Here is a 57,671-nt window from a genome sequence, read left to right on the forward strand (position 1 = left end):
CAAGCTCAGTGATCAGCTCGACCATTTCTGTACGGCGCTTTTGACTTGCTTCATCTTTCTCTTTGGCCAGTGCGTTATCTTCAATTTTTAATTGGATAATGCGGCGCTCTAATTTATCTAAAGCTTCTGGCTTTGAATCAATTTGCAAGCGAATAGAAGAGCCCGCTTCGTCAATTAAATCGATTGCTTTATCGGGTAATTGGCGATCACTAATATAACGATGCGATAACTGCGCTGCGGCAACGATTGCAGGGTCGGTGATCTCCACTGAATGGTGTAATTCGTAACGCTCTTTCAAGCCACGCAGAATAGCAATGGTGTCTTCTACTGAAGGCTCTTCTATTAATACCTTTTGGAAACGGCGCTCAAGCGCAGCATCTTTTTCAATGTACTTACGGTATTCATCTAAAGTGGTTGCGCCTACGCAATGGAGTTCACCGCGTGCTAAGGCAGGTTTTAACATGTTACCCGCATCCATAGCGCCATCACTTTTACCAGCACCAACAATGGTATGAATTTCATCAATAAATAAAATAACTTGGCCTTCTTCTTTAGCCAACTCATTAAGTACTGATTTTAAACGCTCTTCAAATTCACCTCGGTATTTTGCACCAGCAACTAATGCGCCTAAATCAAGTGATAATACGCGCTTGTTTTTTAAGCCCTCAGGCACTTCACCATTAATAATACGCTGTGCAAGCCCTTCAGCTATGGCTGTTTTACCCACCCCTGGCTCACCAATTAACACAGGGTTATTTTTGGTACGGCGTTGTAATACTTGAATAGTGCGGCGAATTTCATCATCACGACCGATTACAGGGTCAAGCTTACCTTGCTCTGCACGCTCAGTTAAATCGATGGTGTACTTTTCAAGTGCTTGGCGTGTTTCTTCCGCATTAGGATCGTCAACTTTTTGGCCACCACGAATCGCCTCAATTGCCGTTTCAACCTTACTCGCAGTAATGTTAAGTGCTTTAAAAACACTGCCAAGCGGACCTTTATCTTCACACGCAACTAATACAAACAACTCACTTGAAATGTATTTATCTTTACGTTTTTGGGCGTATTTATCACATAGGTTTATCAGTGAAACCATGTTATTTGACAACTGTACATCGCCACCAACACCTTCCACTTTAAATAACTTTTCTATCTCTTGTGATAATTTAGTGTTGAGTTCATCAACGCTGATGCTCATTTGTGCAAATAGTGCACGTACACTTGAGCCACTTTGTTTTAACAAAGCGTACATTAGATGCACAGGTTCAATAAATTGATGATCGCGACCTAGCGCTAATGATTGCGCATCTGAAAGCGCAGACTGAAATTTACTTGTAAATCTATCTAAACGCATGGGGGTTTACCTATAAAAAAACGAATTACTTAATAGATGGGTATGTTAGCGGGTTTGTTCAAGGTATTGTGGGAAAAATAATCACCTAATGATTATTTACTTGCGCCAGATCAAACTTGCCATACGACCGGTTTGGCCATCGCGCCGATAAGAAAAAAACAAGTTAGCTTGAGAAACCGTGCAATGCTCACCCCCGCTAATGTTTATAACGCCCTGTTGATTAAGTAAAATAGTTGCTATTAGATAGATATCAGCTAAATACTTTTCATTATTTTGAGCTTTGAACGCGCTGTGCATTAGGGGGTTATTTGCTGTAAATAACTCGACTACCTCTTGACCGACTTGAAATTGATTAGCCCCTATTGCAGGACCTAACCAAGCATGTATATTCGCCGAGGCATTTTTAAAACATGCCAGCGTATTGTTGATCACCCCTTGCTCTAACCCTCGCCAACCAGCATGAATTGCGGCCACTTCTTGCCCGTCACTCGATGAGAGTAAAATAGGTAAACAATCAGCGGTCATTATGGCTAAAGGTTGATTGCATAATTGCGTATATAACGCATCGCCTGTGAGTATTTGATTGGGGTCAAATCGCTCATCCACTGTAATTACATCAGCGCTATGAACCTGATTTAACCAAATTGCCGGTTTAGGCAAATGAGCATTTACACGTGCTCTGTTATTTAATACATCTTGGCTGTTATCACCTACATGCAACCCTAAATTCAAACTATCGAATGGAGGCTGAGATACGCCCCCTTCACGTGTAGTACTCAATGTATCTACACCATGAAGAGATTGCCATGTAGCTGATAAGCCAAACATTGTTAACTCGCTATATCAGGGTTTGCTTTTGTGTCTTCGCGCAATGCTTGAGTCATTTGGACCATATCATCAGGGATAGGCGCTTGCCAGGTCATTATTTCACCGGTGATTGGATGCGCAATACTTAATTTAACGGCATGAAGCGCTTGGCGTTTAAAGCTACGCAGTAACTCAAATAACTCAGGCGTTGCCCCTTTTGGTGGACGAGGACGACCGCCATAAGATTGATCGCCAATTAATGGATGGTTTAAGTATGCCATATGCACACGAATTTGGTGTGTACGCCCTGTTTCAAGACGTAAACGCAAACGTGTATGGGCGCGGAATTTTTCGGCAACACGGTAATGCGTAATAGCTGGTTTACCCATTTCATGTACTGCCATATGCGTACGCTGCGTTGCATGACGACCAATTGGTTTTTCAACCATACCACCGGCTGTCATAGTGCCATTACATAACGCTTCATATTCACGTGTGAAGTTTTCGCGCTTTTGCAGTGCTTTAACTAAATGTGTTTGTGCCTGAATCGTTTTAGCAACAACCATTAAACCTGTTGTATCTTTGTCTAAACGATGCACAATACCTGCTCGTGGCACATTAATAATTTCTGGGTAGTAGTGTAATAAAGCATTTAACACCGTACCGTCAGGGTTACCTGCGCCAGGATGAACCACTAATCCCATTGGTTTGTTGATCACTAAAATATCATCGTCTTCATAAACGATGTTTAATTTGATATCTTGTGCTTCGTATTCACGAGGTGCTTCTATTGTTGTTTCAACAGCTACAACTTCACCACCGAGTAGTTTTTCACGCGGGGTGTTGAAAATTTCACCATCAACGGTGATTTTATCATCTAAAATCCACGTTTTTATCCGTGATCGTGAATAATCAGGGAACAATTGTGCTAATACTTGGTCTAGACGTTTACCACCTAAGTCTGTTGGGACCTCGGCTTGGAGAGATATTTGCTCTGACATTAGTAACTTTACCCAATTTACCAGTGCAAGCTTTGCTTGACTGGGTTAGAATCGCTTTTAATAAAAGCATAACATAATACGCATAGTTTACTCGGTTTTACCCACTTGGCCTAGCCGAAGACATCGAAGGTAACAAATAAAATGATAAATAAAATAGGGAAACGTGCATTCGCCATTGTTTTTTCAGTTTCAGTGCTTAGTTTAGGAGCCTGCTCGTCTGCACCTGACCAAGAAGATATTCAACGCGTACCCAACAGATCGGCACAAGCACTATACGAAGATGCAAAACAAACGCTTGATTCTGGTTTATACGCTCGTGCAATTGAATTATTAACGGCAATTGATTCTCGCTACCCGTTTGGTCCGTTTTCAAAACAAGTCCAAATGGATTTAGTGTATGCACATTACCAATCAGGTAATACAGAGCAAGCGCTTGCTACAATCGACCGTTTTATTCGCTTAAACCCAAACCACAAAGATTTAGATTACATGTACTACATGCGTGGCTTGGTTAATATTAAGGCGGATAAAAATGCTTTCCAAGAATACTTTGGCGTAGACAGAGCCGACAGAGATGCTAAACGCACCCGTGTTGCTTATACCGACTTATCAACTTTAGTTAAACGTTTTCCAGAAAGTGATTATGCGCCAGAAGCAAAACGTCGTTTAGTTTGGTTATTAAACCGCATGGCACGTTATGAGCTAAAAGTGGCAACTTACTATTACGAACGTGAAGCCTATTTAGCAGCCGCAAATCGCGGTAAATATGTGGTAGAGCACTACTCACAAAGTAGTTATCTTGATGCGGCACTCGCCATGATGGAAAAAAGTTACGAGAAGCTTGGCTTGACTGAACTAAGTCAGCATGCAGAGCAAACGCGTAAATTTAATAGCAGAAATAAATAACACGAAAAAGGCGCTAGTTATAAAATTAGCGCCTTTTTTTACGAGGTTTATTCGACTATATAGCCTCTTCATCCTCTTCTGCAGTACGAATTCGAACCACACGTTCTACGTCAGTGACAAATATTTTACCATCACCGATTTTGCCAGTTTGTGCTGTTTTAACAATAACATCAATAGCACGTTCTACGTCTTCATCGCCTAGCACAATATCTAATTTTACTTTAGGTAAAAAATCAACCATGTACTCAGCACCACGGTATAGCTCTGTGTGGCCTTTTTGACGCCCAAACCCTTTTACTTCACTTACTGTCATACCCGTAATGCCTACATCAGATAATGCTTCACGCACATCATCGAGCTTAAACGGTTTAATGATTGCTTCTATTTTTTTCATAGTAATTACTTTTGAAAGCTTCAGTTGCCTCGATTTTAGACAATCATGAGGTTCATAGCAAACAAAGAGATTGAATAGCACCGGTGAAAAATAATCATGGTATGATTATTTTAATAAAAATAACTATACTAAAACATCACCGAGTTAATGAGATTTATATGAAAACTAAGCACCGTGGATTTACCCTATTAGAGTTAATGGTCACCGTGGCCATTGTTGGCATTATAGCCACTATTGCGTTGTGGAACAGTAGCGATATGCTGGAAGAAAACCGAGGTGAAAATTTTTTATTAGAACTTAAACGTAATATTAGTTTTGCACGTTCACAAGCGGCTAGTACCGATGAGATCGTAATTGTGTGCGCTGCTCCAGGTACAAAAGTAAAAAGTGATGATAAAACCCTAACTTGCTCAAGTAAATGGGATGTTGATCAAATAATTATTACCTTTATAGATGCTAATAATAATGGCCAATATAATAATGAAACAGATAGCTTGATCAGAGTCATGGAGGAAATTAGTCCTAATGATCGCGTTTCATTTACAGATACCCGTATACGATTTAATACCAGCGGACGTATAACTACAAATCCTGGGAACTTCATATTTTGTCCTAACGGCGACAACAAAAACCAAAAAGCGTTAACATTAACGCAATCAGGCACCGCTTTTTATTTAGGGGATACCACAGAGAGCTGTGGTTAAAAGCCATTTCTTACTTTGCCGTTTTTTTGATTGTTTACTAAACTAATATAATGGACTGTTCAATGAAAGGCTTCAGGGATGAAGTTAATTATAAGTGTTCACAAAAATGGTGGCGTTACATTATTAGAATTACTAGTAACCATTTCAGTTATAGCGATACTAAGCCAATTCTCTTTATGGTTTTTTCCTGATTTCTTGGCGCTCAATCGCGCAGATAACCAGATTAATCTATTACACAGAAACATTAATTATGCACGTCTTTATGCAATAGAAAATAATAGCTACGTCACTCTATGTGCCTTGAAAAATAATGAGTGTTTAGAAGATGATTGGGACAATCAGGTGTCACTTTTTATTGATAACGACAAGTCAACCTCTTTGGATGATGACGAGCGCCTTATTAGTACCTTTGAACATACCCATCCCTCTGATAGCTTAGAGTATCCTCGGGATGCCATCACTTTTAGACCCGACGGCTCTTTAAACGGCTTTCAAAACGGTACTTTTATCTATTGCCCAAATAACGAAAAAGCAAGCCTTGAGGGGCTTGCTCTGTCAATAAGTCAAACTGGGCGAATACGAATAAAATCTACCAACAAATGCCAAAAATAACTAATGTTATCTACCCCAGCAATAGTTGATGTCGGTATTGCCTTTACTACCCGTTGCTCCTTTTAAGCCAACGTCATTAATGGTTAATGACGTGCAATCAGCATCCCCTTTCACAGCACCAGCAATGGGTTTCGCAGTGATTGTAAACTCATTGCTATTAACCACATTAATTGTTAGCTCAAAATGACCGTTTTCAGTTTTACTTTGAATACCTAAGTCGCTAAACGAAGTTGAATATGCTCGGTTATCCACAAAGTATTGCTCTTGCTTGTTTGCGGCATCTAAAAGTGCAGAAGCGGCTTCTGCGCGTGATGCCCTTTTTATATATTCACTGTAATTAGGCACTGCAATGGCGGCAATGATGCCAACAATCGCAACGGTGATCATTAACTCAATTAATGTAAATCCTTGTTGTGTCTTATTCATATACAGCCCTTAATTGTTGATCTCATCGTTTTCTTCACGCTTATAAATATATGTTTGCTGCGTTTTAAAACCAAAGCCAATGGGTTGTTTATCATTCACTAGCTTAATTTTACCATCTACCACTTTTAAGCCAGGTCCTGTAATTTCTATTGGCTTAAGTGGATTTTCAGCTTGTTCCCCTTTGATCCCTGGGCCAATTAGAAAAAACTGGCTCTCTTCGATAACATCTTCCTCTGGATTATCATCACATTTTCCATCATTGTTAGAATCAGCACAGGAATTAGTCGCACCAAAATAAAGCTGTGGTGTATCTGGCACATCATAACTGGTTGCAAATTTTAGTTGTTCATACACTTTAGTACCGTAATGCAAATGAAAAGCATAAAGTGCGCCGCCACCGCCGCTTAAAGAACATTGATTCTCTACAACTTCATCAGATGCTGGCGTGAAAGAGGTAAAATAAGCAACCCCACCAACAACGGTAGCTGCAGCTAATGACTTTTCACCTTTCGCTAGCTCATAACGCCACCCTTTCTTTTTCGCCAGTTCAGCTTCAACAAGGGTGAAACCATCTAAGTCATCTAAAGTATTACCAAAGGGGTCACTATTCATCACCATTAAATCTGCAGGCACAATTGGCGCAGGAGCATTAGTTTTAAATGAACGCGTCAGAGTATTCTCATCACGGATCATAAACAATTGATCTTGCTCGTTTGTATTCGTTGGTTTTGAACGGTTACCGCTGCCAATAACAACTGCATCATAAGGAGTATCTAAACGAGTAATGACTTTATTACCATTAACCGTGGTCTCTGTTACTTTACTAAACAAAGTACGCGCAACCAATGGTTTATAAAAGAATCGTCTATCTTGAGTATCTTGATTACTACCTAGCTCTGCAAGTTTGAAATGGCTAAACTCACTGCTATCTTCTCCAGGCATATCAATTCGCCAAATATTACCACCGGTATCTGAGGCATAAATTCTATCAATGTAGCCATCATAATCTGAATCAAGCGTAGTTAAATCAGCAGCAATACTGTGTTTACCTTTAAAGCCATTACTGTCTGGGGTTAACGCCCAAACTAAGCTGCCTGTTTTTGCCTCAACAATATAAATACCACGCCCTTTTGAGTCCTCTGCTCTTATTGCCGCATCTTTATTTGTATCGTAACCCGCGCCAAACACAAGCAAAGGCTTATTACCAAAAGCTTTAATATAAGCTATTTGTGGCTTTGACCACGTTTGTGCCAATTCAGTAAAGTCGCCTTTACCCCCTTCAATGGGTTTGCTCCAAAGACGTTTTGGCTGATTAGGATTTGTAATATCTAAACCATAGTAGTTTTTACCACCACGGCGCATTCCTGCAAAAGCCCATACCTCGTCTCCTTTGCTAGCATCTATAATACCGTCATTCAAACCTTCACTATTTAAGCTTTTATTACTAAAGTAGACACTGATAGGGCCATCCATACCATATACTTTACTATCTGCTTGTTTATTTCTAAGTGGTTTAATAATGTCAAACAGTGCTGAAGGTATAAATGCCCAACTTTCACTTACAGTTTCACCGGCATCTTTAAACATATGTAAGAAGCCAGCATTTGTCCCTATGAGGATGCGAATATCATCATTACCATAATCAATTGCAATTGGTTTTGAATGCAAAGGATCACCAAATATATCAGTGCGTTGGTCTTGTGATGAGCCATCTTTGTCCTCATCATCAACATCTACCCCTCTTGCCCAATTAACATCTTGAGTGGATAAGGTCAGCGGGTTATTAACAATGCCACTGAGAATGTCACTAACAGCCGAAGTATCAAAACTAACAATCGAGCCTTGATTCTCCGTAAATAAATTACGAGCAAGTGGATCTATGGTGCTTAAATAATGGTTTACCCCCCCCTGCGCAACCGCGTTACCATCAGCGGGTTGGCCCGCAGGTAACCAAAATGTTTTTGCCTCTTTTGAAATTAAACCGTCACTATTAAGGGCTTGTTTGTTGGTTGCATCGACTATTTGGCTGCCCGATACCTTTAACTTTTTCAGGTTACCACGCCAGCGCGCCCCGGTTTCTGGATAAAACATAGCAAAATAAATAGCATCACGACTTCGAGTTTGATCTACATTGTTACTCGCCACTGACGGCGATGAAAAACTGTCATTTACTTCACGAATACGAGAAATCGTATTTTTAAGTGCATCAGATAGTTGCGCAGCTGTATTCGCATGTAAGTATTGCCCACCACCGTAATCTGCAGTCTCAGTAAGTAAGTTTTTACCTGAGTCACTCATACCCGTACCAAAACCGATAGGAAATACACGTCCTATATCAAGTACGTTCTTAGTTTTACTATACAAGTCAACTTTTACATCATCTGTACCGTGAATAATTTTTGCTAGCGCCGCCAAATAGCTGTTACTAACAGCAGGCGGATTACCAGAGAAATAACTATTATGAAGGTTGTATATATCATTATTTCTATTTGAATCGTTGGTTGGATCGCCGTCTGTCATTAAAATAATATTAATACTGTTATCACACCTAAGTGGCTCGCCAGTAACAGGCGCAAAGGGTGATTTATATATCCCTGATGACTCTGCTGTAAAATCTCGTTCATTAGTATTTCCCCCGTAATATACGTTTTGTCCCGTGATATACAGGTAGGCTTCCCAGAGTGTTTCTGTTAATGGAGTTGAACCACTTGCAGGTAACTCTTCTACTTTATTTAGTAAAAATGACTTTTCAGCCCCTACTCTGGCTAAAACATACCCACCATTACTACCATTAAAGCGCATTAAACCAAATTCAATATCATCGTTATCGTTCACTAATTGGGTGATAGCATTTTGCGCAACTCTTAAGCGGCTATCACTACATGTGGGTTCATAATTGTAGTAACTAGTTCTTTTATAACATTGCTCATTTCGTTTATAACTGTCTTTACTTTCAAAGCAATCAACCTCGTAATAACTATTACCGCTTCTTTTATAACAGGCATCACCATCATTTACATCCCATGCCATACTTCCCGATGTATCAAAAATCATGATTACGCGAGGCTTTTCATTGGTTTGTACATTATGATTAACATACAGCTCTATATCTTCAGCGCCTGCTGACATGCTAAGCATTATTCCTATTAAAGAAATGAGTGCTTTATTTAGTATCAGTTTCATTTTAAATCCCCTTGCTTAGGCTAGCCATCTCTTGGGCTACGCCTGTCACAATTGTTAGTTGGTGCTTACTTTTAGAGCCATACTCAATAGTTGTTGAAACTTGTACCATGTTGCATGAGATCCCAGCTGTAAAACTAAAACGACGAGGACATTCTAAATCAAGCACGCCTTTATTTAAGTTAATCATTCTACTTTGCATATCATTATGTTCGGCTATAACCATGCCTTTTTCATTGCCAGACGCCATGGTAGTTACTTCCTCTGGCGTTAAGAAAAATTGATTTGTTGCACCATTGCTCGCTTCATCGGCAATCATGCGCTGCACTTCGCCGATAAGTTCATTTTCGGCAACTTCTCGCTCTTGTGCTGAATTAGTAATTTTAATATCTATACTACTGCTACTCATTAACGTCACTGCAATACCTGTAACGGCTATGACCATTATTAGTGCAGTGATAAGCACCACACCTTGCTGTTTATTTTTCATCGGGATTAAATACGCCATAAATTTGCTCCCACGTTATTTAAACGGATAGTTGTTGTGAATACAGTACGTCTAAAGTTATCTGAAAAAGTAAGGGTGCGTTTATTAGCATCTTCCCCTAATACATAGGTTTGGTTTTTGAGTGTAATACCTGGGTCCGGTTGCAGTGCTCTAATCAATAAAAAAACTTGTACCGTTAAAATACCTTTGCGGTTTTCCCAGTCTGTGGCTGTCATGTTATTAATGCTTTTATAGGTATCCACGCGACTGTCGGTGGTGGTATCTAAACCAAACACAAAACGCATATTCTCCACGCCTTCCATTATAGTTTCTGTATTCATAGAACCAGCTACTAAACGTTTTCGCATGAGTGCGGGTACAGTAATACTTTTATTATTGACTGTATAAGTTTGCTCAGCAATATAATAACTATGATGGCTGTAAGGCCAAACACTGGCATTAACATTTAAACTATCAGGGTCGATAACACCTCGAACAAAGCGTGCATTTTCTTGCTCAGCAATAAAGTAATTCTCATCACTTTGCGTTTCATTAACACCTGCGGCATCAACTTCTAGTTGGTGACCTTGTAAAAACTTAACCTGTAAAATATCAGTACCCGCTAAAGGGTTATTAACACAATTAAGTTCACTTGAACTTGCCGCTGTTTTTGCATAAAGGGTTTTAAAATTACTGCTGCTGGTTAAATCAGGAAAGCTGCCATTGTTGAGACCTTCAAAGCAATCACCCGTAGGATTTGTTAATGATGATGTATTTATTGCAGTAAACGAATCATCATAAAATGTTCCCCAAAAGCCTACTTGTTCTATATCGCGTTGCATGATATTAATGGCTAATCGACCAGACTCTTGCAGCTCACCTATTGTCATCGTATCGCGGGTCGTCACTTTCATACCAATATAGGTAAACATTACGCCACCCAAAATTAATCCCCCTATAAATAAAGAGATCATCATTTCAATGAGTGTAAAACCGGCTTGCTTCATCTTAGCTCCTAACGTAAATATAGCTAGTAAGTACAACTAAACGGCGCCTTTTATCTGCTACACCACAGCTAATTTTGCCTGTTGCCTCACTCGCCTTAAATTCTTGACGACCCTGCCAAGAAACAATGACCTCAATATTAAACGCCTTACCGCCAGAGCCTGCTACCGACTCTGGATTAATACATACGGTGGCACCATCAAGTGATCCCGTATTTTCGCGGGCACGAATAGCACGCTTCCACTGCTCTATATCTAAACTCGCAATTTGTGCATTACTGCATGAACTTGTAAAACAGGTTGTAGAGGAATTAATACTTGTCTCGCTGGTAAACTCAAGGTCGTATAATGTAGCTAGTTGCGATGTATCGTTAGCCCGAATACGTTGGATAATATCATTACCAAGCGCAACAGCAGCAGCACGTTGCATTGAATCAAAGCTTGCTTGCTTTGCTTTTGCTTGCAGGGCTACAGCCCCCAATAAACCAAAGCTAAGAATAATAAACGCAATCAGGACCTCAATAAGGGTAAAACCTTTTTGCAATTTAAACGTGCTCAAAGACATAGTAAAACCAAATAATAATTATCTGATACTAAGTGTATGCAATAAAAAAATAGATTCAACTAGGACCACGACCAACGGTTAATTATGTTGATAAGCGGTTAATAGGTCGGTGTGCTAAAGTACGCTTTTTACGCTTTTGAGCGCTCGACGACTAACAGCTAAAAAAGGTGAACACCCTTTGAGTTCAATAACATGTTGATGGTTTTTAAGTGTATGGAGTGCCAAAATTTTATTTTTATTCACTAAGGTATTTCGATGAATTCGCAATAAGTGACGAGGATATTGCATTTCAAGTTGCTTTAAACTGTCTTCAATTAGAGCCTCCCCACCATCGAACACAACTTTGGTATACTTTTCCTGTGCATAAAAATAAAAAACATTTTCTATTTTTATACTTCTTACGGTGCCTGCTAATTGATAGGTTATTTTTTCTGTTTGTTGTTGTTGCAGGTGTACTCTGTTTAAACGTCCTAGCTGTTGTAATGCATGTTGCAAACTTTTTTCTGATATAGGTTTTACCAAATATCCGGCTGCATTTAACTGCATCGCATCAAGTGCATGCTCAGGATGAGCGGTTATAAAAATAATCGCCGGAGGTACCGCTAGATCATTGAGTTGATTGGCCACTTCGATGCCATTTAAGCCTGGCATATCAATATCTAAAAACACTAAATCAGGCTGCTGCTTTTTCATTTGTGTTAAAGCGTCATTGCCATTACTAGCCTCTCCTTGCACATGAATGGATGTATGGTTCTCAGCGAGTAAACGCTTCAATCGTGCCCTTGCTAAGGGTTCATCATCTACAATCAATACATTCATAACGTATTCTCTGCTTGTTTTGGGATGACTACTTTGACTCTAAATTGATTATCTTTGTTGGTTATTGTCAGTTGCGCCCGACCTTTATAATAAATACTTAAACGAGAACGAATATTATCAAGAGCCATACCGTTATGCTCTCTAGTATTTTCAGTTTCAGTAGGTACAGGATTAGTTACAATTAAGGTTAAATAATGTGTTGTCACATGCAGTTCAATACTTATAGTAGCACCACTTTGGCTTGGCTCAATGCCATGACATACTGCGTTCTCTACCAAAGGTTGTAATGTTAGATATGGAATATATAGCGCAGGGAGATGTTCTGGTAATAACCACTCAACCTTTAAGCGCTCTGCAAAGCGCCATGATTCAAGCGCAATATACTGTTTAGTTAATGTTATTTCATCACTGAGTAATACACTTTGACCTGAACGCATTGCAGCTTGAGACAGCGCTGCTAGTGCTAAAATTGCATGCTCTGCAGCCTCAACGTCATGATGCGTTAATTCTGCCGCCGTATTCAAGCTATTATATAAAAAGTGGGGTCGGATCCGTGCCTGCAAAGCATCAAGTTCTGCACGAGAAAGTGCTTTGGTTTGCTGCTCTTTTTCAAAATGAATAAGCAAAAATTGTACAAACAGTAAGGTAAGCAAAAATACAATAATGCAATTACGCAGCACAAAAAACGTCAGTTGTTTTTCGTTTTCAATATCAAAAGCAATATGAGAAAACACCAGACTAAATACAGCAGTACTGAGACTATATGAAGCAATAAAAAAACTGATCTGAATAAACTGAGTCTGTTTTGCGAGTAATCGACGACAAAGATATAAAAAAGAGGTACTGACCAGCACAGTTACATGGAGAAACAAACTGATCGCCCCCAAATGCAGCCATATGTCATCGCCAGCATTAGGAGCAAAAGCTAATATAATAGCCACAACCTGTGTTACTACGAGGGATGCAAGCACACCACGCTCATTAAAAAGGGCCGAAAAAAGTAACGCATCTGGTGACAGTTGCTTACCCATTCGACCCTCCTTTTATGATTTATCTCTAAATTAACGCAGCTCTACTGGTACAGCAAAAACAATGTTTTCTTCTTCACCAGGGTTTTCTGTTACTTGGTTACCACCGAGCTCTTTTAAGCGGGTAATCACTTGCTGCACTAGCACTTCAGGTGCTGACGCGCCTGCGGTAACCCCCACACTATTGATACCATCAAACCATGACGCTTCAACATTGCTGGCATCGTCAATTAAGTACGCACGCGTGCCCATTTTATCAGCTAGTTCTCGTAAACGATTGGAGTTAGAGCTATTTTTAGCGCCTACAACCAATAGCACATCGACTTTGTCTGCTAAGTCACGTACTGCATCTTGACGGTTTTGAGTTGCATAACAAATATCATCTTTACGCGGACCATCAATAGCAGGAAACTTGCTGCGTAAGGCATCAATCACATCCGCAGTATCATCTACCGATAAGGTTGTTTGGCTGCAATAAAAAAGGTTATCTGCATTCTTAACATCAAGCTTTAGCACGTCATCAACGGTTTCAACTAGGTAAATGCCACCTTGTTGATTGTCGTATTGACCCATAGTGCCCTCAACCTCGGGGTGTCCATGGTGACCAATTAAAATGCATTCAATGCCTTTTCTGCTGGCACGGGTAACTTCCATATGCACTTTAGTCACTAACGGGCAGGTTGCATCAAATACTTTAAGCTCACGGCGTTTTGCTTCACTGCGTACAGCCTGTGATACACCATGTGCACTGAATATAACAATACTGTCATCCGGTACCTGATCAAGCTCTTCAACAAACACAGCGCCGCGATTTTTTAAGCCATCAACCACATAACGATTGTGTACCACTTCATGGCGCACATAGATTGGTTTTTCAAAAATATCTAAAGCGCGCTCAACAATGCTAATTGCGCGGTCAACACCGGCGCAAAAGCCTCGTGGATTAGCTAATAATATTTCCATTAACCTTGCACCTCAATAATATCAACTTCAAACGTTAAACGCTGGCCCGCTAATGGGTGATTAAAATCGATAGTAACTGACTCGCCTTGCACTTCACGCACCAAACCCGGAAGCTCGGTGCCATCAGGTTGAGTAAACGCAATAATAGCACCTACTTTAGCCGGCGTTTCTACACCAAACTTACTACGATCTACATAATAAATATTATCTGGGTTTGGTTGACCAAAGGCATCTTCCGGCTCAAGTTCAAATGTTTTGCTCTCACCGGCCGTTAGGCCAAGTAAACATTTTTCAAAATTAGCGGTTAAGCTGCCATCACCCATAGTGAGCTTAGCAGGCTTGTTATGCACTTTCGTTGAGTCAGCGGCAGAGCCATCTTCTAGTTTAATAGAAAAATGAAAAATAACGTCTGAGTTTTCACCAATTACAGCTTGGCTCATGCTTTATGCTCCTTTGGATTTTCGCCGGTAAAGGCGTCAAATAGTAATAATGCAGCACCAATACAAATAGCGCAGTCTGCAATATTAAATACGGGAAAATGTGAGTCTTCGTAAAACACATGTAAAAAATCAATAACGTAACCATAAGCAATGCGGTCGTACAAGTTACCAATAGCACCGGCTAAAACTAACGAGTAAGCACCACATAATACTTTATTAGACGCTGGAAGACGTTTTAACCACCACACCAACAAACAACTAATCGCGATTGCTATTGCACTTAAAAACCAACGCTGCCAGCCACCCGCTTCGCTTAAAAAGCTATAGGCTGCACCGTAGTTATGTACATAAGTGATGCTAAAAACAGGCAGTAAATTAATTGACTCACCATACGCCATGGTGTTTACAACCAGTGTTTTACTGGCAAAGTCTATTACAAGCAGTAATAGACTCAACCAAAGCCACACTAAACCACTTTTTTGGGTTAGTTTGCTCACTAAAAACAACTCCTAAGCGAATTGACGCTTTTCACCTTCACCGTCAACGTTACTTACACAACGACCACAAATTTCGGGATGAGCAGGCTCAACACCTACATCTTCACTGTAATGCCAACAACGCTCACACTTTTTAGCATCTGTTGCTGATACGCTAATGTATAAACCATCAATTTCAGTAGTTTGTGAATCTGCAGGTTGACTATCTACCTCGGTAACGTTAACCGCAGAGGTTAACAACACAAAACGTAGCTCATCGCCTAACGCCGCAAGTTTTGCTGCAAGCTCTTTGTTGGCAAACAGGTTTACGGTTGCTTGTAATGTTGCGCCAATCACTTCTTCTTTACGTGCAGCTTCTAACAGACGGTTCACTTCGTCACGCACATTTAAAATAGCTTGCCAGTCTTCATTACTAAACTTGGTCGTTGTTGGTGCTTGTAATCCCTCATACCATGTTGAAGTAAACACGTAGTCACTGCGCTCACCTGGAAGTGCTTCCCAAATTTCTTGCGCTGTAAAGCTCATGATTGGTGCCATCCAACGCGTCATTGCTTCAGCAATATGATAAAGCGCTGTTTGACAAGAACGACGTGCATGGCTGTCGCTTTTTGCCGTGTACTGACGGTCTTTTATAACGTCTAAGTAGAACGAACCAAGCTCACCGGTACAGAAGTTCATTAGCTTTTGCGTTACTAATAGCATTTGGTAGCTATCGTAAGCCGCTAAAATATCATCTTGTAACTGTGCTGCGCGCCCTACAATCCACTTATCAAGCTCAACCATATCATCAACAGCAACTTGATCCGTTTTTGGATCAAAACCACTTAGGTTAGCAAGTAAGTAACGGCTGGTGTTACGAATACGACGGTAACGATCTGCCGAACGTTTGAATATTTCATCGGATACAGTCATTTCTGCCGTGTAATCAGTTGATGCTACCCATAAACGTAAAATATCAGCGCCCAGTTTATTCATCACATTTTGTGGCGAAATAACATTGCCTAATGACTTAGACATTTTGCGGCCGTTTTCATCAACCGTAAAGCCATGCGTAAGCACTTGCTTGTATGGTGCATGACCATTAATTGCCACTGAAGTCATCATTGATGACATAAACCAACCACGGTGTTGATCAGAACCTTCAAGGTATAAATCTGCAGGACCAACTAAATCTTCACGCGCATCAACTACACAAGCATGAGTCACACCTGAGTCAAACCACACATCTAGCGTGTCTTGTACTTTCATGTACTGTTTAGCGTCTTCTTCACCTAGCAAAGTAGCAGGCTCTAGGTCATACCATGCTTGAATACCTGATTTTTCCACAAGTACTGCAGCTTGTTCAATCAGCTCTTGAGTATTTGGGTGTAATGCACCCGTGTCTTTATCAACAAACAATGCAATAGGTACACCCCACGTACGTTGACGCGAAATACACCAATCAGGGCGGCCTTCAACCATGTTGGCAATACGGCTTTCGCCCCATTCAGGTAACCATTGAGTATTTTTAATTTCAGCCAGTGAATCTTTGCGTAAGTTAGCCTGATCCATGCTAACAAACCATTGTGGTGTGGCACGGAAGATAATAGGCGTTTTATGGCGCCAACAATGTGGGTAGCTATGAGTTAATGCATGATGATGCATTAAGGCATTATTTTCTTTTAATACCTCAATTACACTCGCATTGGCTTTAAACACATGTTGACCGGCAAATAATTCAGTGTCAGGTAAGTACACTCCGTTTGCGCCAACTGGGTTAGCTACTTCAAGATTATACTCAAGGCCTGCCACGAAATCTTCTTGACCATGACCAGGTGCAGTATGTACAACACCCGTACCAGAATCTGTGGTTACGTGTTCAGCTACAATAACCGGTACGTTAAAGTCATAAAATGGGTGTGCAACGATTAAGTTTTCAAGTGCTGCACCTTTAACATAGCCAAGGATATGGAAGTGGTTAAAGCCAAAACGATCCATCGCATCTTTAACAAGCTCAGAACCTAAAATCAGACGCTGCTGAGCACCTTCATCGTCTACTTGTACTAGCGCGTATTCTAAATCAGCATGCACAGCAACCGCACGGTTAGCTGGCAAAGTCCACGGTGTCGTAGTCCAAATAACAGTCCCTACACTGCCAGTGCCTTGATGGCCATCAGCTAAGTTAAACGCATTTACTACTGCGTCTTGATCAGCAAAAGTAAAACGTACATCGATAGCTGGCGATTGTTTATCTTGGTATTCAACTTCTGCTTCTGCTAATGCAGAGCCACAATCTGTACACCAATGCACAGGTTTTGCGCCTTTATGTAGATGGCCATTTTTTATAATGCGACCTAGTACACGAATTGCATTGGCTTCAAAGTCAAAGTTCATGGTTAGGTAAGGCTTATCCCAATCACCAAAAACGCCTAAACGTTTAAAGTCTACTTTTTGACCTTCCACTTGCTTTTTAGCATAGGCACGACATTTTTCGCGAAATTCTGCAGCAGTTACCTTAACACCGGGTTTACCGACTTTTTTCTCAACCATTAACTCGATTGGTAAACCATGACAGTCCCAACCCGGTACGTATGGCGCATCGAAGTCTGATAAGGTTTTAGACTTAACAATAATATCTTTTAATATTTTATTTACTGAATGGCCTAAATGGATATCGCCGTTTGCATACGGAGGGCCGTCATGCAAAATGAAAGTTTTTTTACCTTTCTTTGCGCTGCGAATTTGACCATACAGGTCGTCTTCATACCATGCTTTAAGCATTTTTGGTTCACGTTGTGCCAAATTGCCACGCATTGGAAACATTGTTTCCGGTAAATTCAAAGTATGTTTGTAGTCGCTCATTAATCCTACTTTCCGTCTCTATCGGCTACCTAATTTAAACCAAAACACTGCTTAGCGGCGGCAACATCGGTTGCTATTTGTGCCGTCAGTTGTGTTAATGTCTCGAATTTTTTCTCGTTGCGGAGTTTTTCAATCAACTCCACATGCATAAATTGTCCATAAATATCTTGTGCAAAATCAAAAAGGTGTACTTCTAATAAGGCACGAGTTCCATTAAATGTGGGTTTGTTTCCAATGTTAGCTACCCCAAAAACGTGTTTCCCTGCGATCATTACTTGAACCGCAAATACGCCATTAACCGGACAAACTTGACGCTTTAGCGCAATATTTGCCGTTCTAAAACCTAGTTCTCGGCCTTTTTTCCAGCCGTGAATAACTCGCCCAGATATCGCATAATTATGCCCAAGCATGACTTTTGCACTAACCAAGTCACCCTCAGCAAGCGCTTCTCGTATTAAGGTACTGCTTACTCTAGCATTTAATTGCCTAAAGCTGGCAGTGCTTTTAACACTCATTCCCGCTTGAGTACCCATATTAGCCAATAGGCTAAAATTTCCTTGGCGCTGTTTACCAAATCTAAAATCATCGCCAACCGTTAATGCTTTAACGCCCAGCTTTTTAATTAAAATATCGCTCACAAACTGCTCTGCATGCATATTTGCAAACGCTTGATTAAAGCTAATACAAATAACGCGCTCAATCCCCAAGTTACTCAATAGACGAAGTTTATCACGCAGTCGAGTAAGCCTAGCCGGGGCATTGTTTTTTGCAAAAAACTCTTGTGGCTGAGGCTCAAATAACATTACAGTGCTGGGTAAATTATTTTCTTTGGCATCCGCTAACAGCCCTTTTAATACGGCAGCATGACCCAAATGAACACCATCAAAATTACCAATGGTTAGCACACAACCAAAGTGTTGTGGGCGTATATTGTGTATACCTCTAATTAACTCCATGCCACCTAATGCCTTTTTCAGCGAGCGATAAAATGCGACCTTGGGTCGCAGAGTGTCCGATTATAATCTTTTTTTTAATTTGATTCAGTAATTGCTACACTTTTTATCGTATTTAGTCTAACGCCCATCAAAAACAACATAAAAAAGTAACTAACAACCGCAATAATTAATAACACAACCAACAACATAACTTGTTCACTAAAGTGCCAGCTAGCCCAATCATAATGTCTACTGGTAAACCACACTAGTGCGCCCATCGTCACACTCGCCAGCAAACACTTCAAAGTGAAGTAGCCACTCATGCTGGAGAACTGGTAAACATTCTCTTTTTTAAGCTGTCGGTACAGTAAGTAGGCATTACAACTAGCCGACATAGAGGTTGCCAGGGCTAAGCCTAAATAGCCAATAAAGGGCGCCAGCATAATATTAAACACCATGTTAAGCACTAAAGTGACAATACCAATGCGCACCGGTGTTTTCGTATCTTGGCGAGAATAAAACCCAGGCGCCAACACTTTAATTAACATAAAACTGACTAATCCCACCGAGTAGGCAACCACCCCTAAGCTCACTGCCTTAACGTGATCAATGCCAGCCTCTTTAAACGCGCCGTGATCAAACAGCACGGTAATAATCAACGGGCTAATAATCATCAACCCTATCATGGCCGGGAGCCCTAAAAAAATCACAAATCGCACTCCCCAATCTAGGGTATGTTGAAAGTCGCTACTTTTTTTACTGCTGTGTAATTTTGATAGCGCAGGTAAAATAACCGTCGCAATACCAATACCAAATAAACCAAGTGGGAATTCAATCAGTCTATCTGAGTAATACAGCCAAGCGATAGAGCCTGTCATCAATAATGAAGCTATTACCGTATCGAGTAATAAGTTAATTTGACTAATTGATACACCAAATAACGCTGGGAGCATTAATTTACGCACTTTTTTAACATTTTCGTCTTGCCAACCCCATCGCGGGCGCGCCAACATTTTTGCTTTATATAAAAACGGCAGTTGAAATAATAGCTGTACCACGCCCCCTAAAAATACGCCTATTGCTAATGCATATGCACCAACAGAAAATTGGTCATGCAATAAAATGGCACAACCAATAATAGAAACATTAAGTAATACGGGAGTAAATGCGGCAACTGCAAAACGGTTGTACACATTCATTACTGCGCCACTAAGCGCCACTAAGCTTACAAAAAATAAATAAGGAAAGGTCAGCTTTAATAGTGAACTGGCAAGCTCAAACTTTTCTGCGTCAGGGCCACCTTGCCACCAATCAATAAACCAACCAGTACCAAATAAAGCGGCGATAACGGGGGATGCCACAACACCAAAAAGCGTAACGAGTAGTAAAATTGTGCCGAGTGTACCTGCCGCCTGCGCAACAAATATTCTGACTTTATCATCGCCTTGTTGTTCTTTGATTTCACTTAATACAGGTACAAACGCCTGTGCAAAAGCCCCTTCAGCAAATAAACGGCGTAAAAAATTAGGAATACGGTTTGCAAATAAAAACACATCGGCAGCAGCCCCTGCCCCCAACAAGTTAGCAACAACAGCATCACGCACTAGCCCTAAAATACGCGAGATCATTGTCATTGCACTTACAATCATCCCGGAACGAAACAAACCTTTTGACACTATAAATCCATATTAAAAATCAGCAATTAAGTTAATTATGCCATAGTCTTTTTTATAAATCGCTTTAAAGCACTAGGCTCGAACCCCTTGCTTTGTTACAATAGCGCCATTAACTGCTAAAGCGGCAAATTGATGTTCGTTATAAGGAGCAGTTTTTCTTGGATTGTTAAAATTAAATTGACATTCATGATAAAAACAGGCATATTCCACGGCCTTTAATTTAAGCTTTATTTAAGATTGTTAGGAGCAAACCTTGGCTAACATCAAGTCTGCAAAAAAACGCGCTATCACAAGCGAAAAAAACCGTCAGCACAACGCAAGCCGTCGTTCAATGATGCGTACTTACTTCAAAAAAGTAATCGTAGCTATTGAAGCTGGCGATAAAGAAGCTGCACAGCAAGCTTTTTCTGTTGCTACACCTATCCTAGACCGTTACGCAACTAAGGGTCTAATCCACAAAAACAAAGCTGCTCGTCATAAGAGCCGTTTAGCTGCTAAAATTAAAGCGCTATAATTTGTTTTTGCAAGATTAAAAAAACCGGCTTTTGCCGGTTTTTTTTTGCCCAAAATAAATACGCTTTTTAAACGTTATCGAGCTCTGGATAAAACTTTTTCAGCATCGCCGCAATTTTCTTCGGAGAAAATGGCTTAACCACAAATCCTTTTGCCCCTCTATCTATTGCATCCTTCACATTTTCAACGCCTGAATGCGCCGACACCATCACCACGTTTGTCTCTGGTGATAACTCATTTATCTGCGCAATAAGCTCTTTACCATCACCGTCAGGTAGCTCTATATCTAAAAATATAATGTTAAAGTTTGCTGCACGGCATTCACTTATGCACTGCGCGGCCGTAGACGCTTCTTTTACATTCTCTATCCCTAAATGCATCAATGTTTGACTTAGAAAGCTACGCACCGTGCTAACATCATCAACTATTAAAATAGATAGCTGCGTATTCATATATAATCCTTATAGGCTAAAAGCCGTGTCTGCGAAATTGGTGATTTGCTTAAAATACAAATATTTACTTTATTATAGAGAGCTAAGCCAAAAAGGCCAGATTTGCTTTATGTCGAAAAACACAAAAAAGAGTCGTCGCAAAAAAAATAAAGCGGCCTATGTTAAACCAATACCTAGTAACAAGCCTGCAAACCTTGGCTTACAATTAAACCCGCGCGCAGTAAGTGTAAAACGTGGCGCCAAACTAACCGCATTTTTTATTTTCACGATATTATTACTTATATTTGTTTTAGCGCCAAAGCCTAGTTTACTCACCTATAAAAAATCAGCCATGGTTAGCAAAAGTATTTATTGGCCAGGGCTATTTGCCAATAAACCAAAGCTACTGGATTCAACGCTGCACCCTAGACTAGATAAGCATCGCAGAACACTATACCTCTGTGTAGATCTTCAGCAACCACAAAGCTGCCAAAAATATCATGTTATTGCTGAAGAGGGATTATTTTCGGTATTAATGACCCACCTTTAGCATTAAAAAAACTAATCTGAAAATTTAAAATTACTTGGTTGAAAGCTGTGCAAAAGATCAACATAATGGCGCTCCTTTTTTCAACAACTGAACTATTGAAACGACCATGCTAAACGAGCTAGATTGGCTTTTAAATACATTACTACTTGCACTAGGTTTAGGTGCATTCTTTATCAACCAACTGACACTGCTTCGCGTTGCTGCGATTAGTGCGTGTGGTTTGTTATTCCTATCATTTAGCTTAGATCTTATGTCGTCGAGTATTATTTCAAATATGAGTTTAGTGTTGATCAACACATTTTACTTGTTCAAAGTTTATACGTTTGGGCAATTTAGCGTATCTCAGCATTAATTACTTCCCCTTAGAATATTTTATAGCCCAGTTTTTCTGGGCTTTTTTTTGCTGCAGCTTTAAAGATCTTGGGTCTTAGTTTGAACTAAGTTAAAATTTATCTCGTAATAGGGTCTGTTGACCTTTCAAGGTTAAATTTGCAGCAGTCTGTTTGGTATTTAGGCAAGGCAGAGCCTATGTGGTGTGGTTATTCCCCATAGATAGGTGATAACGCAGCATCAATGCCAAACAGGCGCTGCCCTTTGGGTTCTACCTAGGGGCGATTTACTCTTTGTTGCTCGGTTTTTACTTAGCCCACTAGGTTACAAACCTCGCGCCGCGATTAAACCGCCCCTAGCTTGAACAAATTTTAATCCGCAAAGGTCAACAGACCCTTGCCTAATTTGAGATAAGCCCATGCCATTGTCAGATTTCGATTTATTCTTAACTTCTATGGAAGATGTTACCCCCATAACGCATGACACTGTGACCTTACCACCTAAAAACCATAAAGCGGTCATCGCCCAGCAAGAAAAAAATAAAGCAGCACAATCAGATTTAGTCTCTGAACAGTTCAATCCGTTGGATGAACCACTTGAATTACTCGATCCACTTGCCATATTAAGCTTTAAAAAAGAGGGCGTACAAAGCGCGGTTTTTAAAAATGTAAGATTAGCGAAATATCAGCTTGATGCGACGCTTGATTTACATGGGCAACTTTTAAAAAATGCACACGCATCATTATTAGCCTTTGTTCAAGACTGCCATCAGCGAAATATAAGAATGGTACTCGTTCGCCATGGCATAGGTATTAAAAATAAAACCAAGCCAGGGATATTAAAAAGTTACGTAAATCAGTGGTTACAAACAATTCCATGCGTTTTAGCGTTTCATACTGCACTTAGGCAGCATGGAGGAAGTGGTGCGACGTATGTTTTATTGAAGAAAAGTGATGATAAAAAGCATCAAAACAGAGAAATACACAGCAAGCGTAGCTAAATCTTGCTGTGAAAATAAGGGTCAGATCAGCAGCGCTGCCGCATTGGCTTGATTAAACCAGGCAGATATTCCTAATATAATGATAGATACAACCACGATGCTAATTTTTGCGCCCCCTTGATTGGGTTTCATAATTCATCCTATTTTTTTATTATTGTTAGAACTGTTTTTAACAATAATAAAAATTACAAATGTTAACAAGCTGTTTCTGTTAAAAATTAAACAAATTTTAATCCTTGAAGGCCAACAACTGCCAATTAATAACCTTGCTGCTTATCAATGCAATTTATTAATGGCTGTTTCGCTTTTAAACGCAAAATGTTTTCTGCTATTTGTTCAATAACACTATCCAGATCTGACAACGCAGCACAGTGCGGTGTTAAAGTAATACCTGGATGCAACCAATAAGGGTGTTCGCTTGGCAGTGGTTCACTGGCAAACACATCAAGCGTTGCTGCGCGTATACGTGTATTGTTAAGTGCATCAAGTAAATCAGCTTCTACTATATGCCCACCTCTGGCCACATTAATCACCACAGCATGTTCAGGCAGTTGCTCAAGTAACTGTTTATTAATAATGCCTTGGGTACTGCTGGTAAGCGGTAATAAACATACTAAATAATCGGTTTGCGCAAGCATCTGTGTTAAGCCGTCATCACCATGATAGAGTGTCGCAATGTTTGATGTTTTAGGGCTTCGGCTCCAAGCATTTACGTTAAAACCGTTATTAACCAGCCTATGTGCACATGCTTGACCTAGTTCGCCAAACCCTAAAATGCTTACTTGATTATGTTTATGCGCTCTTTTAGGTTTCCATATACTTTGCTGTTGCTTTATTGCATATTCTTTTAATCGCAATTTTTGTGCTAATACATGGGTAAGTACGTATTCAGCCATATCGTTGGCTAACTGTTTATCAACAATACGCACGACCTCTACATCCGCAGGTAATAAACTTAAATCAATGCTATCAACGCCAGCGCCAAATGATGACACAGCCTTTAGGTTTGGTAACGTGGGCCACAGTGATGCAGGCGCATTCCACGCTAAAACGAACTCTACACTCTCTAAATTTTGGCAATCATCAAGTTCTTCAATTCGAATACTAGGCAATCGTGATTGCATTTTTGCTATTAATTTTGTGTTGTCCCGGCCTGTTATAGCCACCAAAACTGACATGATGATTCCTTAAAAAGTAACCCTGAATAATAGTACTGATATGGTTCAATTCAATAGTATGTAAACGGTTTTAAAAAGTCACACAACTGACCGCGTATTGTCATATCCGCACTCTAAGCTAAACATATTGGCTTTAGCCTAGTATAAAAAAGAGGTGCGTATGATCAGTGTAGATAAAGTAATTGCGACTAACTTACCACAGTTAACTAACTCATTTAAAATAAAAAAACTGGTAAAAAAGAGCCTTAGCTACTTATTACATGAACAAGAGTTTACAAACTTTGCAACAACTTATCCCCATCTTCAAGGAATAGAATTTGTCGAGCAAGTACTTGATGAACTTGATTTTGACACTCGATACAAAGCAAAACAAATAGAAAATATTCCCAGTGAAGGGAAAATTGTCATTATTGCTAATCATCCAATTGGATCCTTAGATGCGCTTGCATTAATTAATGTGTTATCGACGGTGCGTGCCGATTTAAAAGTCGTGGCTAACCGAATGCTAATGACCGTTGATGCAATGCATTCATTATTACTACCCGTTGATAATTTGTCGGGGCAAAGTAAAAAACAAGAGCTTAGTAATATCCACCAGCATTTAAAAAATGAAGGAGCATTACTTATTTTCCCTGCGGGTGAAGTTTCTCGACTTCGACCAACAGGGATCAAAGACTGTAAATGGAACAGCGGGTTTTTACGTATCGCTAAAAAAGCCAATAGCCCAATTTTACCCATACATATAAAAGCCAGAAACAGCCCGCTTTTTTACGGTGCCTCTATGCTATATAAACCGCTTGCCAGTTTATTACTAGTCAAAGAAATGTTTAAACAGCGCCAAAAATCGCTCGAATTTGAAATAGGCGCCTCCATTGCTCCTGAATCTTATTTAATACCCGATTTAAAAGACAAGGAAGTGGTCGAGCTTATACGAAAACAGCTGTACCGTTTAACCACTAAAAAAACACTGCCACTAAAAACTCATGCCCCTATTGCCTCACCAGAGTGTAAAAAAGAATTAAAAAAAGCCATCGAAAGCTGTGAACATTTAGGTAAAACCAGTGATGGCATGGTTATTTATTTATACCAATACCAAGGCAGCTCACCGTTATTTCGTGAACTGGGTCGCTTACGGGAAATTGCCTTTCGTGCAGTAGGTGAAGGCAGTGGCAATCGCCGTGATATAGACAAATACGACATGCATTATCAACACTTAGTCTTATGGGATGCACAATCACTCGAACTAGTTGGCGCTTACAGATTAGCCTGCGCGCAGGATGTAATTGAACAGCACTCTCAACGTGGGCTTTATACCGATAGCTTATTTAATTATACCCAAGAGATGACGCCATACTTCAAGCAAGGCATAGAATTAGGCCGTAGTTTTGTACAACCCAAATACTGGGGCAGAAAAAGCCTCGACTATTTATGGTATGGCATTGGTGCTTTTATTAATCGCTACCCTCAGTATCGTTACTTATTTGGTGCAGTGAGTGTGTCAAACGCACTGCCAGAGCAAGCAAAATCCTTACTGGTGCATTATTATCAGCACTATTATGGCTCTGAAAAGTCACTCGCAACGCCTAACAATGCATTTCGTCACACCCGTGAGCAACAGATTCAATGCACTAATTTGTTTATGGGTAACAACATCAAAGAAGACTTTGTAGAACTTAAACACATACTGGCTAATATGGGCACCCATGTACCCACACTATTTAAACAATACACCGAGCTATGTGAGCCAAATGGGGTAACGTTTTTAAGTTTTAGTATTGATCCGCAATTTAATAATTGTATTGATGGATTGGTATTGGTCGACCTTGAGAAAGTAAAACCGAGTAAAGCAAAACGCTATTTGGGAGCGCAAGACACCGCCTCAATAAACTAAGCTTTGCCGTTAAAATATTAACTTAAGCGCCTAAGCTTGGGCGCTTAAACTTAAATACTTAAACTTAGGCAATTTAATATTTATCTAATCTCCTCATTATTAGATTGGCTAAATATATGTACTAATAGTTGGGTGTATATTTTCTCTATTTGTAACAAGTCGCTAATGGGCACATGTTCATTTACTTGATGAATAGTCTGGTTTAAAACCCCGCACTCTATCACTTGCGTGTTTTTACTTGCAAAAAACCGCCCATCTGAAGTCCCGCCGCTGGTACTAAGTACTGGATAGCTTCCGGTCACGTTAAATATTGCCTGCTCTAGCTGGGCGAGTAAGCAGCGCTCTGCCCTATGGCTTGTATAATAAGGCTCACATGGACGCTCCCATTGCACCGTTAAATATTCGTTTAAATCATTCAGTGCAGTAAGTACCAGCTGTTTCACATCTGTACTTTTATACCCATGGCTGTAGCGAATATTAAACGTAATATCACATTGAGCAGGCACTAAATTATCAAGCACGTTATCAATATTAATACCGGTAACTTGCAAGCTTGTTTTTGAGCTTGGCTCATCTAAAAGCCAATCAATTTGGGTTAATCTATTCACTACTTCAGCGCTGATATGCGCAGCATTGATGGTATTTTCAGGATAGGCCACGTGTCCTGCTTTTCCTTGAATAGTTAAACGCGCTGACAGCGCGCCACGTCGGCCATTTTTTATGGTGTCGCCCACTTGCAAATGACTTGTAGGCTCACCAACAATACAGCCATCAAGTACAACACCTTGTTGCGCTAGGCGTTTCGCAATCAACACTGAGCCATGCTCTGCTTCACCTTCTTCATCAGAGGTGATTAACCAATACAAGGAGCCCTGCTTTTGCTGCGCACTATGTATTAGCGACTGCGTTGCACTGAGCATGGCTGCAATGCCTCCTTTCATATCAGCTGCACCACGCCCATAAATCGCATCATTAATTATTTTTCCATCAAACGGATCAGCTAACCAGCCACCTTGCGCAGCAGGGACCACATCAATATGACCAGAAAATGCCACCACAGGGCCTGCTCCAAAAGATATTTTAGCAATTAAATTAGTGACATTATGGGCACTAAACTGCTCAATGCTAAAACCTAAATCAGTTAGCTGATGTGCCAGCCACTCAATACCACCTGCCGAATTAGGCGTAATTGACTTAAATCGGATCAGCGTTTGTAAGTGACTGAGCGTTTTTAACTGTGGAATAGTTAAGTACGGCGCGGGTACTTTTTTGTTGATAGCTTTTGTCATAATAAACACACCTCGTTTTAGCAGTGTATTTATTACAACGACTTTTTATGACCGCATTATGAAAGTACAGGCTAACGTGTGCCCTCTTCTATTAATGTTTCTCGTGTCACCTGCACAATGTGTTTATCTTCTTTGGTTAATCTGGTTTTTTTCCATGCGCCACGCATAAACCAAGCGAACGCTATCAGTGCGATGGTTATGTTCGTAATTGCAAACGAATACCATATTCCCTGATCGCCAAGCAAAGTGTGATTAGAAAGAATATAAGCGGCAGGAAACTGCACCACGCATTGGGATAATAACGCGATAATCATGGCATTAAGCATATTCCCAGAGGCACGAAAAGCAGCAACAATACAAAGCTGAACACCAATTCCCCCCCAGCTTAAACACATCACTTGAACAAACTGCGCGCCTTTATTTATTACACTGTTATCTTCGGGAATAAAAAATGCTACCAGCGTATCAGCATACAAGTAAGCAATGCCCCCAACAAAAGAAAGGCCTATTAATCCCCACATACTGGCAAGCTTCGTTATTTGCTCAGCCCGTTTAATATTGCCGGCGCCCATATTTTGCCCCACCAAGGTTGATACCGCCATTGATAAACCCATGGCAGGGATCATCACCATTTGCAAAATATTAGAGCCCACGCCATAAGCCGCAATGGTAACGGTTCCAAAGCTTGCCACTAAAAATGACATGATGATCAAGCCAAAAGCACGTGTTGATAATTCAATAGAACCAGGCGCTCCTAAGAAAAAAGCCCGTTTCATATATTGCCAATCGGGATAGAAGCTTTTTAGCTGTAATTGAATGCCATGGCGACCGCGTAAAAATATAATAATTCCCGCCAGCGCCGCTAAACTTTGTGTAACCAAAGTCGCCAGCGCAGCGCCCATAACGCCAAGCCCTTCAAAGCGGCCGTAACCAAAAATAAATAGCGGATCGAGAATAAAATTAAGTAACACTGTGGTGCTAACTATGATTAAAGGTACTTTAGTTTGCCCAATGCCCCGCATTAGCGATTGGAACATGGCGTAAATAAACACAAAAATAACGCCAATAAAGGACACATGCATAAACTTAAGCGCATCACTGTAAACCGCCTGTTCAACGCCTAGCAGTTTTAAAAAGTATGGGGAAAGTACATAACCAAGTAGCCCTAACACTAAGGCGGTAAATGCAACCATTAACACCGTTTGCGCTGCAACATGGTTCACTTTATCTTGCTGACCTGCGCCCATGTATTGCGCCGATAAAATAGCACCGGCCATTGCAAGCCCAGAGCCTATAGCAATGACTAAAAAAGTGATCGGGGTACTAATAGACACTGCAGCGACTTGGGTTGCTCCTAATCGCCCAACCCAAAATGCATCCGTAAGCTGATAAGCCGACTGCAATATATTAATGAGGATAATAGGAATACCTAATTTCAACAGCGCTTTAGCAATGGAGCCTTGAAGAAATAGTTGACCAGAGGGATTCATGAGGTCGCTTACTTTTATTAAACCGTGAACATAGCCTTAGTTTAACAAAACTAGCTGATTATATTATGAATACTTCGTTTGCGGCTTGTATTTAAGTGATCAGTCAATAATTTTTAAGCACTAATTAAGTAAAAGTTTAATCTAAATCAATAAATAGAGGCTCTTTACTCATCCGCTTTTGAAACTTTGATCTAGAACAGGTTTTTATTTTTAACCTCGAGCAATAATAGCCTCAATCAACAAATAGTCACACAGTAGTTCACGGAGAACAACATGAAAACTAAACTAAGCATTGCAATACTTACTTCTTTACTGGCTCTTTCTCCTGCAGCACACGCTAACTTTAGTGTTAATGTTGGCGCAATTAATGTTAATCCAGATAACGATGGTTCAAAAATTAACGAAGCACCTACTCTAGGCTTAAAAGGCGACTCAGATACTCAGTTAGGTATTACTGTAGATTACGCATTTAACGACCAATGGGTATTAGAGCTTATTGCAGCAACGCCGTTTTCTCATGATGTAGAAGGTACTGGTGGTTTAGCTGGTAATAAAATTGCTGATATTAAACATTTACCACCATCACTGGTTGCACAGTACCACTTTTTAGATAGCAGCTATGCACTTCGTCCGTTTGTAGGTGTGGGAATTAACTATACGACCTTCTTTGACGAACAGCCTTCTGCAGCACTTAAAGCAACGTTAGGAACTAACGATGTAGAAGTAAAACTAGATGATTCATTTGGTTTTGTTGCTCAAGTAGGTGCTAACTACAAGATTGATGAAAAATGGGGCCTACACGCTATGGTATCTATCATGGATATTGATACTGATGCGACTGTTTATGCTAATGGCGCAAAAGCATTAACATCAACCGTGTCACTTGACCCTGTTGTAGCCATGTTTGGTCTTAAATACTCGTTTTAATAACGTTTATGTGTGTGTTAAAAAGGCCGTTAGGCCTTTTTTTTTGCCTGTGTTTAGCGAGGTAAGTTATTTACTTTTTTTTGCTCAAGCATTTCTTTCCAGTGAATTATTTCAGCCGGTAAAATGGGGGCAACCCCGTCAAAGCCTGCAACCTCGAGCATATGCTCAACACTGACCACCCCTTTCTTACTTTTAAACACGCCGCGCACATAAGCAATGGCATGTAAGCCACGTTCTGAATGAAACTTTTGTTCAATATAAAAGTATTTATGATCCCAGCCAACCAAACGCGTACTAATGGTAAAACGTTGCATTGGCTTAATATCGCGGATGTAGGTAATGGCTGTCGCATTAACAATAGGAAACCAACGACGTTTCATTATTTGCTTAAGCAAACCAACCCGTTCAGTCATCCAGGTACGCGACAAGTCCATCATCGCTAAATAGCGTGAATTGGTTAAATGCAAATTAATATCGCAGTCACTAGGTAATGCTTTGTAGTCTATATCAACCGTATCTAACAGCGATTGATAGTCACGATTACGTTTAATTTTAAAAAATAACAGCAGCAGTCTAAAATATAAGTTCACAGCAGAGGTCTTACCAGTTGAGTTTTTATCAGTGTATCATAGCGATTGACTCGTTTGGTTGTTTTTAAACCAAGGAATCAATCACTAAATGAGGATATTTGGGTATCTATTTTTAAACTTTAACCGTTTTGCGGTTAATGCCGTAATCACGCAATTTATTAGCCACAGCAGTATGACTTAGTCCCAAGCGTTTAGCTAACTGACGAGAGCTAGGATAGGCAGGATAAAGCTTACGCAGTAAGGTGGCTTCAAAACGCTTAACCGCTTGATCAAGCGAGCCCTCAAAATCAGACTCTAAATAGCCTAAATCATGGGTAAACGTGGGTAACTGTAAATGTTCAACGCGCAGTTCACTGTCTTCTAACAACGATACCGCACGGTAAATCGCGTTTTCTAATTGGCGCACATTACCAGGCCATGGGTAATCTTGTAAAAACGTTAAACATTCTTCAGATAACTCGGGGACTGTATGACCATTTTGCTGCGCATATTTTTGAATAAAGTGTTCAGCAAGTGGCCCAACATCCGCTTTACGATCTCTGAGCGGCGCAATTTCTAGTGTTAATACATTAATTCGGTAGTATAAATCTTCTCTAAATACGCCCTCTTGAACCATTGCTGGTAAATCTTTTTGCGTGGCAGCAATAATACGTACGTTCACTTTAACTTCGTTTTCGTCGCCAACTTTTCTAAATGTACCGTCTTGTAAAAAACGTAGCAATTTAGTTTGTAGCTGCGTCGACATTTCACCTACTTCATCTAAAAATACCGTTCCACCATCCGCTTGTTCGAGTACACCACGTTTAGGCGCTGCGTTTTCTTCATACCCGGCATAACCGAATAGTTCGGACTCAGCAACATCATCTGGTAACGAGGCACACGATAAAGCAATAAATGGTTTTACTGAGCGGTTAGATGCATAGTGACAAGCTCGTGCTAGCAACTCTTTACCCGTCCCCGTTTCACCCGTAATAAGAATGGGAGCTTCAAGTTGCGCCATTTTTCGCGCTTCGCGAACCACACGGCGCATCGCCGTGCTAAAGTTATGAATAGTCGCGAAGCTTTCTTGGCCATAACGCCTAAAAGCACTCACTTGCTGACCTAAACGGCTTTGCGATTTTATATTAATTACCGCGCCCGCTAACACATCGCCTTCGCTGCCTTGAGGGACCGCAATAGGCAGAATATCAGCAATAAAATCTTCACCTGCTACTTCAACACGCGTGGTTTGCCCCAGTACTTCTTTGCCCTCTAACCAACGGGTAAAGTTAAAGCCTTTGAGCAAATTATTAATATTAGCACCGGTGACTTCTTTTTCTGTTAATTGTAAATCTTTGCAGGCTGCGTCGTTACACAGGCGCACCCACCCTTTAGCATCAATAGATATAACGCCATCAGGAAGTGCTCTTAATAAGGTGTTAAGTTCGTTGTGCTCACGTTCAGACGGTAAAAACGCGGTTGTGCGTACATCATGTACACCATCGATTAAGCGAATAGACGGCATGATTTTTTGAAATTGTTCAAATTCAATCTCAGGAAAACTCACATACATACGACAATTTACTGAGTCGACTTCAATCCCCTTTAAGTCAACATTGTAGCTAACTAAAATATTAAGAATCTCTTGAGCAATACCAACTCGGTCTGCACAGTGAATATCTAAACGCATACACCCTCAGGTAAGGAAAAACTAGTTGGCGTGAATAATACGCTAACTCTGTTTACGAGCATAGTTTATTGTAAAGAAATTTGGACGAAAAAATGTTTTTTTACTAACTAGAGGGCTTTTTCAAGCACTTAACGCATTCAAGCTTGGCTGTTCACTAAAAGTCCGGGTTATTGCAACTCAATTTAGTCAAGCTGACCTTGTATAAATTATATGCTGCAATGAGCGAATCATTACTGTCCATACGCCAATATTCGCTCATGTTTAATCTAAGTGGTGATTATTAAATTAAAGTGGTAAAGGTTAACTATTATTAAAAATTTAGTAGCTGTAACTACCCGTAAAACAAAGCTTTTATTTATTTTTCAAGCTGTATTTAAACAGTGTTAAAGATAACGTTGGTATGACAATGTTACCTATGATGTTAAAGATATTTTTTGATAAGTTTAGGTGTTTACTGCAGCAAATAGGGGTTCACACACTGGTATTTAACAATTACATAACCGATGTATGATAGCGCGCTCAACGCTTCCCCTCGCACAAAGGTCTATGTATACTTAGGCGCAATTGTAACTAGGATAAGGGTGTGACGCTTACCTAAACGTATAGCTGCGTTTAGCAAACCATTACCTTAGCTGCATAAAAAACACTGATGATCGAGCATTTATTATACTTTTTATGAGTAAAAATTTAGCTAAATAAAAAACCACAAGGTCATCAAAACAATAATGAATTAGGAAGTAAATATGAGTTCAAATTCTGACAGTGGCTGGTTTGGTCACCCTAAAGGACTTTCAACCCTGTTTTTCACAGAAATGTGGGAACGAATGAGTTACTACGGTATGCGAGCGATGCTCGTATTATTTATGACAGCAAGTTTACAACAAGAAGGCCTAGGATTTACCGTTGCTTCTGCTGCTGCAATTTATGGCTTATACACAGGTTCAGTATACTTTTTAGGTTTACCTGGTGGTTGGTTAGCAGATAGATTATTTGGTGGTCAAAAAGCAGTATGGTATGGCGGTATTATTATCATGTGTGGCCATATTATTTTAGCCGTGCCACATGAATATTCATTTTTTATTGGTTTGATCTTTGTTGCAACTGGTACTGGTTTACTTAAACCTAATATCAGTGCCATGGTTGGTCAGCTTTATACTGACGAAGATGAGCGCCGTGATGGTGGTTTCGCTATTTACTACATGGGTATTAACTTAGGTTCTTTAATTGGTTACTACGTGTGTGGTTACTTTATGGAAAACGTAGGTTGGCACTGGGCATTTGGTGCCGCGGCTGTTGGTATGGGTATTGGTTTAATTCAATACAAGCGCACACTTAAAAACTTACCAGATCACAGCGCATTACCTGCTAACCCATTAAGCCCTAAAGGTACTTCGCGCGCATGGGGTGGTATTGCTGCATTTGTTATCGCGACCGCCGGTGTTACCGCTGCTGCGATGACGGGTGCTATTGTCATTAACCCATCGATTGTTGCAGGGTACACCGCAGTTATATTTACTGTTATCTTTTTCGTTTACTTTGGCCTTATATACTTCAAAGGCAAACTAACCGATGCTGAAAAACAAAGAATGTGGGCGCTATTTTTAGTCTGTGTCGCTTCAGCCTGTTTTTGGTCTGGCTTTGAACAAGCCGGTTCTTCATTAAATCTGTTTGCTCGTGACTATACAGACCGTCTGGTTGGCACATTTGAAATTCCAACGACCTGGTTCCAATCTCTAAATTCATTGTTCATTATTGCGCTATCGCCATTCTTTGCCGCTTTTTGGATTAATTTATCTAAAAAAATGGTCTCGCCTACTTACAGCGTAAAATGTGCGTTGGGCCTCGTTATTATGGCTTCAGGCTTTTTAGTAATGTTTATGGCAGCACACTATGCCGCTGAAGGCTTAAAAGTAGCACCTTATTGGCTTGTTACTACGTATTTCTTACACACAGTGGGTGAGCTTTGTTTGAGCCCAGTTGCATTGAGCGCTGTAAGTAAGTTATCGCCTCGCCGCTTTACTGGTCAAATGATGGGGGTATTCGTACTTACTTACTCTATCGGTAACGTGATTTCAGGATTACTTGCTGGTAACTTTGATCCTAACAATGTTGAAGAAATCCCGAACCTTTACCTACAAATTGCCTTATTTAGTATCGGTGTAGGTATCATCTTAGTACTGATGAGTTTTAAAGCTAAAATATGGGAAAAACAAGGTTTAGAACAAACCGCACCAACACAATAATTTAGATTTATCACACGCATAATTATGAGCTTTGATAAATGATATCAAATACCTCCTGTAGTTAACTGCAGGGGGTATTTTTATGGCCGCTTGATTAAACCCCACAATTTTTACATTCAGCCGTTTATTATTTATACCTCATCACTGTGCATAAACGAGTTTATAGCAGCAAACCATCAATACTCTTTGTTTTTATATATATCGCAGCTAACCAAACTCATTAAAAGTGTAAATAATAAAATACAAAAACTGCACTTTTTTAAGCGCAAAAAAACTAAAAACACATATAAATAAATTAAATTAAACTATTAACAATCAATAATTTAACAAGAAAACCTACACTTTTATCTCGCTACCTAATTTTTACTTTCACCTGCTCGTATGTAAATAAACAACATACTTTGATAACCGTCTCGTAAAATTTACACACGCGCTATTTACTAAATAACAACACCCTCTTCCCCAAAACACCAATCTGGTTAATCATGCAGGCAATACGATAACTAATAATCGCAGTGCTTAATTGCGGGAGTAATTATAATGAGTGAAGTAAATAACCCTTTAGGTTTGGTTGGTATTGAATTTACCGAGTACGCAACACCCGATGCCGATTACATGGATAAAGTGTTTACCGATTTTGGTTTTTCAAAGTTAAAAAAATTCAAAGGTAAAGACATTGTTTATTACAACCAAAACGATATTCATTTTTTACTAAATAATGAACGCGATGGTTTTTCAGCTGAATTTGCTAAAAATCATGGCCCAGCAATTTGTTCTATGGGTTGGCGCGTAGAGAACGCTCAAGCGGCTTTTGAAGCAGCGGTTGAGCGTGGCGCTAAGCCTGCTACTGATGCAGCAAATAAAGACTTACCGTACCCTGCCATTTACGGCATTGGCGACAGCTTAATATACTTTATTGAACAGTTTGGCGATAAAGGCTCTATCTACGCAAACGACTTTGAAGATTTAGCTGAGCAAAACGTCGTCAATGATAAAGGGTTCTTACGTATAGACCACTTAACTAACAACGTTTATAAAGGCACAATGGAAACATGGGCTAACTTTTATAAAGACGTGTTTGGTTTTACCGAAGTGCGCTACTTTGATATTAAAGGCCAAAAAACAGCCTTACTCTCTTATGCGTTAAAATCACCTTGTGGCACTTTCTCTATTCCAATCAATGAAGGTAAAGGTAACGACAATAACCAAATTGATGAATACCTAGGCGAATACAATGGCCCAGGTGTACAGCATTTAGCCTTTTTAACTGATGACTTAGTGAGCTCACTTGATAAGTTAGATAAATCAACTATCGCCACTTTAGATATTATCCCTGAGTACTACGATACTATTTTTGACCGTGTACCATGGGTTAAAGAAGACAAAGAAAAGATTCGTGAGCATCAAATCCTGGTTGATAGCCAAAGCGAAGATTGCTACTTATTGCAAATTTTCTCTAAAAACTTATTTGGCCCAATCTTCATTGAGATGATTCAACGTGTTGACGATGGTGGCTTTGGTGAAGGTAACTTCCAAGCGCTGTTCGAATCAATCGAGCGAGATCAAGAACGCCGCGGCGTTTTATAATTAAAATTATGACTCTAAAAAGCAGCGTATTTCGCTGCTTTTTGTCGTTTAATCGTAGCTAAGAGAGCTTATCTCTCTTTGCGTGTTTAAATCGCGCTTTTCATCACCATATAACTAGTAGATATTTAAAACTTGCTGGTGCGATGTTCTTATTTAATAAATTGATATGCGCGACCAACTAAACCAAAGGAAATGTAATGAGTTTAATTAACGAAACCCATGATATAAATTTAACTAGCTGGGTTGCATCAGCAAATGATGCACAATGTGACTTCCCTATCCAAAATCTACCTTTTGCCGAAGTACGTCGCAAAAATAGCAACGAAGCTTTCCGTGGCGCGGTTGCCATTGGCGATCAGGTTATTGATTTAGCAAAAGTAAATGAACTCGCTATTTTTAGTGGCGATGCTCAAGTCGCCATTGCTGCAGCAAGTAATCCTACACTAAATGAGTTTATGGGTCTGGGTGAGCAATATTGGTCAGCCCTACGTTTAGCATTATCGAAAGCATTACGTGAAGGTTCTGAGCATCAAGAACAACTTACACACGCACTTATTGCGCAAAGCGAGATTGAATTTGCTCTGCCATGTCGCATTGGCGATTACACCGACTTTTACACCTCGATTTATCATGCTACGGCCGTAGGTAGTTTATTCCGCCCTGATAACCCACTGCTACCGAATTACAAGTGGGTACCGATTGGTTATCACGGTCGTTCGTCATCTATTGGCGTATCTGGTCAGCAGTTCCATCGCCCTAAAGGACAAACTAAAGCGCCAGACGCAGAAGTACCTTCATTTGGTCCGTGTAAGCGTCTTGATTACGAGCTTGAACTGGGTATTTACTTGGGTAAGGGTAATGAGCTGGGTGATGCTATTGCCATTGAAAATGCTGAAAAACATGTGTTTGGCTTTTGTGTTTTCAACGATTGGTCAGCACGTGATTTACAAGCATGGGAATACCAACCGCTTGGTCCATTTTTAGCAAAAAACTTTGCATCAACCGTGTCACCATGGATTGTAACTACCGAAGCACTTGCACCATTTAGAACAAGCTGGACGCGTGATGAAAATGATCCGCAACCATTGGAATATTTAGAATCAACGGCTAACCGTGATCAAGGCGCATTTGATATTCAAATGGATGTTAAAATTCAAACGCAAAAAATGCGTGATGAAGGCTACAACCCAACACAAGTGTCTAAATCTAGCTTTAAGCATTCTTACTGGACTGTGGCACAAATGGTGACTCACCATACGGTAAACGGTTGTAACTTTATGCCAGGCGACATGCTGGGCTCTGGAACGCAATCAGGCCCAACTCATGAAGAAGCCGGTTCATTACTTGAGCTTTCTCGTGGTGGTAAAGAAAAAATCACCTTAAGCAACGGCGAACAGCGTAGCTTCTTGGAAGACGGCGACAACGTGATAATGCGTGGCTGGTGTGAAAAAGAAGGTTTTGCACGTATTGGCTTCGGCTGCGTAGAGAGTACGGTATTGCCAGCAAAATAATTGTAAAATCAATAAACTAGTAAAAAAGGGTGGCCGAATAAGCCGCCCTTTTTTATTAATTAAGCCATAGTTACAATTTTTTTCTGGCTTTTTTAGTTGAAATTGCTATCTTGAATCCGTTAATAGCCAGTAAATATGTGACATGTCTGTATTCATAAAATCTTTTTTTCATAAAAACTTCCCAGCTCGCCAGCTGCTTATTCGCCAAAATGGCGAAGTAAAGCATGTGGTTTTGGCACCATGGTTACAAGTTTCTGTACTCGCTATTATTATCACCGCTATTGTGTGGATGAGTGTCTCTAGTATTCGTGTGTATATGCAAACACACCAAATATCTCATATCGAACAAACTCAACTTGATAAGCAAGCGCAGTGGCAACAAAAAGTAAAGCAGCAGCAGCAACGCTATGCATTACAACAAGAACAGTTAGCTGAACTAGAACAAAAACAAGCTTTATTACAAGGTATGATTGAATCATTGCCTGCTTCTATTAGCAAAGACGCCATTAAATTAGAGGGTGAGCTTGACTCCTCCCCTATAAATGAGAGTGAGAGCGAATTCCATGAGCCGCTCGAAGATGACAAGTCACAAAACAAACATGCCCATAATAGCGCCACCAGTTTTGAGCAGCGCTATACTTTACTAAATCAGCAATACGATACTAATTTTACCTTATTAGCTGCGCAAATTAATCAACGGCACGACGCTATTTTAGAGATATTGCAAGACACAGGTCTCGAAAATGCACTTGCACAGCACCTCGCATTAGCGGCACAAACAACGGCGCAAGGTGGCCCGCTGGACATACTTGATGAAAGTAAAATACCCAATACATTTTTAGCTATTGCCGATAAGTTGCTTGTTTTAAATCAGCTAGAAAACTTTTTAACCGACTTGCCGAACACATTACCCTTACCTGCCGCAAAATATTATATTTCGAGCAACTTTGGGCTTCGAAAAGATCCCATGAATAAAAGACGCGCATTTCATAAAGGCGTTGATTTAGCTGGCTGGCATAAAACAGAAATTTTTGCCCCTGCCGATGCAACGGTACGCCGAGCTGGGCGCAATGGTGGTTATGGTAACTTTATTGAATTAGAACATAAAAATGGCGTTGTAACGCGCTTTGGTCACTTAAACAAAGTTAATGTTAAAAAAGGCCAAGTTGTTGCAAAGCATGATGTCATTGGTTTAATGGGCAGTACCGGAAGAAGTACAAGTACTCATTTACACTATGAAGTATTAATAGACGACAAGCATGTCAATCCACTAAAAATAACAAAGGCGCTTTCTCGTGTTTGGTAAAAATAAACAAGCAAAAACGGACTCATCAATCAAGCGAGTGAGTCATACTCCCTCAATTATTTCTAACGATGTGCGTATTACAGGCTCTTTAGTTAGCCAAGGTGAAGTGCAACTCGATGGACGTATTGACGGTGATATTAAAGCTGAGCATTTAGTTATCGGCTCCTCCGGTGTTGTTGAAGGCGTTGTTGAGGCGAGCAGCGTTGTTGTTAAAGGTAAAATCATAGGCTCTTTAAATGCAAGCGAAGTGAAGATCGAAAATAATGCCCATGTACTTGGCGATATTTTTCATGACACACTAAGCATAGAAGCCGGTGCGATTATTGAAGGTAGTTTAAAGCAGCGCTTTGAAAAAGAAGTCATTGAGCATGCTAAAGATAAACCAAAACCGGTTAACGATGTAAAAGCCATTGTTGATAATGAAGACAGTGGCCTTTCGTTTGTAAACAAGTCGTCTACTGCAAAAAGTTAAACCTGAACAAAAAATGGTTTAGTCAATAAACTAAACCATTGTTTTTAATGCTTTATATAAAAAATATAATTTAGCAATTACTTCTTCTTTGTGATGTACATGGTTATATCTGCAGTAAACACCAACTCATTTCGGGTATTGTAAAGCTTTACCGGCACCACTAAATCTTCTTTATCAATCCATTGATGAGGTAACTCAATTTCAGCAATCGCGGTAACGTCTGTGTCTACTTTAGCTAAATATTGTACTGTCATACCTTTAGGTATCCAACGGTGTGTTTTATACGGTACCGTCGCATCCACCATCACTCCCGCACACAGCTCAGCCAAATTACATTGAGCAATCGCATGAATTGTTCCAATATGATTATGTACACGGCGTGTGTTTTTAACCACAGCACTACAGTGCCCTGCTTTTAAATCTAAAATAGTGGGTTTCATAGAGCCAAAATAAGGTGCCTTGAAACACACGGCTTTACTGAAAAGCCAGTTACCGCATGGCCACTTTTTAAATTTATGCCATGTTTTAATTAATGCAGACTCATTACTCATTATTATTTTTCCATTGTCTTTGCTTAAAAAGCAAATTAACACATCGGATCAGTTTAAAGAAGTGTGATACTTAAACAAAAATAATCATAATAAGGTTAAAAGTAGGTAACTTGGCTGATACATCGGCCATAAGCCCTTTCTTTTTCATCAGTCGCCACTTAAAATACCGACAAAAGGAGACCTGATGCATACACAGCCCGCTAAACCCAATTTTACTTTATTACTTATCTTAGCGTTACTCGTCATTTTTTGTCCGATGGGCATTGATATTTACCTGCCTGCCTTTCCCACTATCGCAGAGCAATTCTCAGTGAGCGAAAAGCAAGTACAGCAAACGGTGGCTATTTTTATGCTTACTGTTGGTTTAGGGCAATTAATTGCAGGTCCACTCGCTGATCGTTTTGGCAGAAAGCCCGTTGCCTTAACTGGGGTCGCTTTGTATGGACTGGCGGCATTGGGTGCATATTATGCTCCTAGCTTTTTAGTACTGATGTTTGCTCGTGCTATTCAAGGGTTAGGCGCGTGCGCTACCTTTGTTGTCGCTTTTGCAATAGTAAGAGATAAGTTTGGTAGTGAACGCAGTGGCCAAATAATTACCTATCTAAACGGTATCGTTTGCTTTATTCCAGCATTAGCGCCCATTTTAGGTGCTTGGCTAACCGTACAGTTTGGTTGGCAAATGAACTTTCTATTTTTAACCGGTTTTGCATTACTGGGGTTTATTGTCACCTTATTCTTGTTTAGGGAAACACGACCAGCAGACAGTCATTACCAGGGGCATATTTTAGATTTAAGACGCTTTTTCCCCATCATTTCAACTCCATTATTTTTATTTAATAGCTTGTTATGTATGGTCACTATGTCAGCCATATTGGTGTTTGTAACACTGGCTCCCGGTTGGCTCATTACTGAATTAGGTGGCAGCGTAGCCGACTTTACCTTTTGGTTCTCGCTCAATGCAGTGCTTAGTATTCTTGCTAGTTTTATTATGCCTATTTACATTAAACGTCAACCTAAAAGAGCCTTAAAAATAGGCCTTTTAGTGCTAGTGAGTGCCGGCTTACTTATGTTGTTATTAAGCCAATATAAAACGCCATTGGCATTAATGATCCCTATGTTCATTGCAGCATTTGGTTTTGCCTTGACACTTGGCTCTGCCGCTGGGCGTGCTTTGAGTTTATTTCCTAAACAAGCAGGCACCGCCTCTGCTCTTTTGGGAGCAATGCAAATGAGTGGAGCAAGCTTATTGGTTTTTATTACTCAATACTTAAACTTATCAACCCCAGAGCTTATTGGTACGCACTTTCTATTATTAATTCCTTTTTGTTATTTACTGTTTCGTTATGCTAAATATGCTTAGCCACTAACGCATTTTCAATACTTCTCTCATTTTGGCTAATTCAGGTGCTACTTGATTAGCCGCCCCTAATCCAAACAAAGTATATATTTTTTGTTTGAAAATAATTAATTTTTAGTTAAACAATTTCGTTTTTGTAGATAAAATACCTTGTTTTTTGCTTTTTATTATTTTAATGCCGGCTTAAGTTAACATAAAGTTAACCAATTAATTCTAGGATATTATAATATGAAAAAGAATAAACTCGCCTTAGCATTAGTTCTTACTGGTATTTGTGCAGCCGGAACTGCCCATGCTGCAAACGATCGCTTCATCATTCAAGTTGATAATAATAAAAAAGGTGTTGTTAAAGCGCTTACTAAAAAACTAGGTGGTGAGATTAAAGTAGATGGTAATTGATTTATTGCCGCAAAATTTACTGGTCAAGATTTAAGTAGCTTAAAAGGCCTACTCAACAACCCACATATTAAACTCATTGAAGAAGATCATAAGCGTGTACCTATGTCATTATTTAACGATGATGTAGGCGATGCAATGCAGCAGCAAATTACGCCTTATGCCGTTTATCAATCACAGGTTGATCAAGTAACTTTTGATGCCAATGCAGGCATGAAAGTCTGTGTTATCGATTCCGGCTTAGATAGATCAAACCCTGACTTTATTTGGGGCAACATCACCGGTGATAACGACAGTGGCACCGGTAATTGGTTTGATAATGGCGGCCCACATGGTACTCACGTAGCCGGTACAATTGGTGCTGCAGACAACGTCCTTGGTGTGGTAGGTATGGCACCGGGTGTGGCAATGCACATTATTAAAGTATTTAACGAATCAGGCTGGGGTTACTCATCTGACTTGGCTCAAGCAGCAGATTTATGTTCTCAAGCAGGTGCGAACATTATTAGTATGAGCTTAGGGGGCGGCGACTCAAACAGTACAGAATCAAATGCGTTTGCTAACTTTACTAATGCAGGCGGCCTTGTTGTTGCTGCCGCGGGTAATGATGGTTGGTGCTAATGATGCCAATAATCAAATTGCTGATTTTTCACAATTCCCAAGTTGTTCATCAGGTCGTGGTAAACGTGCAACAAACGATGAAACCATTTGTGTAGAAGTAACAGCCGGTGGTGTTGATACGCTATCAACCTACCCTGCAGGTATGGCTACAGCAGCGAGTATGTCAGCCGATGGCACAGCATAAAATTCATCAGCAATGGAAAATGCAGGTCAAGTCACGGCGAGTGTCTACTTTATGGGGACCGGCGAAACAGTTGATCCAGCAGCGGCTGGTAAAGTATGTATGATTGACCGCGGCGTTGTTTCATTTTACGACAAAGTTGCTAACTGTGAAAACTCAGGCGGTTTAGGTGCGGTTATTATTAACAATGAAGCCGGCATGTTATACGAACACTAGGTGATACCAACAATACTTCAATTCCTGCTGTAGGCGCTGCATTTGAAGATCGTAGCGCATTAGTTGCTAGTACAAACGTGACAATTAATATTGGCGCAACTGATTATGGTTTTATGAGTGGAACGTCAATGGCAACGCCTGCGGTTTCAGGTATTGCTGCGCTAGTATGGTCTAACCATAGCGGCTGTACAGGCACAGAAATTCGCGATGCGTTAAAAGCAACAGCGCAAGATCAAAGGGCTGCTGGTCGTGATGATTACTTTGGCTATGGTATTGTATAAGCGGCAGACGCTGATGCTTACCTTACAGCAAACGGCTGTGCGGGTGGCGATACTGGTGGTGTTGATCCAGAGCCAGGCGTAGATGATATCTCTCTTAGCGCTTCAAGTTACAAATCAAAAGGCACTAAATTTGTTGATTTAAGTTGGAATGGCGCAGCAACAAGCCAAGTTGATATCTACCGCAATGGTAGCAAAGTCATTACCACTGCAAATAATAATGCCTACACCGACAGCATTAATACTAAAGGGGGTGGCATCTATACATATCAAGTATGTGAAGCGCTGAGCACTACGGTGTGCTCAAATAATATCACCGTTAGTTTTTAATAAATTTAGCACTTCGTTATGTTTAAAAGCATAACGGCTAGTTTTATAACAACTTAGTATCCTCAACTTAGCGGGCAATATGCCCGCTTTTTATTTTTGTATTTGCTTGATAAAATCACTCATCACTTCTTTCTCGTACTGTTTAATGATCAACCCTGACTTTTTGCTCTCATTTTTACTCGCCAGTTTTCTCATGGCCGTTGCGCCTGGGCCATCAAACGCGTTTTTAATGGCACAAACATTTGCTAACGGGCGAAAAGCAGGTATGCAAAGTGCTTTTGGCTTTGCCTTAGGTGGCGTAGTACATACATTTTTTGCGGTTGTCGGTTTAAGTGCTATTTTAAAAGCCTCTGAAACAGCCTATGCCAGCGTACAATATGCAGGTGCAGCCTATTTATGTTACTTAGGTTTTATGATGCTTAAAGGCACGTTTATGCCACCATCTTGTGAGCAAAGCGATAAACCGCATGTTACAACCAATAAAAACAAAAATGTCATGTTTCAAGCCATGATGACAGAAGTGCTTAATCCTAAGGTGGCTTTGTTTTTTATTGCTTTTATCCCACAATTTGTTGACCCTAGCTTGTCATCTGCAACCTTTCAGCTGGCATTTTTTGGGCTACTTTATCCAATCTTTGCTTTTCCGATTGACTGCACGTATATTTATTTCGGCGATAAAATAGCTCAATTTTTTAGAAATCACCCAAATAGCCAGCTTTGGATTGATAGGTTCACAGGCATTGTATTTATTGCCTTGGCTATCAATTTATTACTCTAACTAATAAGAATCAGCATGGATCAAAAAATACAATCTCTACCTGCGCAAAAAAATATAGCCTTAGTAGCACATGACGGAAAAAAAGCCGCGCTTAAGTTATGGTGCGAAAAACATAAGGCCATTCTAAGTAAACACACTTTATATGGCACAGGGACTACTGGGCATTTAATAGAGAAAACAACAGGGCTTGATGTTATTCAATTATTAAGTGGCCCTATGGGCGGCGATCAACAACTCGGGGCGAAAATAGCGGAGCATGAAATACATGTATTAGTCTTTTTTTGGGACCCTTTAGCCTCGCAACCTCATGATCCCGATGTTAAAGCTCTGCTACGTTTAGCTGCTGTGTGGAATATTCCTGTGGCGTGTAATGAAGTGAGTGCCGATATGCTACTTAGCTCACCATTAATGGATATAGAGCTTGAGCGAACATTGCCAGATTACGAAAAATACCTCGCAACCCGACAAATATCTCTATAGTAGCTTACTTATAAAGTATGCTGGCCCATTTAGTAAGGCCAGCAGTTACACTACCAAAGTGATCACCGTTCACCATTTTTATGTTGCCTAAATGCTCACTCAACGCTGCTTTAATTAATGGAGACTGTGCACTTCCTCCCGTTAAGTAAATCACATCGGGAGTGGTATTGGCATCAGTAATTGCCTGTTTAGCCAAGGTAACAATCTGACTAATGCTATCGTCAACAGCAAGCGCTAAATCAGCGACTGAAATATCTTTGCTTAATGAGTTATCTAAAAAGGCTAAATCACAATTAAAACTATTTGCGGATGTTAATGCAATTTTAGCCGCTTCAGCTTGTTGAACTAATTGGTGACCTTGCTTATTTTGCTGTAAGTGAATAAGTCGTTTGTAAAGTTCAGGGGCGCTGACATCGCGTAACTGCGCACTGAGTTCACGATAATGCTGAGCACTATAAAACTGGCTCTGTAAATTCACATCGTTAATTTTACAAGCTTGCCAAAATGGTTGATTAGGTAGCGGTAAACCTGATTTAAACGTACTGCCAAGCCCGAGTAACGGCATTAAACCATGGTAGCTCAAAGCAATATCTAAATCGTTTCCGCCAACACGTTTACCACTATGTGCTAAAAAGTCTGCATCTCGCTGGCTATTTCCTCTAAAGCTTGGCCCCATTTGTACAAATGAGCAGTCACTGGTACCACCGCCAATATCAATCACCAATACTTTTTGGTCTTGCTTTAAATCACTTTCATAATCAATCCCAGCCGCGAGTGGCTCATATAAAAACTCAACATCTTTAAAGCCTGCTCGGTTTGCTGCGCGTGTTAAAATACCCACGGCTTGTTGGTTTGACTGCTCACCACCGACCGCTTGAAAATTCACTGGGCGCCCAATAACAGTTTGGCTCAGCGTATACCCTAACGATAATTCAGCACGTTGTTTTATTTTTAAAATCATTGCTGTGGCAATATCTTCAAAAAAATTGATTTGCCCTTGCTTTAAGCCCGTTGCGCCAAAAAATGATTTAGGGGATTTTACAAAATAACCCTCTTCAGGAAATTGTACATATTCACTAATTGCCTCACGGCCAATAAATAGAGTGTCGTCGCCGGCTTGTAAGTCTAGGTCTGATTTAATTCGCGGGAGCGTATTAAGCAAGGGTTGGCGCGCGGTTTTATAGGCATGCTCATGCTCTGAGCCCTGCAAATGCTGCGCAACAAAATCAACGACTAAGGCGCTATGATGAGTGTATAAAGTTGATGGAAGATAATGTTTGCCTTGCTCTAAAGGGATAAGCTGAACACGCTCTTCGTTTAAAACACCCATAGCACAATTAGAACTACCATAATCAAAACCAACAAACATAGATCACCAAACATTACCAAAAAGGCCGCGCAATTTAGCATAATTGCTAAAAAATATATACTGAATTGGCCTAAACTCTTTATTTTTCGGGTCTTTCTCGCAAAAAGCTAGCAAAACGCGGTAAACCATTTTTAGTGTATCCGTGGTATCGATAAGTGATTGTTGAACCAATGGCTGGCGGACGCTTGCGTTCTTCATCACTAAAGCCCGTGCCAATAGAAAAGGTTACGCCTTGCTTGGTTTGCACTCGCAATGCCCCGAGCATACCTGTGTATTTACCTTTACCTGGTAAATATTCAATAACTAGCGCTTCAGCATCCAAATAAGGTTTGAGTTTTAACAATGCACTAGAGCGACCACTCGTATGCTTAGCCTCTGCTAAATGAAGCATAACGCCCTCGCCACCTTGTTTGGTGATCTCATTAAAGTAATCACTTAGTTGCTGATTGTCGCTAAATTGATATTGCTTAACCGCCTTAATATGTGAGCTATTTAACTTAGTAATGAGTGACAGGTAATTTTGATAGCGACGATGAAAAGGCGTGCTTGTATCTGGCATATCAAATACTTGATAAGTCACTGTTTGCCAGAGTAAGTCGTTGGGTATTTTTGTTCTAACAATACCACTGAGAACAGAAAATTGACCCCGCTGGGTCCATAACTCACCGTCTAACCAAACATCAGGCAAAGGGGCGGTAAACCACTTAGGAGGATTAATTGGATTACCTTGGCGGGTAACAAATTGTTTCCCCGTCCATATTGCTCTAACGCCGTCAAACTTTTCACTCACCAAATATTGGCGAATATCGTTATGCTTAGTTTCATCATAAACATCAGCGAGTTGCACCTGCGGCAATTGCGCTAATAAACTCGCACTAAAAAGCGTTAAAAAAATAAATAGCGTTGTTTTAATCATCACCATTACTGCATCCTTGCAAATTTAAATATGGCTTAAACTATAGTTGAGATTGAAGCCATTGCCAAAATTCTTCAAGGTTATGCATTTGCTGTGTTGCTTTACTGAAGTCGTGCTGCTCGGTGTGCTTATTAGCAATCGCTACAACGGCTAAGGCTGCATTATTTGCTGCTGTTACGCCAGTGAAGGTATCTTCAACAGCAATCGCATTTTTTGCAGCGACCTGCATATTTTTAAGTGCTAATAAATAGGGATCACCGGCAGGCTTTGGATTGGTTACATCGTCTTTTGTAACCACCGTATCAAATAAATCATAAAACCCTAATCCTTTTAGTATTGGCTCAGCTTCATGGCGTGCGCTGCCTGTTACTAACGCCATTTTTAAGCCTTGCTCTTTAACCGCGAATAAAATATCTGCAGCATAAGGCATTAAAGGCGGTAAATTGGTTTTAACGAATTTGCTAAACAAACGGTATTTTTCATCCGCTAAATAGCGACTACTCACAGACAAGTTATGGGTTTGTTTTATTTCCTTTGCGGCGTCAATCGTGGGGCGCCCTGAAAAGCGCTGGCAAAAATCATCTTCGTCATAACGCACACCAAAAGGCGCAAGTAATTGGCTCCAGCAGATATAATGCACACTTTCAGAATCAACTAACGTGCCATCCATATCAAATAATACCGCTTCAATAGACATACTTTCTCCTTGTTGTTTAGCTGTTTAGCTGTTTAGCTAATCAGCCTATGCTCTGAATAATAAAAAAGGTGCCTAAGCACCTTTAATTAATTTATGTTACTCGGTCAAGCCTGCTGGTGGCTCAGCATAAGCGTCTTCACCTGTGTCTACATCAACTAACTCGTAACCACGGGCTTTGCGCATCACTTTAAGTACGGGTTTTTCAAATGCGGTTTTTAAGCGCTCAGCATCATCTTTTAGCTCATCTAACGTGGTACCAAACGGCGCTGCCCCCGTTTCTGACCAGTTAGTTACTTTACCATTTAGGTTGTATTCCACTTCATGTATTTGATATTGCGCCGCTTCATCTTTGGTTGCTTCACAAAAAATTACACGGTAATTCCAAAATCCAGCCATTACTTTTTCTCTTTAATAAACATATGAGCGCTACTTTAGCAGCTCTACAAAAATAGAAAAAGCCTACACATGGTAGGCTTTTGTCATTAAATACAATTTAACGTTAATTTAATCGATTAGAAAAAGTTAACTTTAAATTCAGCACCAATGTAACGCTCTTCGTTAACCATTGCTGTGTTGTTGTTGAAATCAACACCACCAATTGCTTGTTGCTCGTCAAATAGGTTACGCACGAATGCTGATACTTCATATTCGTAGTCGCCTTGTGCCCATGCATAACCAGCACGTAGGCCTACTTCTGTTAATGGCTTACCTTCAAACTCAACTGATTCATATAAGAAAAAGTCAATTTCACTACGGTAAGACACATCAGCGTAAGTGAAGAATTCACCTTCAGCGAGTTCTTTAGTGTAACGAAGTGTGATGTTAGAGATCCACTCTGGAGCATGCGGTAAGCTGTTTCCATCTAAAATAGCACGGTCTTCAGGACCAAATGCGCCTGGTACTTGGAACGTAGGATCAGTAACAGTACATTGTGCACACACAGCAACGGCTAAATCTTTGTCTTTAAGCTCGGTTTTGTTGTAGCTTAAGTTAAATGTGGCATTTAGCTCATCCGTTAACACCCACTCAGAATCAATTTCGAAACCGTAGCCAGTTGTTTTATCAGCATTTAATAAGCGGTTAAAGTTAGCACCACCACCTACAGCCGTTAGCTGTTGGTCGTCCATGGTGTAATAAAATACCGTTGCGTTAACACGGCCTTGGCCATCTAACACATCAGATTTAATACCTGTTTCAAACGAAGTAACAGTCTCTGAATCAGCAACGGTTACTTCATCACCAAATAAGATACGACCTTGAAGACTCGGTGCACGGAAACTGTTAGCAATACGACCATACCAGTTTACGTCATCGTTGATTTTGTAGTTAGCCGATAAATCCCAGCTTACGTGATCATCGCTTACATTTTTTTCAATGTAAGTAGCAGCACCACCTACAGGGCTAAGCGTACGATTTGCTGAGAACTCTTTCTCATCGTCAGAGTAACGCAGGCCTGCTGTTACTTTTAAATCATCAGTAATGGTGTAGTCAACTGAGCCAAACACAGCCCATGCTTTAGTGTCTTGCTGTTGGCTAACAAAACCATTTAATACGCCATTATTAGCCGTATCATAACTAAAGTTTTCAATTGTCAGTGCTTCATCAAAGTAAAAAACACCCACCTGGTAATTTACATCGCCAGCAAAGTTGCTTGATAAACGTAACTCTTGCGTGTATTGGTCTTGGTCTGGAATACCATCAGCACTTTCTGAAGAAAAAGGAATAAAACCAGGACCCATAGCTACTGGAACATCATTGATAGAGAATCCACCGTAACCACCATCAATGTCAGCACGAGAGTAAATTTCTGCACTTTCCCAACCAGAGATTGACGTTACTGTGTGGTTAGCTAAGTCCCACTCAAGTTTAAGGCTTGCACCTTGTGATTCCACTTGTTGCGTCGCACGCGATGCGGCATCGTGGTAAACCACATCATTTTCAAAACCATCAACTAAGTCATTAGTGCCAGGCTTGATAGTGTTAGCACGAAAGGCAATTGGAGAGCCATCTAAATCACGAACATGGTAATTAAATAATCCAGTGAAATCGTCACCATCATATAAAAATTGAATACGGGCTGCTTGTTCAGTGTAACCACCTAAGGCATCTTTTTGCTCAAAACCTGGTGCACGATTATCAATGTAATCGTCTTTATCTTGCCAAAGTACTGAAACACGTGTTGATAACCGATCTGTTAATGAACCACCAACAGCGCCTTCAAAATCAACTGCGCCACGGCTACCATATGATACAGAGCCATAACCTTCAAATTCTTGACTTGGTTTAACGGTATCAAATTTAACTAGACCAGCAGGCGTATTACGGCCGAACAACGTACCTTGTGGGCCACGAAGCACTTCAACACGGGCTACGTCAAATACAGGGAAACCTTTTAAAATAGCATTTTCTTGTACAATTTCATCAACCACAAGTGACACAGGCTGTGAAGCATTCAAATCGAAATCAGTATTACCTAAACCACGTACATAAAAGCGTGGGAATGAACGACCAAATGAAGATTCAATAGATAAACTTGGGATTTTCGCATTCATAAAACGAATATCCATACCAGCTGAGCTGTAAGCATCTAAACTGTCGCCTTGCAGGGCTGAAACAGCAACAGGTACTTCTTGAGCGTTTTCTACTCGTTTACGAGCAGTTACTTGAATAACTTCTAGTTGGTTCTTCTTAGCAGTAGTTTCTTGCTCAGCAGCTAGGGCTGAAATTGAAGTACCTGCTACGGCAGAGAACAACGTTGCATTGATAAGGGTTGCTAACGTAGATCTTTTCATTGCTTTCATGTCGGGGTTAACCTTTTTAGTGCACTCTTGTTCAACGGTTGATGTGTTGCGCAATTACATAATTACGGATTCAGTCAATTTTTCGCGACTTGCTCTATGCGGCGCGGACCTTATTACCGAGAGTACAAAAACGGCATAAATAAGGCTGACTGAATGCGCGAGATTATACCATGCTGTAATTAATTTACCGCATACTGAGCGTTAAAAATATAAACTTATTTTTAACACTTAAGCGCACTATCCCGACTTTTAGTGTACTTTTAGCAACTAAACAGCCAAAAGCGGACATATGTCCTTACAATGAATTGTTAAAAAATATAGATAAATAAAGCGGTACTTTCTAGATACTACTTTTTCACTAAAGAACGCGTCAGTGCAATTTCACCATCAATATGAATATCTCGCTGCGGGAATGCAATCACCACATCGTGTTGTTCAAACACTTCATAAATACTAAAGCGAATATCACTGCGCACTTGTCTTAAGCGAGTTTCAGATTCAGCGCACACCCAAAAAATAGCATTAAAGACCAGCGAGCTGTCGGCAAAGTCATCAAACAATACGGTTGATTGAGGCGTTGCCAATATTGCCTCATGTTCATCTAATACTTGCTGAATTAACTTTTTAACCAGTAATACATCAGAGCCATAAGCTACGCCTACGCTCACAGATGAGCGCGCATTACCGTCAATAAGCGTCCAGTTGGTTACAGTGTTTTCTAATAACTGGCTATTGGGTATTAGCATATGAACACCGTCGTTCCTGCGAATACGAGTAGAGCGAGTATTAATGGTTTCAACCACCCCTTTTGCAGTGCCAACCTCTAAAAAGTCACCAATACGGATTGGCCGCTCCCACATTAATATCCAGCCACTAATAAAGTTATTAATAATATTTTGTGCACCGAACCCTACACCAATGGCAATAGCACCCGATACAAAGGCAAATGCGGTTAGTGGAATGTTGAGCACCTCAAGGGAGGTAAAAAGTAAAATCGCAATACTTAAAATAAAATAAAAACGCGTGAATAAATGCACTGCATCTGGGCTCATTTTTCGTGCAAGTAATGACTTTTTAATTAACTTGCCAATCTGAGTCACCACAACCCACATAGTAAACAAAATTAGCGGCACTTGAATTACTTTTGCCACGGTAATGTGAATGTCGTTGTAGCTAAACAATACAAAGGCGAGAATGTGATTAATTTGTTCTAAGTTCATTGATTTTCCATGTGTAAGGTCGCACACAAACGATTATTTTTATGCGCTAATAATACCCCAAGTTTAGCATGCGGTTAGCTTAAATACGCAGCAACAAATTTAAAGCTAATTGCATAATTGCTGTATTTTTCTACTTTTTTATTTACATACCGAGTTTTTATCACCTAATTTGCGTTTAAATCCCGCTTTAAATCGATAAACTTTGTTGTATATAAGTCAAAATTTGGTAAGTTAACTGGGTTTTCGACTCGAAAAGCCTATTTCGGCTACTATTTTTTATGGAGTTATTATGCGTAAAACACTGATTGCCACTACGATTGCTAGTGCACTTTTATTATCTGCCTGTTCTTCTGAAAGCACCCAAGAAACAAAACAACAAAGCACAGCACAAGTGCAAGATATCAACGCAAGCAATGTATTATTTAAACCAAGCCCATTACAATACATGGCTCCTGAGTTTGATAAGTTTGGTACCACTGAATACGAAGCTGCATTTGATGCAGGTATTGCACAACATAATGCAGAAATTTTGGCAATTGCCAATAATCCAGAACCAGCTACTTTTGAAAATACCTTGGTAGAAATGGAACTTGCTGGTGAGTTATTAAACCGCGCATCAGCTGCATTCTACAACTTATCAGGTCTTATCTCTAACGATGAGTACCAACGCATTGATAAAAAAATGGCGCCTGTGTTCTCGGCTCACTCTGATGACATTTATTTAAATGGTGCATTGTTTAAACGTGTACAAACGGTATACGACAATAAGGATAAGTTAAGCGCTGAAGATCAACGCCTAGTCGATTTTTACTACAAACAGTTTGTAAAAGCCGGTGCAAAATTAAACGATGCTGAAAAAGCAAAAATGCGTGAAATCAACGCAGAGCTTGCAAAACTATCAACTGAGTTTTCTCAAAACGTATTAAAATCGTTTAAAGAAGATGTCATTTTAGTAACAGATAAAAGCAAATTAGCGGGTTTATCTGAAGGTGAAATTGCCGGTCTTGCAGCCGCTGCTAAAAAAGCAGGCAAAGATGGCTACATGATCACCTTAGTTAACACCACGCAACAACCTATTTTAGCAAGCCTTGAAAATCGCGAACTACGTGAGCAAATTTTTAAAGCATCAACCAATCGTGCTGCTAAAACAAATGGCCCTATCATTATTAAAGAAACTAACCTGCGCGCACAAAAAGCAGAACTGTTAGGCTTTAAAGATTGGGCTTCTTATGTAATGACTTCACGCATGGCGCAAACTACTGATAACGTGTACGGTATTTTAGATGACCTAGCGCCAAAAGCCGTTGAAAAAGCGAAAGCAGAAGCACAAGCAATTCAAAAAGTAATTAATGATTCGGGTGAAAACTTTGAACTTAAACCATGGGATTGGTCTTTCTACGCAGAAAAAGTACGCGCTGAGAAATACGACCTAGATCCAGCCTTAGTTAAGCCTTATTTTGAAATGCAGTCGGTTATCCATAACGGCTTGTTCTTCGCTATGGAAAAACTTTACGGTATTACCTTTAAAGAGCGTAAAGACCTGCCGGTTTACCACGACGATGTAATGGCATTTGAAGTATTTAACGCCGATGGCAGCGCCATTGGTTTATTTTACATGGACCCATATGCACGTGAAGGTAAGCGTGGTGGTGCATGGATGAGTGCATACGTAAGCCAAAGCGGCTTAAAAGGCACTAAACCTGTTATTTACAACGCACAAAACATTCCAAAGCCGGCTGAAGGCGAGCCAACGCTCATGACGTTTGACGAAGTATCAACTATGTTCCACGAGTTTGGTCATGCGGCACACGGTTTATTCTCTGACGTTAAATACCCAAGCCTAGCAGGTACTGCAACAGCACGTGACTTTGTTGAATTTCCATCACAAGCACACGAAGATTGGATGATTGAACCAACGGTACTTGCTAACTACGCTAAACATTACAAAACTGGAGAGCCAATTCCTCAAGCACTACTTGATAAAGTACTTGAGTCGCAAAAGTTCAACCAAGGTTTTGGTACCACTGAATATTTAGCAGCAGCACTACTGGATATGGAATGGCATTCATTTGGTTCTGATAAGAAAATAACTGACGTACAGCAGTTTGAAAGTGACGCATTAAAGGCACATGGTATTGATTACTACCCTGTTCCGCCGCGTTATAAATCAAACTACTTTAGCCATACTTTTGCAGGTGGTTACTCAGCAGGTTACTACGCTTACCTGTGGACTGAAGTATTTGCAGCCGATGCGTTTGCTCACATGGAAAACAACGGTGGCTTAACGCGCGAAAATGGCGATAAGTTCCGTAAAGAGATCCTATCAAAAGGTAATAGCCGTGACTTAATGCAAAGCTACATTGAGTTTAGAGGCCAAAAACCAACGACTGATGCATTGCTTAAGCGCCGTGGTTTAGTTGATTAATTAATATTTTTAATCAACTGATATAAAAGCCCGCTTGCGGGCTTTTATTGTTTATAGAACAATATATAACAGATAAACTGACACCCTTACTTAAGACAAGATGAGTGTTATGGGCTATTTATTTGCAGTTACCCTTCTTTGGGCGTTTTCGTTTAGTTTAATTGGTGTGTATTTAGCAGGCCAAGTTGATGCGTGGTTTAGTGTGCTAATTCGTGTGGCTTTAGCAGCGTTAGTATTTTTGCCTTTTTTAAAGAAAATCCCCACCCCGCTTGCATGTAAACTCATGCTGATAGGCGCACTGCAACTGGGGGTTATGTATGGCTTTTATTACCACTCATTTTTGTTTTTAAGTGTGCCTGAAGTGCTATTATTTACTGTAATGACCCCGCTTTACATTACGCTTTTAAACGATGCGCTAAATAAACAGTTTAATCCGCAGTTTTTTATCGTCGCGTTTATTGCCGTGTTAGGGGCTATTACCATTCGTTATGAAAACTTAGACAGTAACTTTTTAGTCGGATTATTACTGGTTCAAGGCGCTAATATTAGTTTTGCCATCGGCCAAGTAACCTACAAACGATTAATGCTTAATAAACAACTCGATGATAAAACCGTATTTGGTTGGTTTTTTATTGGCGCACTAATTGTTGCAAGCGCCTGTTACGCCTTATTTGGTGATCTTAACAAATTACCAAGTACCTCAACTCAATGGGGCATACTGATTTATTTAGGTATTGTGGCCTCTGGTTTAGGCTACTTTATGTGGAATAAAGGCGCGACGCTTGTCAATGTTGGTGCGCTGGCGGTGATGAACAACTTACTTATTCCTGCCGGTATAATTGTTAATGTGCTTATTTGGAATCGAGACGCTGACCTACTTAGATTAAGCATTGGCGGGGGAGTGATGCTGGTTGCCTTAGTGGTAAACCAAATAATGACTAAATCAGCAAATTAATCACTCTGTAGTGAAATTGTCATTAATAATTAGTAAGGTAGCGTCCACTTTTATTTTTAAGGACAAATAATGAAGCGCATACCTTTTCTGACAACTTTTTTATTATTAAGCTCACTTACTGGCTGTGATGACGATGTAAAAATAGTCGAAAAAGAAGTGGTTGTTACCAACACTGAGGTTGAAATTGTTGAAGTACCTACCCCAGTTATTGTAGAAGTAGCACAAGGCACTAATATTCAACTAGGTACTCGCCCAGACTACCTAGTTGACGATATGGCTAGCAGCGCACTAAAAACAAAATTAGAATCGTGCAAGGAAGGTCCTTTTTACCGTACTGATTTTTCAATTGGTCACCGTGGTGCTCCCATGCAATACCCAGAACACACTAAAGAATCTTATATTGCAGCCGCTCGTATGGGAGCAGGTGTTGTCGAATGCGATGTAACCTTTACCAATGATAAAGAGCTAGTATGTCGTCATTCTCAGTGCGACTTGCACACCACCACCAATATTTTAGCCATTCCAACATTGGCTGCTAAATGCAGTGAACCATTTACCCCAGCAAACTCTAACAGTGGCACGCCTGCTTCAGCTAAATGTTGTACCAGTGATATTAGTTTGGCAGAATTTTTAACTCTTGAGGGCAAGATGGATGGCGCAAACACCAGTGCCACCAATGTTAGCGATTACATGAAAGGTACACCCAGTTGGCGCACTGACTTATACGCCACCTCTGGTACACTCATGACCCACAAACAAAGTATTGCACTCTTTAAAGAGCTGGGAGTAAAAATGACCCCAGAGCTTAAATCCCCTCAAGTAAGTATGCCTTTTAACGGTATGACCCAAACGCAATACGCACAAAAAATGCTGGATGAATACACGCAAATGGAAGTACCCGCCTCGCGAGTGTATCCGCAATCATTTAATTTAGCCGACGTAGAATATTGGATTAATACTAATCCTGAATTTGCAGCGCAGAGTGTCTATTTAGATGGGCGCGACAGCAATGTAGGGTTTGATCCAAACAACGCTGCAACATGGCAGCCAAGTATGGCAGAGCTCGTAAACGACGGCGTTAAAATTATTGCGCCACCCATATGGATGCTATTAAGCATAGATAACAACAGTAATATTGTCCCCTCACAGTATGCCATTGACGCTAAAGCCGCGGGGCTTAATATCATTGCATGGAGTCTTGAGCGCTCAGGCCCTCTAAAACAAGGTGGCGGTTATTATTATCAGTCAATTAGTGATGTTATAGATAACGATGGCGATATGTTCACTGTGGTTGATGTGTTAGCGCAAGACGTAGGTGTAATGGGTATCTTTTCCGATTGGCCAGCAACCGTAAGTTACTATGCTAGTTGTAATAACATGCCTGCAAGTATTTAAACTTTAAGACGTGTTTATTTTATCGCGCTCAGTTACCATATATTTTATATATTATTTAATTGAGCGCTTTTATGATCATCCAACACCACCATGCTGACTTGCCTACCCCAACGGGTTTAATGCGCACCACGGTTTATCGCCCACACGCTCACGGGCAATTCCCAGCCATTATTTTTTACTCTGAGATTTTTCAGCAAACCGCACCGATTGCTCGCAGCGCTGCTATTTTAGCAAGCCATGGTTTTGTGGTACTTGTGCCAGAAGTATTTCATGAACTTAACCCTATCGGGACAGTGCTTGCTTATGATGATGCGGGTAAAGATAAAGGCAATAACGATAAATGGGCAAAACCGCTTGAATCTCACGACAGCGATACCCAAGCGTTAATCGACTTTGTACAAACACACGATTATTGTACTGGCTCTGTGGGTGCAATGGGTGTTTGTATTGGTGGGCATTTAGCTTATAGGGCCGCATTAAACCCCGCAATAAAAGCCGCTTTTTGCTTATATGCCACTGATATTCATAGCGATACTCTTCCCGCACATAAAGGGAATAATTCATTTGAACGTATGGCCGATATACAAGGTGAAATCCACTTTATTTGGGGAAAACAAGACCCCCATGTGCCACAACAAGGTCGCGACAAAATTTATCAACAAGCGGTTAGTACGGGTATTAATTACCAATGGCAAGAAGTGAACGCGCAACATGCCTTTATGCGTGATGAAGGCGAGCGGTACGACGCAGCACTTGCTATCACCATGTATCAACAAGCCGTTGCTTTGTTTAACCGAGTGCTTTAAGCGCTATTATTTAAGCATACCTAATGCGGTATGTTGCTTTACAAAATACGCTTTTAAATAATCAATAAACAAACGCAGTTTTTTAGAGCCCGCCGCCCCAGGCGGGAACACCCCATAAAGTTCAATGTCTTTGCTTTTATAATCATCAAGTATAATTTGCAGCAAACCCGCTTGTACTTTTGGCCATGCATCGTAAAGTGGAATACGACCAATACCATGCCCCGCCTCTACAAACGCAGTGCGTGCAGCTGCGTTATTGGTGCTTAAACTACCTTGCATTGTA

Annotated in this window: 53 protein-coding genes and 1 pseudogene (2 of these 54 cut by a window edge); 23 read left to right on the plus strand and 31 right to left on the minus strand. The window is 40.3% G+C overall.

Annotated features, from left to right (window positions below; genetic code table 11):
• From clpB to rluD, 3 genes are all read right to left on the minus strand, one after another.
• A protein-coding gene (gene clpB, locus L641_RS0119215; protein ID WP_024602825.1) for an ATP-dependent chaperone ClpB crosses the window boundary here: on the minus strand, positions 1-1,354 show its 5' portion. Its footprint begins 1,223 nt before the window's first position; the window shows 1,354 of its 2,577 coding nt (coding positions 1-1,354); its start codon is at positions 1,352-1,354; its stop codon lies beyond the left edge, outside the window.
• 96 nt (positions 1,355-1,450) lie between these two features.
• On the minus strand, positions 1,451-2,182 hold the full coding sequence (gene pgeF / locus L641_RS0119220) for a peptidoglycan editing factor PgeF (protein ID WP_024602826.1): 732 nt from the start codon (positions 2,180-2,182) through the stop codon (positions 1,451-1,453).
• A gap of 2 nt (positions 2,183-2,184) precedes the next feature.
• Entirely contained in the window at positions 2,185-3,162 is a 978-nt protein-coding gene (gene rluD, locus L641_RS0119225; RefSeq protein ID WP_024602827.1) for a 23S rRNA pseudouridine(1911/1915/1917) synthase RluD, read from the minus strand.
• Between the two features lie 141 nt (positions 3,163-3,303).
• Between rluD and L641_RS0119230 the strand changes: the two genes are divergently transcribed.
• Positions 3,304-4,068, plus strand: coding sequence for an outer membrane protein assembly factor BamD (locus L641_RS0119230; RefSeq protein ID WP_013464484.1), 765 nt, complete (start codon positions 3,304-3,306; stop codon positions 4,066-4,068).
• 55 nt (positions 4,069-4,123) lie between these two features.
• Here the strand turns inward: L641_RS0119230 and L641_RS0119235 are convergent, their stop codons facing one another.
• Complete coding sequence (locus tag L641_RS0119235) at positions 4,124-4,462, minus strand: P-II family nitrogen regulator (protein WP_013464483.1); 339 nt, start codon at positions 4,460-4,462, stop codon at positions 4,124-4,126.
• A gap of 158 nt (positions 4,463-4,620) precedes the next feature.
• Here L641_RS0119235 and L641_RS0119240 point away from each other — a divergent pair, with 158 nt between their 5' ends.
• Positions 4,621-5,166: a GspH/FimT family pseudopilin gene (locus L641_RS0119240; RefSeq protein ID WP_013464482.1), complete on the plus strand. Its 546-nt coding sequence runs from the start codon at positions 4,621-4,623 to the stop codon at positions 5,164-5,166.
• A gap of 78 nt (positions 5,167-5,244) precedes the next feature.
• Positions 5,245-5,778 carry a GspH/FimT family pseudopilin gene (locus tag L641_RS0119245; RefSeq protein WP_024602828.1) on the plus strand — a complete coding sequence of 178 codons (534 nt, stop codon included), beginning with the start codon at positions 5,245-5,247 and terminating at the stop codon, positions 5,776-5,778.
• A gap of 6 nt (positions 5,779-5,784) precedes the next feature.
• Here the strand turns inward: L641_RS0119245 and L641_RS0119250 are convergent, their stop codons facing one another.
• From L641_RS0119250 to murJ, 13 genes are all read right to left on the minus strand, one after another.
• Positions 5,785-6,204 (minus strand): type IV pilin protein, encoded by a 420-nt coding sequence (locus L641_RS0119250; protein WP_013464480.1) that lies wholly within the window; start codon positions 6,202-6,204, stop codon positions 5,785-5,787.
• Positions 6,205-6,213: 9 nt separating this feature from the next.
• Positions 6,214-9,387 (minus strand): PilC/PilY family type IV pilus protein, encoded by a 3,174-nt coding sequence (locus L641_RS0119255; RefSeq protein WP_024602829.1) that lies wholly within the window; start codon positions 9,385-9,387, stop codon positions 6,214-6,216.
• 1 nt (position 9,388) lies between these two features.
• Positions 9,389-9,892, minus strand: coding sequence for a hypothetical protein (locus L641_RS0119260; protein ID WP_016899436.1), 504 nt, complete (start codon positions 9,890-9,892; stop codon positions 9,389-9,391).
• Entirely contained in the window at positions 9,880-10,878 is a 999-nt protein-coding gene (locus tag L641_RS0119265; protein ID WP_013464477.1) for a PilW family protein, read from the minus strand. Before L641_RS0119265 ends, L641_RS0119260 begins: the two co-directional genes overlap by 13 nt.
• A gap of 1 nt (position 10,879) precedes the next feature.
• Positions 10,880-11,440, minus strand: coding sequence for a type IV pilus modification protein PilV (gene pilV / locus L641_RS0119270; protein WP_024602830.1), 561 nt, complete (start codon positions 11,438-11,440; stop codon positions 10,880-10,882).
• 114 nt (positions 11,441-11,554) lie between these two features.
• A complete protein-coding gene (locus L641_RS0119275; RefSeq protein ID WP_024602831.1) occupies positions 11,555-12,259 on the minus strand; it encodes a LytTR family DNA-binding domain-containing protein in 705 nt (234 codons plus the stop codon).
• A complete protein-coding gene (locus tag L641_RS0119280; protein WP_013464474.1) occupies positions 12,256-13,290 on the minus strand; it encodes a histidine kinase in 1,035 nt (344 codons plus the stop codon). Before L641_RS0119280 ends, L641_RS0119275 begins: the two co-directional genes overlap by 4 nt.
• Positions 13,291-13,320: 30 nt before the next feature.
• Complete coding sequence (gene ispH / locus L641_RS0119285; protein ID WP_013464473.1) at positions 13,321-14,250, minus strand: 4-hydroxy-3-methylbut-2-enyl diphosphate reductase; 930 nt, start codon at positions 14,248-14,250, stop codon at positions 13,321-13,323.
• Positions 14,250-14,690 (minus strand): FKBP-type peptidyl-prolyl cis-trans isomerase, encoded by a 441-nt coding sequence (gene fkpB / locus L641_RS0119290; protein WP_013464472.1) that lies wholly within the window; start codon positions 14,688-14,690, stop codon positions 14,250-14,252. Before fkpB ends, ispH begins: the two co-directional genes overlap by 1 nt.
• Positions 14,687-15,187 (minus strand): signal peptidase II, encoded by a 501-nt coding sequence (lspA, locus tag L641_RS0119295; protein ID WP_013464471.1) that lies wholly within the window; start codon positions 15,185-15,187, stop codon positions 14,687-14,689. Before lspA ends, fkpB begins: the two co-directional genes overlap by 4 nt.
• Before the next feature lie 12 nt (positions 15,188-15,199).
• Positions 15,200-18,028, minus strand: coding sequence for an isoleucine--tRNA ligase (gene ileS, locus L641_RS0119300; RefSeq protein ID WP_024602832.1), 2,829 nt, complete (start codon positions 18,026-18,028; stop codon positions 15,200-15,202).
• Positions 18,029-18,057: 29 nt separating this feature from the next.
• Positions 18,058-18,984, minus strand: a complete 927-nt coding sequence (gene ribF, locus L641_RS0119305) for a bifunctional riboflavin kinase/FAD synthetase (protein ID WP_024602833.1) — start codon at positions 18,982-18,984, stop codon at positions 18,058-18,060.
• Between the two features lie 74 nt (positions 18,985-19,058).
• Complete coding sequence (murJ, locus tag L641_RS0119310; protein ID WP_024602834.1) at positions 19,059-20,639, minus strand: murein biosynthesis integral membrane protein MurJ; 1,581 nt, start codon at positions 20,637-20,639, stop codon at positions 19,059-19,061.
• Between the two features lie 253 nt (positions 20,640-20,892).
• Here murJ and rpsT point away from each other — a divergent pair, with 253 nt between their 5' ends.
• Complete coding sequence (gene rpsT, locus L641_RS0119315) at positions 20,893-21,153, plus strand: 30S ribosomal protein S20 (RefSeq protein ID WP_008114420.1); 261 nt, start codon at positions 20,893-20,895, stop codon at positions 21,151-21,153.
• Positions 21,154-21,220: 67 nt separating this feature from the next.
• Here rpsT and L641_RS0119320 read toward each other — a convergent pair whose 3' ends face one another.
• Positions 21,221-21,604, minus strand: coding sequence for a response regulator (locus tag L641_RS0119320; RefSeq protein ID WP_008114419.1), 384 nt, complete (start codon positions 21,602-21,604; stop codon positions 21,221-21,223).
• Positions 21,605-21,713: 109 nt separating this feature from the next.
• Between L641_RS0119320 and L641_RS0119325 the strand changes: the two genes are divergently transcribed.
• From L641_RS0119325 to smrA, 3 genes are all read left to right on the plus strand, one after another.
• Positions 21,714-22,133, plus strand: coding sequence for a hypothetical protein (locus L641_RS0119325; RefSeq protein ID WP_029750472.1), 420 nt, complete (start codon positions 21,714-21,716; stop codon positions 22,131-22,133).
• Positions 22,134-22,239: 106 nt separating this feature from the next.
• Positions 22,240-22,485 carry a hypothetical protein gene (locus tag L641_RS0119330; RefSeq protein WP_013464466.1) on the plus strand — a complete coding sequence of 82 codons (246 nt, stop codon included), beginning with the start codon at positions 22,240-22,242 and terminating at the stop codon, positions 22,483-22,485.
• 396 nt (positions 22,486-22,881) lie between these two features.
• Positions 22,882-23,463 (plus strand): DNA endonuclease SmrA, encoded by a 582-nt coding sequence (smrA, locus tag L641_RS0119335; protein WP_024602836.1) that lies wholly within the window; start codon positions 22,882-22,884, stop codon positions 23,461-23,463.
• A gap of 257 nt (positions 23,464-23,720) precedes the next feature.
• On the opposite strand, the gene L641_RS0119345 is transcribed toward smrA, so the two are convergent.
• The gene (locus L641_RS0119345; RefSeq protein ID WP_024602837.1) at positions 23,721-24,641 is read right to left on the minus strand and encodes a glyoxylate/hydroxypyruvate reductase A; all 921 of its coding nucleotides are present in this window, start codon (positions 24,639-24,641) and stop codon (positions 23,721-23,723) included.
• 160 nt (positions 24,642-24,801) lie between these two features.
• Here L641_RS0119345 and L641_RS0119350 point away from each other — a divergent pair, with 160 nt between their 5' ends.
• On the plus strand, positions 24,802-26,532 hold the full coding sequence (locus L641_RS0119350; RefSeq protein WP_024602838.1) for a lysophospholipid acyltransferase family protein: 1,731 nt from the start codon (positions 24,802-24,804) through the stop codon (positions 26,530-26,532).
• 80 nt (positions 26,533-26,612) lie between these two features.
• Here the strand turns inward: L641_RS0119350 and dapE are convergent, their stop codons facing one another.
• Positions 26,613-27,821 carry a succinyl-diaminopimelate desuccinylase gene (gene dapE / locus L641_RS0119355; protein ID WP_024602839.1) on the minus strand — a complete coding sequence of 403 codons (1,209 nt, stop codon included), beginning with the start codon at positions 27,819-27,821 and terminating at the stop codon, positions 26,613-26,615.
• A 71-nt stretch (positions 27,822-27,892) separates the two neighbouring features.
• Positions 27,893-29,311 (minus strand): MATE family efflux transporter, encoded by a 1,419-nt coding sequence (locus tag L641_RS0119360; protein WP_013464459.1) that lies wholly within the window; start codon positions 29,309-29,311, stop codon positions 27,893-27,895.
• 273 nt (positions 29,312-29,584) lie between these two features.
• Here L641_RS0119360 and L641_RS0119365 point away from each other — a divergent pair, with 273 nt between their 5' ends.
• On the plus strand, positions 29,585-30,238 hold the full coding sequence (locus tag L641_RS0119365; RefSeq protein ID WP_013464458.1) for an OmpW family outer membrane protein: 654 nt from the start codon (positions 29,585-29,587) through the stop codon (positions 30,236-30,238).
• A 53-nt stretch (positions 30,239-30,291) separates the two neighbouring features.
• Here the strand turns inward: L641_RS0119365 and L641_RS0119370 are convergent, their stop codons facing one another.
• A complete protein-coding gene (locus L641_RS0119370; RefSeq protein ID WP_016899430.1) occupies positions 30,292-30,828 on the minus strand; it encodes a thioesterase family protein in 537 nt (178 codons plus the stop codon).
• A 112-nt stretch (positions 30,829-30,940) separates the two neighbouring features.
• Positions 30,941-32,497, minus strand: coding sequence for a transcriptional regulator TyrR (gene tyrR, locus L641_RS0119375; RefSeq protein WP_013464456.1), 1,557 nt, complete (start codon positions 32,495-32,497; stop codon positions 30,941-30,943).
• 743 nt (positions 32,498-33,240) lie between these two features.
• Between tyrR and L641_RS0119380 the strand changes: the two genes are divergently transcribed.
• From L641_RS0119380 to L641_RS0119405, 5 genes are all read left to right on the plus strand, one after another.
• The gene (locus tag L641_RS0119380; protein WP_013464455.1) at positions 33,241-34,740 is read left to right on the plus strand and encodes a peptide MFS transporter; all 1,500 of its coding nucleotides are present in this window, start codon (positions 33,241-33,243) and stop codon (positions 34,738-34,740) included.
• A 540-nt stretch (positions 34,741-35,280) separates the two neighbouring features.
• Entirely contained in the window at positions 35,281-36,327 is a 1,047-nt protein-coding gene (gene hppD / locus L641_RS0119390) for a 4-hydroxyphenylpyruvate dioxygenase (RefSeq protein ID WP_016899429.1), read from the plus strand.
• A gap of 197 nt (positions 36,328-36,524) precedes the next feature.
• Positions 36,525-37,838: a fumarylacetoacetase gene (fahA, locus tag L641_RS0119395; protein WP_013464453.1), complete on the plus strand. Its 1,314-nt coding sequence runs from the start codon at positions 36,525-36,527 to the stop codon at positions 37,836-37,838.
• 142 nt (positions 37,839-37,980) lie between these two features.
• Positions 37,981-39,144, plus strand: coding sequence for a M23 family metallopeptidase (locus tag L641_RS0119400; RefSeq protein WP_024602841.1), 1,164 nt, complete (start codon positions 37,981-37,983; stop codon positions 39,142-39,144).
• Positions 39,134-39,616, plus strand: coding sequence for a polymer-forming cytoskeletal protein (locus L641_RS0119405; protein ID WP_013464451.1), 483 nt, complete (start codon positions 39,134-39,136; stop codon positions 39,614-39,616). The genes L641_RS0119400 and L641_RS0119405 overlap by 11 nt, the downstream gene beginning before the upstream one ends.
• A 77-nt stretch (positions 39,617-39,693) precedes the next feature.
• On the opposite strand, the gene L641_RS0119410 is transcribed toward L641_RS0119405, so the two are convergent.
• Positions 39,694-40,167: a hotdog fold domain-containing protein gene (locus L641_RS0119410; RefSeq protein ID WP_016899426.1), complete on the minus strand. Its 474-nt coding sequence runs from the start codon at positions 40,165-40,167 to the stop codon at positions 39,694-39,696.
• 184 nt (positions 40,168-40,351) lie between these two features.
• On the opposite strand from L641_RS0119410, the gene L641_RS0119420 reads away from it, so the two are divergent.
• The 5 genes and pseudogenes from L641_RS0119420 (at position 40,352) to L641_RS0119435 (ending at position 44,804) form a co-directional block, all read left to right on the plus strand.
• Complete coding sequence (locus L641_RS0119420; RefSeq protein ID WP_013464448.1) at positions 40,352-41,527, plus strand: multidrug effflux MFS transporter; 1,176 nt, start codon at positions 40,352-40,354, stop codon at positions 41,525-41,527.
• A gap of 225 nt (positions 41,528-41,752) precedes the next feature.
• Positions 41,753-41,923, plus strand: a complete 171-nt coding sequence (locus L641_RS23675) for a hypothetical protein (RefSeq protein WP_249365177.1) — start codon at positions 41,753-41,755, stop codon at positions 41,921-41,923.
• 3 nt (positions 41,924-41,926) lie between these two features.
• A pseudogene (locus L641_RS22480) lies at positions 41,927-43,546 on the plus strand (S8 family serine peptidase).
• Positions 43,547-43,691: 145 nt separating this feature from the next.
• Positions 43,692-44,324, plus strand: a complete 633-nt coding sequence (locus L641_RS0119430; RefSeq protein ID WP_024602846.1) for a LysE family translocator — start codon at positions 43,692-43,694, stop codon at positions 44,322-44,324.
• Between the two features lie 15 nt (positions 44,325-44,339).
• Positions 44,340-44,804, plus strand: coding sequence for a methylglyoxal synthase (locus L641_RS0119435; protein ID WP_024602847.1), 465 nt, complete (start codon positions 44,340-44,342; stop codon positions 44,802-44,804).
• 4 nt (positions 44,805-44,808) lie between these two features.
• On the opposite strand, the gene yegD is transcribed toward L641_RS0119435, so the two are convergent.
• From yegD to L641_RS0119465, 6 genes are all read right to left on the minus strand, one after another.
• Positions 44,809-46,173: a molecular chaperone gene (gene yegD, locus L641_RS0119440; protein WP_024602848.1), complete on the minus strand. Its 1,365-nt coding sequence runs from the start codon at positions 46,171-46,173 to the stop codon at positions 44,809-44,811.
• 79 nt (positions 46,174-46,252) lie between these two features.
• Positions 46,253-47,095: a DNA ligase gene (locus L641_RS0119445; protein ID WP_024602849.1), complete on the minus strand. Its 843-nt coding sequence runs from the start codon at positions 47,093-47,095 to the stop codon at positions 46,253-46,255.
• A 34-nt stretch (positions 47,096-47,129) separates the two neighbouring features.
• Entirely contained in the window at positions 47,130-47,786 is a 657-nt protein-coding gene (locus tag L641_RS0119450) for an HAD family phosphatase (RefSeq protein ID WP_024602850.1), read from the minus strand.
• Between the two features lie 96 nt (positions 47,787-47,882).
• Entirely contained in the window at positions 47,883-48,182 is a 300-nt protein-coding gene (locus tag L641_RS0119455; protein WP_024602851.1) for a hypothetical protein, read from the minus strand.
• Positions 48,183-48,298: 116 nt separating this feature from the next.
• The gene (locus tag L641_RS0119460; RefSeq protein ID WP_024602852.1) at positions 48,299-50,587 is read right to left on the minus strand and encodes a TonB-dependent receptor; all 2,289 of its coding nucleotides are present in this window, start codon (positions 50,585-50,587) and stop codon (positions 48,299-48,301) included.
• A gap of 347 nt (positions 50,588-50,934) precedes the next feature.
• Positions 50,935-51,807 carry a mechanosensitive ion channel domain-containing protein gene (locus tag L641_RS0119465; protein WP_016899418.1) on the minus strand — a complete coding sequence of 291 codons (873 nt, stop codon included), beginning with the start codon at positions 51,805-51,807 and terminating at the stop codon, positions 50,935-50,937.
• A gap of 289 nt (positions 51,808-52,096) precedes the next feature.
• Here L641_RS0119465 and L641_RS0119470 point away from each other — a divergent pair, with 289 nt between their 5' ends.
• The 4 genes from L641_RS0119470 (at position 52,097) to L641_RS0119485 (ending at position 57,388) form a co-directional block, all read left to right on the plus strand.
• Complete coding sequence (locus L641_RS0119470) at positions 52,097-54,232, plus strand: M3 family metallopeptidase (RefSeq protein WP_024602853.1); 2,136 nt, start codon at positions 52,097-52,099, stop codon at positions 54,230-54,232.
• A gap of 100 nt (positions 54,233-54,332) precedes the next feature.
• Positions 54,333-55,187 (plus strand): carboxylate/amino acid/amine transporter, encoded by an 855-nt coding sequence (locus tag L641_RS0119475; RefSeq protein WP_042849415.1) that lies wholly within the window; start codon positions 54,333-54,335, stop codon positions 55,185-55,187.
• 69 nt (positions 55,188-55,256) lie between these two features.
• Complete coding sequence (locus L641_RS0119480) at positions 55,257-56,582, plus strand: glycerophosphodiester phosphodiesterase family protein (RefSeq protein ID WP_024602855.1); 1,326 nt, start codon at positions 55,257-55,259, stop codon at positions 56,580-56,582.
• Positions 56,583-56,653: 71 nt separating this feature from the next.
• Positions 56,654-57,388 carry a dienelactone hydrolase family protein gene (locus L641_RS0119485; protein ID WP_024602856.1) on the plus strand — a complete coding sequence of 245 codons (735 nt, stop codon included), beginning with the start codon at positions 56,654-56,656 and terminating at the stop codon, positions 57,386-57,388.
• Positions 57,389-57,394: 6 nt separating this feature from the next.
• Here L641_RS0119485 and L641_RS0119490 read toward each other — a convergent pair whose 3' ends face one another.
• Positions 57,395-57,671, minus strand: the final stretch of a protein-coding gene (locus L641_RS0119490) for a LysR family transcriptional regulator (RefSeq protein ID WP_024602857.1). Its footprint extends 641 nt past the window's final position; the window shows 277 of its 918 coding nt (coding positions 642-918); its start codon lies beyond the right edge, outside the window; it ends in the stop codon at positions 57,395-57,397.

It is taken from the genome of Pseudoalteromonas sp. TB41, assembly GCF_000497975.1.
GTDB lineage: Bacteria > Pseudomonadota > Gammaproteobacteria > Enterobacterales > Alteromonadaceae > Pseudoalteromonas > Pseudoalteromonas tetraodonis.

What these genes read in the sequence shown, in the direction of transcription:
- L641_RS0119275 (WP_024602831.1), bottom strand. Translation starts at nt 12,259, where the DNA reads ATGAATGTATTGATTGTAGATGATGAACCCTTAGCAAGGGCACGATTG.
- L641_RS0119330 (WP_013464466.1), top strand. Translation starts at nt 22,240, where the DNA reads ATGCTAAACGAGCTAGATTGGCTTTTAAATACATTACTACTTGCACTA.
- L641_RS23675 (WP_249365177.1), top strand. Translation starts at nt 41,753, where the DNA reads ATGAAAAAGAATAAACTCGCCTTAGCATTAGTTCTTACTGGTATTTGT.
- L641_RS0119320 (WP_008114419.1), bottom strand. Translation starts at nt 21,604, where the DNA reads ATGAATACGCAGCTATCTATTTTAATAGTTGATGATGTTAGCACGGTG.
- L641_RS0119485 (WP_024602856.1), top strand. Translation starts at nt 56,654, where the DNA reads ATGATCATCCAACACCACCATGCTGACTTGCCTACCCCAACGGGTTTA.
- L641_RS0119420 (WP_013464448.1), top strand. Translation starts at nt 40,352, where the DNA reads ATGCATACACAGCCCGCTAAACCCAATTTTACTTTATTACTTATCTTA.
- ribF (WP_024602833.1), bottom strand. Translation starts at nt 18,984, where the DNA reads ATGGAGTTAATTAGAGGTATACACAATATACGCCCACAACACTTTGGT.
- L641_RS0119365 (WP_013464458.1), top strand. Translation starts at nt 29,585, where the DNA reads ATGAAAACTAAACTAAGCATTGCAATACTTACTTCTTTACTGGCTCTT.
- L641_RS0119280 (WP_013464474.1), bottom strand. Translation starts at nt 13,290, where the DNA reads ATGGGTAAGCAACTGTCACCAGATGCGTTACTTTTTTCGGCCCTTTTT.
- rluD (WP_024602827.1), bottom strand. Translation starts at nt 3,162, where the DNA reads ATGTCAGAGCAAATATCTCTCCAAGCCGAGGTCCCAACAGACTTAGGT.
- L641_RS0119450 (WP_024602850.1), bottom strand. Translation starts at nt 47,786, where the DNA reads ATGTCTATTGAAGCGGTATTATTTGATATGGATGGCACGTTAGTTGAT.
- hppD (WP_016899429.1), top strand. Translation starts at nt 35,281, where the DNA reads ATGAGTGAAGTAAATAACCCTTTAGGTTTGGTTGGTATTGAATTTACC.
- dapE (WP_024602839.1), bottom strand. Translation starts at nt 27,821, where the DNA reads ATGACAAAAGCTATCAACAAAAAAGTACCCGCGCCGTACTTAACTATT.
- L641_RS0119240 (WP_013464482.1), top strand. Translation starts at nt 4,621, where the DNA reads ATGAAAACTAAGCACCGTGGATTTACCCTATTAGAGTTAATGGTCACC.
- ileS (WP_024602832.1), bottom strand. Translation starts at nt 18,028, where the DNA reads ATGAGCGACTACAAACATACTTTGAATTTACCGGAAACAATGTTTCCA.
- L641_RS0119400 (WP_024602841.1), top strand. Translation starts at nt 37,981, where the DNA reads ATGTCTGTATTCATAAAATCTTTTTTTCATAAAAACTTCCCAGCTCGC.
- L641_RS0119230 (WP_013464484.1), top strand. Translation starts at nt 3,304, where the DNA reads ATGATAAATAAAATAGGGAAACGTGCATTCGCCATTGTTTTTTCAGTT.
- L641_RS0119465 (WP_016899418.1), bottom strand. Translation starts at nt 51,807, where the DNA reads ATGAACTTAGAACAAATTAATCACATTCTCGCCTTTGTATTGTTTAGC.
- L641_RS0119470 (WP_024602853.1), top strand. Translation starts at nt 52,097, where the DNA reads ATGCGTAAAACACTGATTGCCACTACGATTGCTAGTGCACTTTTATTA.
- ispH (WP_013464473.1), bottom strand. Translation starts at nt 14,250, where the DNA reads ATGGAAATATTATTAGCTAATCCACGAGGCTTTTGCGCCGGTGTTGAC.
- L641_RS0119480 (WP_024602855.1), top strand. Translation starts at nt 55,257, where the DNA reads ATGAAGCGCATACCTTTTCTGACAACTTTTTTATTATTAAGCTCACTT.
- L641_RS0119360 (WP_013464459.1), bottom strand. Translation starts at nt 29,311, where the DNA reads ATGAATCCCTCTGGTCAACTATTTCTTCAAGGCTCCATTGCTAAAGCG.
- L641_RS0119475 (WP_042849415.1), top strand. Translation starts at nt 54,333, where the DNA reads ATGAGTGTTATGGGCTATTTATTTGCAGTTACCCTTCTTTGGGCGTTT.
- fkpB (WP_013464472.1), bottom strand. Translation starts at nt 14,690, where the DNA reads ATGAGCCAAGCTGTAATTGGTGAAAACTCAGACGTTATTTTTCATTTT.
- L641_RS0119455 (WP_024602851.1), bottom strand. Translation starts at nt 48,182, where the DNA reads ATGGCTGGATTTTGGAATTACCGTGTAATTTTTTGTGAAGCAACCAAA.
- L641_RS0119325 (WP_029750472.1), top strand. Translation starts at nt 21,714, where the DNA reads ATGTCGAAAAACACAAAAAAGAGTCGTCGCAAAAAAAATAAAGCGGCC.
- L641_RS0119345 (WP_024602837.1), bottom strand. Translation starts at nt 24,641, where the DNA reads ATGTCAGTTTTGGTGGCTATAACAGGCCGGGACAACACAAAATTAATA.
- L641_RS0119460 (WP_024602852.1), bottom strand. Translation starts at nt 50,587, where the DNA reads ATGAAAGCAATGAAAAGATCTACGTTAGCAACCCTTATCAATGCAACG.
- L641_RS0119350 (WP_024602838.1), top strand. Translation starts at nt 24,802, where the DNA reads ATGATCAGTGTAGATAAAGTAATTGCGACTAACTTACCACAGTTAACT.
- yegD (WP_024602848.1), bottom strand. Translation starts at nt 46,173, where the DNA reads ATGTTTGTTGGTTTTGATTATGGTAGTTCTAATTGTGCTATGGGTGTT.
- fahA (WP_013464453.1), top strand. Translation starts at nt 36,525, where the DNA reads ATGAGTTTAATTAACGAAACCCATGATATAAATTTAACTAGCTGGGTT.
- L641_RS0119445 (WP_024602849.1), bottom strand. Translation starts at nt 47,095, where the DNA reads ATGGTGATGATTAAAACAACGCTATTTATTTTTTTAACGCTTTTTAGT.
- L641_RS0119235 (WP_013464483.1), bottom strand. Translation starts at nt 4,462, where the DNA reads ATGAAAAAAATAGAAGCAATCATTAAACCGTTTAAGCTCGATGATGTG.
- L641_RS0119255 (WP_024602829.1), bottom strand. Translation starts at nt 9,387, where the DNA reads ATGAAACTGATACTAAATAAAGCACTCATTTCTTTAATAGGAATAATG.
- L641_RS0119260 (WP_016899436.1), bottom strand. Translation starts at nt 9,892, where the DNA reads ATGGCGTATTTAATCCCGATGAAAAATAAACAGCAAGGTGTGGTGCTT.
- L641_RS0119245 (WP_024602828.1), top strand. Translation starts at nt 5,245, where the DNA reads ATGAAGTTAATTATAAGTGTTCACAAAAATGGTGGCGTTACATTATTA.
- L641_RS0119410 (WP_016899426.1), bottom strand. Translation starts at nt 40,167, where the DNA reads ATGAGTAATGAGTCTGCATTAATTAAAACATGGCATAAATTTAAAAAG.
- L641_RS0119430 (WP_024602846.1), top strand. Translation starts at nt 43,692, where the DNA reads ATGATCAACCCTGACTTTTTGCTCTCATTTTTACTCGCCAGTTTTCTC.
- L641_RS0119250 (WP_013464480.1), bottom strand. Translation starts at nt 6,204, where the DNA reads ATGAATAAGACACAACAAGGATTTACATTAATTGAGTTAATGATCACC.
- L641_RS0119435 (WP_024602847.1), top strand. Translation starts at nt 44,340, where the DNA reads ATGGATCAAAAAATACAATCTCTACCTGCGCAAAAAAATATAGCCTTA.
- L641_RS0119265 (WP_013464477.1), bottom strand. Translation starts at nt 10,878, where the DNA reads ATGAAGCAAGCCGGTTTTACACTCATTGAAATGATGATCTCTTTATTT.
- tyrR (WP_013464456.1), bottom strand. Translation starts at nt 32,497, where the DNA reads ATGCGTTTAGATATTCACTGTGCAGACCGAGTTGGTATTGCTCAAGAG.
- pgeF (WP_024602826.1), bottom strand. Translation starts at nt 2,182, where the DNA reads ATGTTTGGCTTATCAGCTACATGGCAATCTCTTCATGGTGTAGATACA.
- pilV (WP_024602830.1), bottom strand. Translation starts at nt 11,440, where the DNA reads ATGTCTTTGAGCACGTTTAAATTGCAAAAAGGTTTTACCCTTATTGAG.
- smrA (WP_024602836.1), top strand. Translation starts at nt 22,882, where the DNA reads ATGCCATTGTCAGATTTCGATTTATTCTTAACTTCTATGGAAGATGTT.
- L641_RS0119380 (WP_013464455.1), top strand. Translation starts at nt 33,241, where the DNA reads ATGAGTTCAAATTCTGACAGTGGCTGGTTTGGTCACCCTAAAGGACTT.